Source organism: Vibrio sp. HI00D65, from assembly GCF_001635455.1.
Taxonomy (GTDB): domain Bacteria; phylum Pseudomonadota; class Gammaproteobacteria; order Enterobacterales; family Vibrionaceae; genus Vibrio.
On the sequence record NZ_LWEH01000025.1, the window covers coordinates 1 to 57,671 of the forward strand.

The 57,671-nt window shown below is 44.7% G+C and carries 51 protein-coding genes, 2 tRNA genes and 1 rRNA gene (1 of these 54 running past the window's edge); 44 read left to right on the forward strand and 10 right to left on the reverse strand.

What is annotated here, in order from left to right:
* Positions 1-178: 178 nt before the first annotated feature.
* The 5 genes from rrf to A3712_RS05405 all read left to right on the forward strand — a co-directional run bounded on the left by rrf (position 179) and on the right by A3712_RS05405 (position 2,161).
* Positions 179-294 (forward strand): 5S ribosomal RNA (gene rrf / locus A3712_RS05385).
* Positions 295-374: 80 nt separating this feature from the next.
* Positions 375-451, forward strand: a tRNA-Asp gene (locus A3712_RS05390).
* Positions 452-485: 34 nt separating this feature from the next.
* Positions 486-562 (forward strand) — tRNA-Trp (locus tag A3712_RS05395).
* A 185-nt stretch (positions 563-747) separates the two neighbouring features.
* Positions 748-1,587, forward strand: a complete 840-nt coding sequence (mepA, locus tag A3712_RS05400) for a penicillin-insensitive murein endopeptidase (RefSeq protein ID WP_063522606.1) — start codon at positions 748-750, stop codon at positions 1,585-1,587.
* Positions 1,588-1,852: 265 nt separating this feature from the next.
* Positions 1,853-2,161: a hypothetical protein gene (locus A3712_RS05405; protein WP_063522607.1), complete on the forward strand. Its 309-nt coding sequence runs from the start codon at positions 1,853-1,855 to the stop codon at positions 2,159-2,161.
* A gap of 42 nt (positions 2,162-2,203) precedes the next feature.
* On the opposite strand, the gene A3712_RS05410 is transcribed toward A3712_RS05405, so the two are convergent.
* The 3 genes from A3712_RS05410 to rdgC all read right to left on the reverse strand — a co-directional run bounded on the left by A3712_RS05410 (position 2,204) and on the right by rdgC (position 5,009).
* The gene (locus A3712_RS05410) at positions 2,204-2,458 is read right to left on the reverse strand and encodes a YfhL family 4Fe-4S dicluster ferredoxin (protein ID WP_004740368.1); all 255 of its coding nucleotides are present in this window, start codon (positions 2,456-2,458) and stop codon (positions 2,204-2,206) included.
* Positions 2,459-2,486: 28 nt separating this feature from the next.
* The gene (gene trhP / locus A3712_RS05415; RefSeq protein WP_061033314.1) at positions 2,487-3,890 is read right to left on the reverse strand and encodes a prephenate-dependent tRNA uridine(34) hydroxylase TrhP; all 1,404 of its coding nucleotides are present in this window, start codon (positions 3,888-3,890) and stop codon (positions 2,487-2,489) included.
* A 204-nt stretch (positions 3,891-4,094) separates the two neighbouring features.
* Positions 4,095-5,009: a recombination-associated protein RdgC gene (rdgC, locus tag A3712_RS05420; RefSeq protein ID WP_063522608.1), complete on the reverse strand. Its 915-nt coding sequence runs from the start codon at positions 5,007-5,009 to the stop codon at positions 4,095-4,097.
* Positions 5,010-5,203: 194 nt separating this feature from the next.
* Between rdgC and phoB the strand changes: the two genes are divergently transcribed.
* Genes phoB through A3712_RS05435 form a run of 3 tightly spaced genes read left to right on the forward strand, consistent with a single transcriptional unit; the run spans position 5,204 to position 8,199 of the window.
* Positions 5,204-5,893, forward strand: coding sequence for a phosphate regulon transcriptional regulator PhoB (phoB, locus tag A3712_RS05425; protein ID WP_004735064.1), 690 nt, complete (start codon positions 5,204-5,206; stop codon positions 5,891-5,893).
* A gap of 33 nt (positions 5,894-5,926) precedes the next feature.
* Complete coding sequence (phoR, locus tag A3712_RS05430) at positions 5,927-7,225, forward strand: phosphate regulon sensor histidine kinase PhoR (RefSeq protein WP_063522609.1); 1,299 nt, start codon at positions 5,927-5,929, stop codon at positions 7,223-7,225.
* 17 nt (positions 7,226-7,242) lie between these two features.
* A complete protein-coding gene (locus A3712_RS05435; protein ID WP_063522610.1) occupies positions 7,243-8,199 on the forward strand; it encodes a PstS family phosphate ABC transporter substrate-binding protein in 957 nt (318 codons plus the stop codon).
* A 46-nt stretch (positions 8,200-8,245) separates the two neighbouring features.
* Here the strand turns inward: A3712_RS05435 and ppx are convergent, their stop codons facing one another.
* Together ppx and ppk1 are read right to left on the reverse strand one after the other, a co-directional pair.
* Entirely contained in the window at positions 8,246-9,757 is a 1,512-nt protein-coding gene (ppx, locus tag A3712_RS05440; RefSeq protein WP_063522611.1) for an exopolyphosphatase, read from the reverse strand.
* Entirely contained in the window at positions 9,748-11,844 is a 2,097-nt protein-coding gene (ppk1, locus tag A3712_RS05445; protein ID WP_063522612.1) for a polyphosphate kinase 1, read from the reverse strand. Before ppk1 ends, ppx begins: the two co-directional genes overlap by 10 nt.
* A 200-nt stretch (positions 11,845-12,044) precedes the next feature.
* Between ppk1 and A3712_RS05450 the strand changes: the two genes are divergently transcribed.
* The 4 genes from A3712_RS05450 (at position 12,045) to phoU (ending at position 17,665) form a co-directional block, all read left to right on the forward strand.
* A complete protein-coding gene (locus tag A3712_RS05450; protein WP_063522613.1) occupies positions 12,045-14,261 on the forward strand; it encodes an ABC transporter permease subunit in 2,217 nt (738 codons plus the stop codon).
* Between the two features lie 101 nt (positions 14,262-14,362).
* A complete protein-coding gene (pstA, locus tag A3712_RS05455; protein ID WP_063522614.1) occupies positions 14,363-16,072 on the forward strand; it encodes a phosphate ABC transporter permease PstA in 1,710 nt (569 codons plus the stop codon).
* A gap of 1 nt (position 16,073) precedes the next feature.
* Positions 16,074-16,892, forward strand: coding sequence for a phosphate ABC transporter ATP-binding protein PstB (gene pstB / locus A3712_RS05460; RefSeq protein ID WP_063522615.1), 819 nt, complete (start codon positions 16,074-16,076; stop codon positions 16,890-16,892).
* Between the two features lie 74 nt (positions 16,893-16,966).
* Positions 16,967-17,665: a phosphate signaling complex protein PhoU gene (phoU, locus tag A3712_RS05465; protein ID WP_063522616.1), complete on the forward strand. Its 699-nt coding sequence runs from the start codon at positions 16,967-16,969 to the stop codon at positions 17,663-17,665.
* Between the two features lie 5 nt (positions 17,666-17,670).
* On the opposite strand, the gene A3712_RS05470 is transcribed toward phoU, so the two are convergent.
* Together A3712_RS05470 and A3712_RS05475 are read right to left on the reverse strand one after the other, a co-directional pair.
* Positions 17,671-18,453: a copper homeostasis protein CutC gene (locus A3712_RS05470; RefSeq protein ID WP_063522617.1), complete on the reverse strand. Its 783-nt coding sequence runs from the start codon at positions 18,451-18,453 to the stop codon at positions 17,671-17,673.
* Between the two features lie 312 nt (positions 18,454-18,765).
* Positions 18,766-19,374, reverse strand: coding sequence for a peroxiredoxin C (locus tag A3712_RS05475; protein ID WP_004740353.1), 609 nt, complete (start codon positions 19,372-19,374; stop codon positions 18,766-18,768).
* A 210-nt stretch (positions 19,375-19,584) separates the two neighbouring features.
* Here A3712_RS05475 and A3712_RS05480 point away from each other — a divergent pair, with 210 nt between their 5' ends.
* Positions 19,585-20,490: a hydrogen peroxide-inducible genes activator gene (locus A3712_RS05480; protein WP_063522618.1), complete on the forward strand. Its 906-nt coding sequence runs from the start codon at positions 19,585-19,587 to the stop codon at positions 20,488-20,490.
* 75 nt (positions 20,491-20,565) lie between these two features.
* On the opposite strand, the gene A3712_RS05485 is transcribed toward A3712_RS05480, so the two are convergent.
* On the reverse strand, positions 20,566-21,012 hold the full coding sequence (locus A3712_RS05485) for a CBS domain-containing protein (protein WP_063522619.1): 447 nt from the start codon (positions 21,010-21,012) through the stop codon (positions 20,566-20,568).
* A gap of 258 nt (positions 21,013-21,270) precedes the next feature.
* Here A3712_RS05485 and queA point away from each other — a divergent pair, with 258 nt between their 5' ends.
* The 5 genes from queA to secF all read left to right on the forward strand — a co-directional run bounded on the left by queA (position 21,271) and on the right by secF (position 26,920).
* The gene (queA, locus tag A3712_RS05490; RefSeq protein ID WP_063522620.1) at positions 21,271-22,323 is read left to right on the forward strand and encodes a tRNA preQ1(34) S-adenosylmethionine ribosyltransferase-isomerase QueA; all 1,053 of its coding nucleotides are present in this window, start codon (positions 21,271-21,273) and stop codon (positions 22,321-22,323) included.
* 181 nt (positions 22,324-22,504) lie between these two features.
* Positions 22,505-23,635 (forward strand): tRNA guanosine(34) transglycosylase Tgt, encoded by a 1,131-nt coding sequence (gene tgt, locus A3712_RS05495; protein ID WP_063522621.1) that lies wholly within the window; start codon positions 22,505-22,507, stop codon positions 23,633-23,635.
* A 116-nt stretch (positions 23,636-23,751) separates the two neighbouring features.
* Positions 23,752-24,081: a preprotein translocase subunit YajC gene (gene yajC / locus A3712_RS05500; protein WP_063522622.1), complete on the forward strand. Its 330-nt coding sequence runs from the start codon at positions 23,752-23,754 to the stop codon at positions 24,079-24,081.
* A gap of 20 nt (positions 24,082-24,101) precedes the next feature.
* Positions 24,102-25,958 carry a protein translocase subunit SecD gene (gene secD / locus A3712_RS05505; protein ID WP_082856182.1) on the forward strand — a complete coding sequence of 619 codons (1,857 nt, stop codon included), beginning with the start codon at positions 24,102-24,104 and terminating at the stop codon, positions 25,956-25,958.
* A 14-nt stretch (positions 25,959-25,972) separates the two neighbouring features.
* A complete protein-coding gene (gene secF, locus A3712_RS05510) occupies positions 25,973-26,920 on the forward strand; it encodes a protein translocase subunit SecF (RefSeq protein WP_063522624.1) in 948 nt (315 codons plus the stop codon).
* A 273-nt stretch (positions 26,921-27,193) separates the two neighbouring features.
* On the opposite strand, the gene suhB is transcribed toward secF, so the two are convergent.
* Complete coding sequence (gene suhB / locus A3712_RS05515; protein WP_063522625.1) at positions 27,194-27,997, reverse strand: inositol-1-monophosphatase; 804 nt, start codon at positions 27,995-27,997, stop codon at positions 27,194-27,196.
* 181 nt (positions 27,998-28,178) lie between these two features.
* Here suhB and trmJ point away from each other — a divergent pair, with 181 nt between their 5' ends.
* From trmJ to A3712_RS05620, 21 genes are all read left to right on the forward strand, one after another.
* Positions 28,179-28,907, forward strand: coding sequence for a tRNA (cytosine(32)/uridine(32)-2'-O)-methyltransferase TrmJ (gene trmJ / locus A3712_RS05520; protein ID WP_063522626.1), 729 nt, complete (start codon positions 28,179-28,181; stop codon positions 28,905-28,907).
* Positions 28,908-29,024: 117 nt separating this feature from the next.
* Positions 29,025-29,546: a Fe-S cluster assembly transcriptional regulator IscR gene (iscR, locus tag A3712_RS05525; protein WP_063522627.1), complete on the forward strand. Its 522-nt coding sequence runs from the start codon at positions 29,025-29,027 to the stop codon at positions 29,544-29,546.
* Positions 29,547-29,573: 27 nt separating this feature from the next.
* On the forward strand, positions 29,574-30,788 hold the full coding sequence (locus A3712_RS05530; protein ID WP_063522628.1) for an IscS subfamily cysteine desulfurase: 1,215 nt from the start codon (positions 29,574-29,576) through the stop codon (positions 30,786-30,788).
* A 33-nt stretch (positions 30,789-30,821) separates the two neighbouring features.
* Positions 30,822-31,199, forward strand: coding sequence for a Fe-S cluster assembly scaffold IscU (gene iscU, locus A3712_RS05535; protein ID WP_004740340.1), 378 nt, complete (start codon positions 30,822-30,824; stop codon positions 31,197-31,199).
* 97 nt (positions 31,200-31,296) lie between these two features.
* A complete protein-coding gene (gene iscA / locus A3712_RS05540) occupies positions 31,297-31,620 on the forward strand; it encodes an iron-sulfur cluster assembly protein IscA (RefSeq protein ID WP_061033300.1) in 324 nt (107 codons plus the stop codon).
* An 84-nt stretch (positions 31,621-31,704) separates the two neighbouring features.
* A complete protein-coding gene (hscB, locus tag A3712_RS05545; RefSeq protein WP_008222752.1) occupies positions 31,705-32,220 on the forward strand; it encodes a co-chaperone HscB in 516 nt (171 codons plus the stop codon).
* 22 nt (positions 32,221-32,242) lie between these two features.
* Positions 32,243-34,093: a Fe-S protein assembly chaperone HscA gene (gene hscA, locus A3712_RS05550; protein WP_063522629.1), complete on the forward strand. Its 1,851-nt coding sequence runs from the start codon at positions 32,243-32,245 to the stop codon at positions 34,091-34,093.
* A gap of 20 nt (positions 34,094-34,113) precedes the next feature.
* Positions 34,114-34,452, forward strand: a complete 339-nt coding sequence (gene fdx, locus A3712_RS05555; RefSeq protein ID WP_004740336.1) for an ISC system 2Fe-2S type ferredoxin — start codon at positions 34,114-34,116, stop codon at positions 34,450-34,452.
* A gap of 118 nt (positions 34,453-34,570) precedes the next feature.
* Entirely contained in the window at positions 34,571-34,771 is a 201-nt protein-coding gene (gene iscX, locus A3712_RS05560) for a Fe-S cluster assembly protein IscX (protein ID WP_004740335.1), read from the forward strand.
* 205 nt (positions 34,772-34,976) lie between these two features.
* Positions 34,977-36,272, forward strand: a complete 1,296-nt coding sequence (pepB, locus tag A3712_RS05565; protein ID WP_063522630.1) for an aminopeptidase PepB — start codon at positions 34,977-34,979, stop codon at positions 36,270-36,272.
* Between the two features lie 106 nt (positions 36,273-36,378).
* On the forward strand, positions 36,379-36,813 hold the full coding sequence (ndk, locus tag A3712_RS05570; RefSeq protein ID WP_063522631.1) for a nucleoside-diphosphate kinase: 435 nt from the start codon (positions 36,379-36,381) through the stop codon (positions 36,811-36,813).
* Between the two features lie 396 nt (positions 36,814-37,209).
* Entirely contained in the window at positions 37,210-38,352 is a 1,143-nt protein-coding gene (locus A3712_RS05575; protein ID WP_004740331.1) for a bifunctional tRNA (adenosine(37)-C2)-methyltransferase TrmG/ribosomal RNA large subunit methyltransferase RlmN, read from the forward strand.
* A 439-nt stretch (positions 38,353-38,791) separates the two neighbouring features.
* Positions 38,792-39,739, forward strand: a complete 948-nt coding sequence (rodZ, locus tag A3712_RS05580) for a cytoskeleton protein RodZ (protein WP_063522632.1) — start codon at positions 38,792-38,794, stop codon at positions 39,737-39,739.
* Positions 39,740-39,746: 7 nt separating this feature from the next.
* Positions 39,747-40,868: a flavodoxin-dependent (E)-4-hydroxy-3-methylbut-2-enyl-diphosphate synthase gene (gene ispG, locus A3712_RS05585; RefSeq protein ID WP_063522633.1), complete on the forward strand. Its 1,122-nt coding sequence runs from the start codon at positions 39,747-39,749 to the stop codon at positions 40,866-40,868.
* A gap of 70 nt (positions 40,869-40,938) precedes the next feature.
* Positions 40,939-42,207: a histidine--tRNA ligase gene (hisS, locus tag A3712_RS05590; protein ID WP_063522634.1), complete on the forward strand. Its 1,269-nt coding sequence runs from the start codon at positions 40,939-40,941 to the stop codon at positions 42,205-42,207.
* Between the two features lie 79 nt (positions 42,208-42,286).
* On the forward strand, positions 42,287-42,901 hold the full coding sequence (locus A3712_RS05595) for a YfgM family protein (protein ID WP_008222763.1): 615 nt from the start codon (positions 42,287-42,289) through the stop codon (positions 42,899-42,901).
* A 10-nt stretch (positions 42,902-42,911) separates the two neighbouring features.
* A complete protein-coding gene (gene bamB, locus A3712_RS05600) occupies positions 42,912-44,072 on the forward strand; it encodes an outer membrane protein assembly factor BamB (protein WP_063522635.1) in 1,161 nt (386 codons plus the stop codon).
* 158 nt (positions 44,073-44,230) lie between these two features.
* The gene (gene der, locus A3712_RS05605; RefSeq protein WP_004740325.1) at positions 44,231-45,712 is read left to right on the forward strand and encodes a ribosome biogenesis GTPase Der; all 1,482 of its coding nucleotides are present in this window, start codon (positions 44,231-44,233) and stop codon (positions 45,710-45,712) included.
* 132 nt (positions 45,713-45,844) lie between these two features.
* On the forward strand, positions 45,845-46,744 hold the full coding sequence (locus A3712_RS05610; protein WP_063522636.1) for a hypothetical protein: 900 nt from the start codon (positions 45,845-45,847) through the stop codon (positions 46,742-46,744).
* A gap of 289 nt (positions 46,745-47,033) precedes the next feature.
* The gene (locus tag A3712_RS05615; RefSeq protein WP_063522637.1) at positions 47,034-48,035 is read left to right on the forward strand and encodes a GGDEF domain-containing protein; all 1,002 of its coding nucleotides are present in this window, start codon (positions 47,034-47,036) and stop codon (positions 48,033-48,035) included.
* Between the two features lie 36 nt (positions 48,036-48,071).
* Positions 48,072-48,299 (forward strand): zinc ribbon domain-containing protein, encoded by a 228-nt coding sequence (locus A3712_RS05620; protein ID WP_063522638.1) that lies wholly within the window; start codon positions 48,072-48,074, stop codon positions 48,297-48,299.
* Positions 48,300-48,378: 79 nt separating this feature from the next.
* Here the strand turns inward: A3712_RS05620 and xseA are convergent, their stop codons facing one another.
* Positions 48,379-49,719: an exodeoxyribonuclease VII large subunit gene (gene xseA, locus A3712_RS05625; protein WP_063522639.1), complete on the reverse strand. Its 1,341-nt coding sequence runs from the start codon at positions 49,717-49,719 to the stop codon at positions 48,379-48,381.
* 242 nt (positions 49,720-49,961) lie between these two features.
* On the opposite strand from xseA, the gene guaB reads away from it, so the two are divergent.
* The 5 genes from guaB to A3712_RS05650 form a co-directional block, all read left to right on the forward strand.
* The gene (guaB, locus tag A3712_RS05630) at positions 49,962-51,425 is read left to right on the forward strand and encodes an IMP dehydrogenase (protein WP_063522747.1); all 1,464 of its coding nucleotides are present in this window, start codon (positions 49,962-49,964) and stop codon (positions 51,423-51,425) included.
* A gap of 361 nt (positions 51,426-51,786) precedes the next feature.
* On the forward strand, positions 51,787-53,340 hold the full coding sequence (gene guaA, locus A3712_RS05635; protein WP_063522640.1) for a glutamine-hydrolyzing GMP synthase: 1,554 nt from the start codon (positions 51,787-51,789) through the stop codon (positions 53,338-53,340).
* Between the two features lie 303 nt (positions 53,341-53,643).
* Complete coding sequence (locus tag A3712_RS05640; RefSeq protein ID WP_063522641.1) at positions 53,644-55,341, forward strand: chitinase; 1,698 nt, start codon at positions 53,644-53,646, stop codon at positions 55,339-55,341.
* Positions 55,342-55,563: 222 nt separating this feature from the next.
* Positions 55,564-57,114: a Na+/H+ antiporter NhaC family protein gene (locus A3712_RS05645; protein ID WP_063522642.1), complete on the forward strand. Its 1,551-nt coding sequence runs from the start codon at positions 55,564-55,566 to the stop codon at positions 57,112-57,114.
* Between the two features lie 352 nt (positions 57,115-57,466).
* Positions 57,467-57,671, forward strand: the 5' portion of a protein-coding gene (locus tag A3712_RS05650; protein ID WP_063522643.1) for an acetate uptake transporter. The gene runs 389 nt beyond the window's last position; only the first 205 of its 594 coding nucleotides appear in the window; it begins with the start codon at positions 57,467-57,469; the stop codon falls past the right edge of the window.

The following is a 57,671-nucleotide window of genomic DNA, read 5'->3' on the forward strand; positions in this document are numbered from 1 at the left end:
GGCGTTGAGCTAACCTGTACTAATTGCCCGTGAGGCTTAACCATACAACACCCAAGGGGTTTTGATGGACTCAAAGATACAAACGCTTGAATGAGTTTGAAGAGATAAGACTTTTAATAAGCTTTCCAGATTATTTTGCCTTCAGTTTTTAAAAATCTGAAAGTAAAAGCAAAATTCGCTTGGCGACCATAGCATTGTGGACCCACCTGATTCCATGCCGAACTCAGAAGTGAAACACAATAGCGCCGATGGTAGTGTGGGGCTTCCCCATGTGAGAGTAGGACATCGCCAGGCTTTAAATTTATTTTCACTTTTCAAAAGTGAAGACAAAAGTGTTATGAACGACTTGTCAGCGACGACAAGTAGTCCAACGCGGAGTGGTAGTTCAGTTGGTTAGAATACCGGCCTGTCACGCCGGGGGTCGCGGGTTCGAGTCCCGTCCACTCCGCCACTTATTCAGAGTTTCAGCTCTTTAAAACTGAAATAGGGGTGTAGCTCCAATTGGCAGAGCAGCGGATTCCAAATCCGCGTGTTGGGAGTTCGAATCTCTCCACCCCTGCCATATTTAAGGCTCTAGTCAAAAGACTAGAGCCTTTTTGCTTTCTGGCGTATAAATACTTCATAGCCCCACTCAGCTTCTCCCATTTCAAATAGCTCTTATCTATATCCAAAAAGTTGTTAATAATCGCCAACTATTCATTAATGCCGACTAATATAGATAATATGCATCACTTACATGGAATGGTTATGAGGTTATCTTTTGCTCTCGTTGTCCTGTTTTATTCATTTTCTGCTTTGGCAACATCTTGGGAGAAAGAGAAAAGCCCAACGACAAACTCAACCTCATCAATAGGCAGTTATGCTAATGGCTGCTTGGATGGTGCACAAGCCTTGCCGATTAATGGTGTTGGTTATCAGATTATTCGCCCTCAAAGAGAGCGTTACTATGGTCATACAGAGGCTATTAAGTTTGTTGAAAGGCTCGGTGTGACAACAAGTGAGCAATTGAACACGAATCTATTGATTGGTGATATCTCACTTCCTCGTGGTGGACGTTTTTCATCTGGTCATTCAAGCCATCAAACTGGATTGGATATAGACATATGGCTTAGGTTAACGGACAAAAGGCTCTCTGAAAATGAACTCGCGGTCCCTAAGCCAATAAGCGTCGTTGATCTTACTAACTACAAGCTTCGCCAGTCTAATTGGACAGACGACCACTTCCAGGTCATTCGCCATGCCGCTAAAGATAAAAAAGTGGTGCGCATTTTTGTTCATCCAGTGATTAAGCAGGCCCTTTGCGATCAGGAAGCTTCTGATGTTAAAGAAAGAGAGTGGTTAGGCAAGATCAGGCCATGGTGGGGACATCACTCTCACTTTCATGTTCGCTTAAAGTGTCCAGAAGGTAATGCCAATTGTATTCCTCAAACCCAACCTCCTAAAGGTGATGGTTGTGGCGAAGAGCTCGCGAGCTGGGCTCCAAAGACAATCCCTGTCCCTCCTTCTAAAAAGGTAGCCACCAATAAGAAAAAAAAGAAAATTAAAGTCATGCCTAGTCAATGTTTAGCCTTGATTTCGAATAAGTAATCGAATTATCAATGGCTTACTAAAGTGATATTGCCACTCGTTTTGTCGACTCTAAAAACTGGAGAAATGTCACACTTTTGTCTAGAGTATTATAAGTACGAAATTAAGAATATCGTTTGATATTGAGAGCATTAATTTGAGAAAGACAGCGTCAATTTGACTGGGCTAGGCTAGGAGTATGTGATTGGGGTGAAAGATGCGGCTTATTTGTAGTATATGAAATCAGAGTCTTATGCCCGTAGATAGATAATTCAAGGATAAGACTATGACTATGATTTGTGCAAAGGAATTTTCAGAATGGTTACGACATAGGTTCAGCACCGAGAATGCGGGTATTTCTATTTCAAGAGATGACATCAACCAACTAACAGGTAGGCAGCGATTAGATCCTAGCTTTGTAAATGATGTACATTATGAACTGATGCAGTATGGAATGGCATTTGTGACAGACACTGGCCGGGAAAACTTTTATCTCATACCTGTATCACAGTCGATAAATTGGCGAGAGCGACTCGAATATCAATTTGAAAAAGAGTTATTCTGCAACATTTATCCCATGGAAAAATCCGGATGAGAGAAAGGTTCAACTTATTGATTAAGTTGAACCTTTTCTTTATCAGGTCAAGCCTTGAATGATAACAAACTTTTCTAGCAGCTCGTCTTCAGTTTCAATGTGGTTTGGATCAGTGATGATGCACTTGGTAATTGGGCATACAGACTGACACGTTGGCTTCTCATAGTGACCTTTACATTCAGTACATAAATCCGGGTCTATTTCGAAGATGCTGTCACCCATAGTGATTGCACCATTTGGGCATTCAGGGTCACACATATCGCAGTTTATGCACTTGTCAGTGATTAACAGGGCCATTGTTTACTTCTCGGTTTTCTAAGTAAAGTTACTTACCAGATGCGTTGCGTGTGTCTTGGCCTTCGCTCAAGTTACGCATCAACAGGCCGTACTCCAAGTCTAGATCAGCTGGTACAGGAATAAATACAAAGTGACCGTTACCTTTTGCGTCTTCAACGGCTTCAGACTTACGGTTTTCCATCATCTCTAGTGTGAAAACAACGTTACCTTTCGGTGTCATCATTTCTAAGCTGTCACCTACTAGGAACTTGTTCTTCACTTCTACTTCCGCTAGATCGCCACGGCGTTTACCTGTGAATTCACCAACAAATTGTTGAGTATCAGAGATAGAGTAACCGTACTCGTAGTTTTGGTAAGTATCGTGAGTGTGGCGACGTAGGAAGCCTTCAGTGTAGCCACGGTGCGCTAGGCTCTCTAGTGTACCCATTAGGCTTTCATCAAATGGCTTGCCTGCTACAGCATCATCGATAGCTTTACGGTAAACTTGTGCAGTACGAGCACAGTAGTAGAAAGACTTAGTACGGCCTTCAATTTTCAGTGAATGAACACCCATCTTCGTTAGACGCTCAACGTGCTGGATTGCGCGAAGGTCTTTTGAATTCATGATGTAAGTACCATGCTCATCTTCAAACGCAGCCATTTTCTCTTCAGGCTTGTGTGACTCTGAAAGTAGAACCACTTCATCTGTTGGTTTACCTAGACCTAGTGTGTTGTCTGGACGTTCGTCTTGAACTTCAACATCCTGAATCTCAACACCAGTAGGGTTTGCTTCAACGATTTGACCGTTTTCGTCTTCTTTTGCCGCTTCTGTTTTGTATTCCCAACGACAAGCGTTAGTGCAAGTACCTTGGTTAGGATCGCGCTTGTTCATGTAACCAGAAAGTAGACAACGACCAGAGTACGCCATGCAAAGTGCACCGTGAACAAAGATCTCTAGTTCTGTTTCTGGGCAGTGTTCGCGGATCTCTTCGATCTCTTCAAGTGATAGCTCACGAGATAGGATTACACGCTCAACGCCTTGTGTAGCCCAGAATTTTACAGTTGCCCAGTTTACAGCGTTAGCCTGAACTGAAAGGTGGATAGGCATTTCAGGGAATGCTTCACGAACCATCATGATAAGACCAGGATCAGACATGATAAGAGCATCTGGGCCCATATCAACAACTGGCTTAAGGTCGCGAATGAAAGTTTTTAGTTTAGAGTTGTGTGGCTGAATGTTACATACAACATATAACTTTTTGCCTTGAGCATGAGCTTCATCGATACCGATTTGTAGGTTTTCGTGGTTGAACTCATTGTTACGAACGCGAAGGCTGTAACGTGGCTGGCCCGCGTAAACTGCATCTGCGCCGTAGGCGAATGCGTAACGCATGTTTTTAAGGCTTCCTGCCGGTGATAATAGTTCAGGTACAAATGGTTTTTGTGTAGTCATTGCTTTGTTCTCTAATCTGATCTCAAGTCAGGTTGATACCACCAAGTGATATCAAAGGGGCGCAAATTTTACGCTAAAATGAGTCTGGTTGATAGCCCTAAAGATAGCAATGATATTAAGAAGAGAGTGAAGGGATAAATATACAGCGGGAAATGTAGGGAAAATAAGCTCAGGCACGGAGCACCTGAGCTTTGGAGATACCGATTAAGCGTTCGGTTGAGTTAATCCACCTAGTGATTCGAATAGATTCGGAAGGAACACACTGAACTCACCACATAGCAATGAGAAATCTGCATCAAAGCGTGCTGCTTGGTCCTCACGAGGGATATCGTCGTTCTCATCTTTAAGTTCATCGCTAAACTTCAGGCGTTTGATACTGCCGTCTTCAGCCAGGATGAATTCAATGCGATCTTGCCAGTTGATAAGCAGCTTGGTTACCACTTTATTTGCTTCGATGTGGTTTTTAATCTCGTCGGCTTCTAGCTCTTGTTTCTTAACTCGAACAATACCACCATCTTCTTGGATTGATTTAAGCTCAGCTTCATCAAGCATTGTAATGCCTTGAGGCGTATCGCCTGACTTAACCCATTCGGTTAGTGTGGTTTCGATCGCTTGCTCAGGAATTGCAGGGACAACCGGTAGGCTACCCATTGTTTTACGCAGCAGAGCTAACACGTCTTCTGCTTTTTTGTAGCTACTTGCATCAATCACAATGAAGCCTTCTTTTGGCATGATCAGCGCGTATGTAAAGTTACTGCGGCTAAATGCACGAGGAAGAAGGTCAATGATAATGTCTTCTTTTAGGCTGTCTTTCTCTTTCTTTTTAAGAGGAGTGCCAGACTCTGCTTCAAGTGTTTCAATTTTTGCATTCAGTGACTCTTTAATCACAGATGCTGGCAGCATTTTCTCTTCTTTCTTTGCACAGATAAGAATGCGGTTCTCTGATACGTGCGTCATCATATCGCCATGTTTACCCATTGCGTGCACCCAACCAAACTTCTGTTTGTCTTGGCTACCACAAGGAGTAAAGCGGAATTCTTCAAGTTGTTTCTCTAGCTGATCTGCGTTGAAATCAATATCACGGTTGAAGCGATAGACTAGGCAATTTTTAAACCACATATATTTTTCTCATACCTTTTTAGAAGTGCCTCATGATATGAGATCTAATTCGATTTGTCCTTAGCTCTGTATCAAAAGTTATAAAGTGAAACGTTTGAGACAGTTATGTGAAAATTTGTTTTCAAAGGTCACAAAAGTGTCATAATTAACTCAGATAATGCAATGCGTTGATTAAATACAAAGGCTATTCAATTATGTCGAGAAGGATTCTGGTCGTTGAAGATGAAGCACCTATTCGTGAGATGCTGTGTTTTGTACTTGAACAAAAAGGCTACCAAGCAGTAGAGGCTGAAGATTACGATACAGCGGTAAACAAGCTATGTGAACCTTTCCCAGATCTAGTATTACTAGATTGGATGCTACCTGGTGGTAGCGGGATAAACTTTATCAAGCACATGAAGCGTGAAGAGTTAACTCGCAACATCCCAGTGGTGATGCTAACGGCTCGTGGTGAAGAAGAAGATAAGGTTCGCGGTTTAGAAGTTGGCGCTGACGACTACATTACTAAACCATTTTCGCCAAAAGAGCTTGTGGCTCGCCTGAAAGCGGTTATTCGCCGTGTAACACCAACGGCATTGGAAGATGTGATTGATGTTCAAGGTCTAAAATTAGACCCTGTATCACACCGTGTTACCGCAAGTGAAGGTCCAGTTGATATGGGACCAACAGAATTCAAAATGTTGCATTTCTTTATGACGCACCAAGAGCGAGTATACAGCCGAGAGCAGCTGCTTAACAATGTTTGGGGTACCAATGTTTACGTTGAAGACCGAACGGTTGATGTACATATTCGACGCCTGCGTAAAGCGCTTGAGTCTGCAGGTCACGATAAGCTAATCCAAACGGTTCGTGGCGCTGGCTACCGTTTTTCTACAAAGGCTTAATGTGGCTTCGCTGCCCAGTTTACGGAGTCCTGAATGGTTGAAAAGTTAACCTGGAAAAAGCTGGCTTGGGAGCTGGCTTTTTTTTACGCACCATGGGTTTTAGTCGGATGGATATTCGGTTATCTACCTTGGTTACTGCTGGCTGCTACCGTATTGCAGCTCGGCTGGCATCTACACAACCAAATGCGTTTGTCCGCATGGTTGTGGGATGAGAAGCGTCTAACTCCACCTTCAGGCTCTGGAAACTGGGAATCTCTGTTTAACGGTATCTATCGTATGCAACAGAGACAGCGTCGCAAACGTAAAGAGCTGACTAACCTTATCCGCCGTTTCCGTAACGGTGCTGAGTCCCTTCCCGATGCCGTTGTGGTATTTCGTGGTGAAGGAAATATCGTTTGGTGTAACAAGCTTGCTCAGTATTTGTTGGGCTTTCGTTGGCCAGATGATTCAGGTCAACCGATCTCGAATTTGATTCGTACTCCAGATTTTATTAAGTACCTTAATAAGCAAGATTTCTCTGAGCCATTAGAAATGCCTTCTCCTCTGAATGTGGAGCGTATGCTTGAACTGCGTATTGTGCCGTATACCGAGGGTGAACACCTTATGGTGGTGCGTGATGTCACCCAGCTTAAGCAACTAGAGGGCATGCGCCGTAACTTCTTCGCCAACGTCTCCCATGAGTTGCGTACACCAATGACCGTACTTCAAGGTTATCTTGAAATGACGGAAGACCCAGACATGATCGTTGGCCCAATGTGGACCAAGGCGCATGGCGTAATGACTGAGCAGCTCAACCGAATGAACAGTCTGGTTAATCAGTTGCTCACGCTTTCGAAAATTGAAGCAGCGCCAATGCATGAGCTGGATGAAGTAGTCAATGTTCCGGCTATGCTTGAAGTTCTTGAGAAAGAAGCGGCCAGCCTTAGCGGTGAGCGGGAACATAAGCTTGAGTTTGATATCGATAAGAGTCTGCGTGTTCTTGCTGATGAAGACCAATTGAGAAGTGCGATTTCGAATTTGGTTTATAACGCGGTTAAATACACACCCGCAGGGGCAACGGTCAAAGTTCGTTGGTATCAAACAAGTCAAGGCGCATGCTTAGATGTGTCAGATACTGGTGATGGTATTGAACCTCAACACTTACATCGACTCACAGAGCGCTTCTATCGTGTAGATAAAGCCCGCTCTCGTGATACCGGTGGTAGTGGTCTTGGGTTGGCGATTGTAAAGCACGCACTTAGCCACCACGATTCACACCTCGAAATTCAAAGTGAAGTGGGCGTTGGCAGTCGTTTTCATTTCACGTTACCAAACCGATTGATCGTGTCATGAGTGACTTAATACGCAGGATGCGTTTGCCGATTAGTTCTATGTTAGCGATGGTATTGGCGTGGCCCAGCTTCGCAGAGCAGAGTGTTGAATCACTGCCCAATTATTACAAGGTTCCAGGTATATCTGGAAGCTTGTTGTCGGTCGGTTCTGATACTTTGGCTGGAATGACGACACTCTGGGTAGAGGAGTTTAAATCCTATTATCCGAATGTAAATGCTCAGGTCCAAGCATCGGGTTCTTCTACTGCACCTCCTGCACTGACGGAAGGGACAGCACACCTTGGTCCTATGAGCCGACCAATGCGTTTACGTGAAGTGGAAGCTTTTGAAAGAGAGCATGGCTATAAGCCAACTGCATTACGAGTCGCTATTGATGCAATCGGGCTGTTTGTCCACCGAGACAACCCTATTGAAGGGCTTAACTTTCGTCAGATTGATGGCATCTTTTCTGAGACCTTACGCTGCGGAGCAACGAAGCCTCTCAATAACTGGCAAGATCTCGGAATCGATCAGCTATGGGCTAAACATCGATTCCAACTGTTCGGTCGCAATTCTGTATCGGGGACTTATGGATACTTCAAACAGAATGCACTGTGCGGAGGTGACTTTAAAAATCGTGTGAATGAGCAACCTGGCTCGGCTTCTGTCGTTCAGTCGGTCGCTTCATCCATTAGTGGGATTGGCTACTCAGGCATTGGCTACCGTGTAGCAGGTGTTAAGTTGATTCCTATTGCAGAGCACGGCTCTAATTATGTTGAGCCTACGCGTGCGAATATCTTGAGCGGTGATTACCCTCTATCTCGTTTTCTCTATGTGTATGTGAATAAGCATCCGGATAAACCACTTTCTCCGGTTGAGAGAGAGTTCCTTACTTTTGTATTCTCAAAGCAAGGGCAAGAGCTTGTAGAAAAAGATGGCTATCTAGCAATACCGTCTGAATTTGCAGAACAAGAACTCGCAAAAGTTGGGTTATAGCTCAAACTCAATATACAGATTGCCTACTTGCGGTAGGCTATTTTCCTCATTTCAAATCTAAACTCCAACCGGCATTTTTCCAGCGTTGCTGTTCTTCTTTTAACTCATAATCGAGTAGTTGGTTTGTATCTAACCAGTCACCATTTTCGCCAGTCAAACTCCAATGGTCATCCATTTTTATGGTTAGCTTTATATTGGGTACTGGTGCTTGGCTTCTTTGTCGGTTGAGTAAGATTGCCAGTCTGAGTATTCGGATCATCAGCGTCACTTGCTGCAACGAAAACAGTGATAATGTTGGCAATTCTTGCAGCTTGATCGCTTTTCTCTGATATCGGACGATGAGGGAAATTAGACGTTGTTGCTCGGTATTAAAACCGGGCATGGTGGTGTGTTTAATTAGATAGGCTGAGTGGCGATGATACCCCTGGAATGCCACACTTTGGCCTACTTCATGCAGCAGTGCAGACCAACCAAGTAGGTCAAATAACTCGGTGTCTAAAGCGCTTTTTAGTTGTGTTTTTGCTTGTAGTAATAGGGTGTGAGCTGTCTGTTTAACTCTTTCAGCGTGTGTTAAATCAACATGATAGCGAGAGAGTAATGTTTCTGCAGTACGAGACCTTATATCAAGGCTCTTGAACTTATCTTCCATGTCATAAAGCACGCCTTCTCTTAATGCTCCATCAGAGACATACAGCTCATCTATATTTAAGCTATCCATAACAGCGGAAAGAATCGTAACACCGGCAGCAAACACGGGCTTCCGCTCATCGCTTAAACCCAACAGTTTGATGCTCTCTACAGACGAAAACTCCGTTAGATGGTTTTTTAGATAAGTAAGCCGTTGTGGAGTGATGTACTCATCGTCAAAGCCCAGCCCCTTGAGTACCTCTTTAATTGATTTCGCGGTGCCAGATGAGCCAAAAGCGATCTCCCAAGAGGCGGCTTGGTAGTTCTTAATGACAGGTGTTAACAGTTGAATTGCTGCGGTATCAGCGGTAGCGAAATGCTGAGAAGTTAACTGGTTATCACTAAAGAAACGTTGAGTAAAGCTGACGCACCCCATAGGTAAGCTATGCACTACTTCGGGTGTGAAGCCCTGCCCGGTCACTATTTCAGTACTTCCTCCACCAATATCGATAACAAGCTTTGATTTAGATGCTGTCTGAGTATGTTCAACCCCGTTGTAGATCAATCGCGCTTCTTCTTGCCCTGAAATGATCTCGATGGGAAAAGGAAAAATGAGTTTGGCTTGTTCTATGAAGGTGTTTGAGTTCTTTGCCTTTCGTAGGGTATGGGTAGCAACGACTCTAACATCATCTATCTCAAAATCAGTAAGTCGTTCTGCGAAGACTTTTAGACAATCTAGCCCGCGATTAATCGCTTTATCTGATAGGTGGTGGTACTCATCCAGCCCATCGCCTAAGCGTACTTTCTGTTTATGTCGGCTGACGAGTTGTAGGTGTTTGCCAAACACTTGAGCGACCACCATATGAAAGCTGTTCGAGCCTAAATCGATAGCTGCAATGCGTCTTGGTTGTTTGTCGTCACTTAGCCGCATGATTTCTTCTCTTGCTTGTACTGCTTACGAGCTTGCTTCTCTATATGCTTAATATAGTGGTAAGTAGTGAGTTGTGATGTGGAATGCGTAAGTTGAGCGTTGGGTGACGGCTTATACTGATTGCTCATCGCATGATCGATCATCCGCGCCTTACGTTTATCGTCAAAATGAAACTCGGTGATATCGATGATGGTTTGCTTGATCTTCGAGTCTAGGATTGGTGTTGATACTTCAATCCTATGGTCAAAGTTGCGAGTCATCCAATCAGCGGAAGATATGTAAACCTTGGGCTTTCCAGCATTGTGAAAGATCATCACTCTTGGGTGCTCAAGAAAACGATCGACGACACTGATGACCTCAATGTTGTCACTTACGTTTGGTATTCCCGGAACTAACGAGCACATACCTCGAATGATCATTCTAACTTTTACGTTGGCTTGACTGGCTAGATAGAGCTTTTCAATGATTTCGCGATCTACTAAGTTATTGAGCTTTAAAGTTATACTCGCAGGCTTACCCTCTGAGGCATGTTGAATCTCTTTGTCGATCAGTTGATAGAGACGCTTTCTAGTATTTTTAGGTGAGACAATCAGCTGTTTGAACTGCGTTTTCTGGTACGGATTTTCGATGTATTTGAAGACTTGGCGAACTTCATGCGTGAGCTCTGGGTTAGCGGTAAGCAAGGATAAGTCTGTGTAGATACGAGCGGTGATTTCATGAAAATTACCTGTACCGATATGAACATAACTCTCCATAGCTTTGCCGTTCTTACGTCTGATGAGCAGTAATTTTGAGTGGATTTTTAGGCTGGGGATACCATAAACCACCTTCACTCCGGCCTCTTGAAGTGTCTTTGCCCACTGAATGTTGGCTTGCTCGTCAAAACGGGCTTGAAGCTCGACCACCACGGTGACTTTCTTACCATTGTGGGCCGCATCAATAATCGAGTTGAGTAACTTAGAACCTTCAGCAACACGGTAAACGTTGATCTTGATGACCGTTACTTTGGGATCAAACGAAGCCTGCCTGACCAGTTCGGTAATGTGATCGAAAGTATGGTATGGGTAGTGCAACAAGATATCGCGAGCTTTGATTGCTTCAAAATAGTTACTGTAATGAGCAAACGGCGCACACTTAATTGGTGAAAGAGGCGCATTAACGAGATCTTTTCGATTGAGAGCTGGAAAACCACAGAAGTGCCTAAAGTTTTGATAACGACCGCCAGAGAGTACGCTGTCATAGTCTGATAGCTTGAGCTTGATTCGTAAGAAATTCAGCATCTTTTGTGGCATCTCGGATTCATAGATCAAGCGTATTGGTAGTGCTGTTAAACGTTGCTTAATCCCTATCGACATCGATTCTAAAAGGCTGCAGTTACTGTGTTCTTGTAGGTCATAGTCTGCATCACGTGTCATTTTGATGGCGAAGCAACGCAGCGAATCGTATTCGAAGAAGCCTTTAAGTAAGTCGTCTAGGCAGAAGCGAACTATATTATCTAATAAGATCAGGGTAGTACGTTGTGAGTATGACGGACTCGGCAGTTTGACAAATCGAGGTAAAGCATCAGATGGAATTTCTAACAGAGCGTATTGAGATGACCCATTGCGCTCAATATCGATGGCTAAATAACTTTGTTCGTCTTTGAGGATATTGAGTAGTTGACTATCTTCGTTAAGTAGCAAAGGCGTAAGATGCGGTAGTATTTTCTTCCTAAAGTATTTTTTAAGCCAATCACTCTGCTCGGCATCTATTTGCTGTTCATTAACCAAAAAAATACGATTACGTGCTAATTCGAGCAACAACTCTTTGTAAAGTGTATGAAAACGAACATCCAGCTCATTCGCCTTCTGTTGCATCTGAGTCAGCAAGGTCTTTGAGGTGTCAGAGTTTGACTCAGGATCTTGCAATAAGATCTTGCGTTTTACGTCGGAAAATCGGACTTTGTAGAACTCATCGAGGTTTTTTGAGTAGATCCCTAGAAAACGAACTCTTTCAATCAAAGGGACAGACTTGTCCGCTGCCTCTTGAAGCACTCTTTCGTTGAACGATAACCAGCTAAGTTCTTTTGCGACATAGTCTTTTTCCATCGTATTGTTGATCCTTGAATGCTGGCTATTGGGGTGCCTAGTTTAATTTATAACGTTCGCGCTCACAAAATTAATGATCTTCGGATAATAAAAAGGGTCAACAAACTTGTTATTAGTTTCAGTTGTTTAACGTAGCTTGTAATATAATTGTCATCTAAGATACATATTATGTCAGCAGCTAAAAAAAGGTAGATAAAAAGATGGCTTCAGCCCAATTTTCATTGAAAGAGCGCGACAAAAAAAGATGGTTGAAAGATCGTCTCGTCCGTTTTTCGGTGACATGCGGTGGTGTCAGTGTTTTAGCTGCCTTGGTTTTGATCTTCGTATATCTAGCAATGGTCATTTTGCCGGTATTTTCCGATACTGTTTTAGAGACTGATCAAGCTGTTAAAACCGTATCGGTAGATAAGCCTATCGCACTATCGGTTGATGAGTACGGTCAACACGCCTTTACTGTCGAAAAGTCTGGTTTGGTTCAGTTTTGGGACCTAGACTCGCAAAATATACACTCTTATTTCGAACGAAGTGTATTAGCAGATCCTATTGCCTTCTCTCGAAATCCCCCTGCTGAAAATTGGTTTGCTTTTGCCGATAGCGCAAGCAATATCACTTTCTTCTACCCTGAGTATAGTGCGCCTGTACTCCAAAAGGGCGCTGAAGCTAAACCAAAAATCGAGCAAGTTACTCTTCCTCAACCCTTTTTAGCCGACGAACCAGCAAACGGGGCGTTGATCGATAAGTTCGTATTCTCTAAAAGCGGGCGCGATATTACTGTTGCTGCTCAGCTAACTGACCAGCGAGTGCTAGTTAAGTGGTACCAAAGCGATTTAGCTGGTGGCTATGTATTTAAGAATAGTCAATGGTTATCGGATAAGCTTGGCGCACAACAGCAGTTATTAATGACACCTGATGGGCAGACTCTATACCTTCGAGTAAAGTCTGACTTAGTGGTGCTAAAGCTCGCTGAAAAAGGGTTTGATGTCCGTGAGGTGATCGACCTGAGTTTGAATGACGCTAAACACGGTGTGAAAAGTATCGATTTGTTGTCTGGTGCTTATTCGTTGTTGGTTACGCATCAGGATGGACAAGTTTCTCAATGGTTTGATGTACTTAAAGATGAAAAGCGCAGCCTAACCCATATTCGAGATTTCCAACTCGCTGAAGAAGTACAATTTATCTTGCCGGATACCTACCGAAAAGGCTTCTATAGCTTCTACAAAAACGGCACATTACAGAGCCATTATACGACCAGTGAAAAGTTGTCTTTGTTTGAGCGTGCGTTTGATAAGTCACCTCAGTTAGCTGCTATGTCGGCTAATGAGCTGCATTTAGTAACATTGATTGATGATAAAATCAGTGTGGCGAAAGTCGACAATGAATACCCTCAGATTTCATTTTCATCGCTATGGCAAAAAGTCTGGTACGAGAGCTATCCAGAGCCGCAGTATGTATGGCAATCTACCTCCGCTAATGATGACTTTGAAGAGAAGTTCAGTTTAGTTCCTATCACGTTTGGTACCATCAAAGCTGCGCTATTTGCCATGATGTTTGCGGTACCTGTTGCGGTGTTAGGTGCAATTTATACCGCTTACTTTATGTCGCCGCGCATGCGACGAGTGGTGAAGCCGTCGATAGAGCTAATGGAAGCTTTGCCTACTGTAATTATTGGCTTCCTCGCGGGGCTGTGGTTTGCGCCAATCGTTGAAACCCACTTAACCGCTGTACTTTCTTTGATGGTAATGTTGCCTCTGAGCGCTTTGATTACAGGGCTTGTTTGGTTCTGTTTACCTAAGGTTGTGACAAGTCGTTTCTCTAATGGTTGGCACGCACTCATACTGATTCCGGTACTGATTACAACGGTCGTTATAGTATTCGTCGCGGGCAACAGTATCGAAGCCTTGTTGTTTGATGGTGATATACGCACTTTCCTAGCTGGTTATGGGATTGATTTTGACCAACGTAATGCTCTAGTAGTCGGTTTCGCGATGGGTTTTGCTGTCATCCCGACAATTTTTACGATTGCCGAGGATGCGATTTTCTCGGTACCGAAGCACTTGTCTGATGGTTCACTAGCGCTTGGTGCTACCGCGTGGCAGACCCTGATTTATGTTGTTTTACTGACAGCCAGTCCCGGTATTTTTTCGGCGGTTATGATGGGATTAGGACGAGCGGTTGGTGAAACCATGATTGTCCTGATGGCGACAGGCAACACGCCAATTCTTGATTGGAATATTTTAGAAGGGATGAGGACACTATCCGCAACCATTGCTGTCGAACTTCCTGAATCGGAAGTGGGTGGGTCGCATTTCCGTTTGCTGTTCTTAGCTGCGCTATTGCTGTTTATTTTTACCTTCGCTGTGAACTCACTAGCGGAGTGGGTTCGCCAAAGATTGAGAGATAAATATCGTGCTTTGTAGTGTTAATGTGTCACCTCAATCTGAATCTACGCCTACAAATTTTTGGGGATTAGCGAGCTGCGTACATCGTTACTCGCAGAATCACTCTCAGGTAGCACATGATGAATAGACTCAAGTCATTGCTATCATGGGGTAAATCTGGCTCACCATGGATCTGGCTAACTGGTGGGGCAGTGAGCATCAGTATGCTTTCGGTTCTGGGGTTGATGCTCTTGATTGGCTGGAAAGGGCTGACCTACTTTTGGCCTGCGCCTTTGTATCAGTGGCAAGTCGATTCTAAAGATCTGTCTCTGGTCGTTGATCTTGATGAAACCGTCTCTCAAAAAGATGTGTTGATCGGTCAGCTGTATGAACGCAAATACATTCCAATAGAGCAAGTTCCGCAAGCTCACGATCTACTATCACCCCAAAACATTGCTACAGGGCTGATACAACGTTTGAGCATCAAGGTGGCGAATAGAGAACTCTATCCTGCTGATTTTGTCTCGATTCTAGATGTGAACCTATTGGAGCCAACCACGCCTCGAGATTGGGCTGTGATAGAGCGTAGTCGCGGTGGTTACTTTTTTGGTAAGCCGGTTGGCTTTAAAACGGCATCGGGAACTTTTTATACTGATATCGACCAAAAGCTTAAAGATGGTTTAGCTTTCGCTGACACCTTGCGCGCTGAAACGTCACGTGTGGTAAACCAAGAGATTCGCAATATCAGTTGGCAGTTGGAAAACTTACGTCTAGAAAAGCGCAAATTAGAACTGAATGAGTCTGTGAGCGATGAGTACCTTAAAACTTATACCGCAACTAGGCTTGAGCTCAATAAGCAGTTAGATGAAGCCGAAATCAAGCTAGAGCACCTTAGAACACAGCTAAATGTTGAGAGTCTGCTTGTTGAAGATATGACAGGTGAGCAGGTTGAAATATCGCTCAGTCATATTCTGGATTACTGGTACCCAAATAATATGTCTTATATTGAAAAGGTTGGACATTGGGGGCATCAAGTGTGGAAGTTTTTATCAGAAAATCCACGAGAGTCCAATTCAGAAGGCGGCGTTTTCCCTGCTATCTTTGGTACAGTGTTACTGGTTATTCTGATGTCGATTGTGGTGATGCCTCTTGGGGTTGTGGCGGCGATCTACTTACATGAATACGCAAAAAATAACGCGCTCACACGTTTGATTAGAATCGCGGTTATCAACCTAGCCGGTGTACCTTCAATCGTTTATGGCGTTTTTGGTTTAGGCTTTTTCGTTTATACCATTGGTGGCTCGATCGATACTCTGTTTTATGCAGAGCGACTACCTGCCCCGACCTTTGGTACGCCAGGTCTACTTTGGTCGGCACTTACTTTGGCTGTGTTAACGCTACCTGTCGTGATTGTGACGACCGAAGAGGGGTTAACACGTATCCCAAGTTCGGTAAGGCATGGCTCTTTAGCGCTCGGAGCGACTCAATTTGAGACCTTGTGGCGCATTGTTCTGCCTATGGCAAGCCCTGCGATAATTACCGGCTTGATCTTGGCGATTGCAAGAGCTGCGGGTGAAGTGGCTCCATTAATGCTGGTGGGGGTTGTAAAACTCGCATCAAGCTTGCCTGTTGATAGTCAGTTTCCGTACATACACTTAGATAGAAAGTTCATGCATTTAGGCTTTCATATCTATGATGTTGGATTTCAAACATCGAATATAGAGGCTGCGCGCCCATTGGTGTATGCGACTTCGTTTTTATTGGTTACGGTTATCGTGGGGCTGAATTTAACGGCGATTAATATCCGTAATAACTTACGTGAAAAGTACCGAACCTTAGGACAAGATTAAGATGTTCTCAATTAATGAAACCTTGGGTTACCAAGCGCCTTTAGATGTACACAATCTAAAGGAAGAACAAATTGCTATCTCGATCGAAGGGCTCAATCTTTACTACAAAGAAAGCCAAGCGCTCGATGATATCTCTATGAAGATACCCAAAGGGCAGGTGACTGCGTTTATTGGCCCTTCTGGCTGCGGTAAGTCAACCTTACTACGTTGTATCAATCGTATGAACGATCTTGTCGAAGGCTGCAAAGTTTCCGGAAAAGTGAAGCTTCATGGCAAGAATATCTACCATCCTAAAGTTGATGTTGCGACTCTGCGTCGTCGTGTCGGTATGGTGTTTCAGCGCCCAAACCCGTTTCCTAAATCTATCTATGAGAATGTGGTTTACGGACTGAGGTTGCAAGGAGTAAGTAACAGTCGAGATCTTGATGATGCCGTAGAACGATCACTGCGTGCTGCTGCATTGTGGGATGAAGTAAAAGATCGTTTACATGAAAATGCTTTTGGTCTATCTGGTGGTCAGCAACAGCGTTTGGTGATTGCTCGCGCCGTTGCGATTGAACCGGAAGTCTTGTTGTTGGATGAGCCGACATCGGCATTGGATCCTATTTCAACATTGACGATTGAAGAGCTAATCAACGATCTAAAAACGCAATATACGGTCGTTATCGTCACACATAACATGCAGCAGGCTGCGCGTGTGAGTGACCATACTGCCTTTATTCATATGGGAAAATTGATCGAGTACTCAGATACGGATTCAATATTTACGTCTCCATTGAAAAATCAAACGGAAGACTACATTACTGGTCGATACGGTTAACGTTACCCTTCTCATCATTGGAGCTAAGTCACTCCAATATAAATGACTTATCCAATTCTTTTTAAGGAGCTGACATGCAATTTGGTCGCCACATCTCAGGACAATTTAATGTCGAGTTAGAGTCTATCCGTACCCATGTACTCACTATGGGTGGATTAGTGGAGCAGCAGCTCTCTTTTGCGATGCAGGCACTCCACAAAGATGATTTGGAACTAGCGAAGAAAGTGATTCGTGATGACCATAAAGTGAATGCAATGGAAGTATCGATTGATGAGGCTTGTACTCGCATTATTGCCAAGCGTCAACCAACGGCAAAAGATCTGCGTTTGATAATGGCGATCATCAAAACGATTACCGACCTAGAGCGTATTGGTGATGTTGCCTCGAGGATCGCGCAGGGTGCGATTGATATCCCTTCGACAAAAGAACAAAAATTCCATGTATCGCTAGAGCCTTTATGTCGACAAGCGATCACCATGCTACACCAAGTTTTAGACGCATTTGCTCGCATGGATGTGGATGCGGCAGCCGAGGTACACAAACTCGACGACAAGTTGGATGCTGAATACGAGGCGGTGATACGTCAGTTGATGACTTATATGATGGAAGACCCGAAGAATATTCCTAACATCTTACAAGTGATGTGGTGTGCGAGAGCCATAGAGCGAGTAGGGGACCGTTGCCAGAACATTTGTGAGTACATTATCTACTTTGTTAAAGGTAAAGATGTACGCCACCTAGGTGATCAAAGCTTAGATGACGTTTTAAGGTAACGTATTCATCGGCCCGATCTAATTTTATTTTTTGACGTCAGCCCTTTATCGATGAGGGCTCCTCTCACACTAGATATCTTGCTAGCATCCGTTACAGGTATTTGATAATCATCAATATCATCACTCCCCATTTGAGCATTCGAATTGCTTTCCATTAGACTAGGCCTTGTCGATTTACCTGAAAGGTGGAGTGCAGGTACTTGGGTGGTGCTTTGAATAATTTTTGCGTTGTGAGCGGTAACGCCGGCTCCTGCCATGATATCGATTCTGCTATTCGCTTGTTTGACCATCTCTTGCAATATATCGATACCTTTCTCTGCATTGCTCGCTAGCCCAGACGTTAAAACACGCTCACAACCAAGCTCAATAATCTGTTCTAGTGCTTTTTGGTAATCCTTAAGTTGGTCTATCGCACGGTGAAAGGTCACGCCAAGCTTTAGTTGGTGGGCTTTTGAGGTTAGTGCTCTCATAGCAACCATGTCTATTTCACCTTGAGCGGTAAGCACACCTAATACCACACCATCTAAACCAGCATCGGCAGCGGCTTGGATGTCATCAAGCATGCACATCACGTCGTCATTATCGAAGATGAAGTCGCCTTGTCTTGGGCGAATCATTGCATACACGGGGACCGATGAGATGCGATTGGCTTGCCTCATCATTCCGACGCTCGGGGTTAATCCACCAAGTGCTAGTGAAGAACAGAGCTCAATACGATTCGCTCCGCCTGCAAGGGCATTGTGTAGGGATTCTAAGTTATCGATACAAACTTCAACTTCGATGTTCATGATATTTAACTCGTTCAAATTGAGACTGTGGAAATCATAGCAATCTTGAGACGATTCTGAATAGGTAGCGAGAGGAAAATAGAGGTAAAGTTTCTCTTGCGGTTACCCCTATTCATAGTGGATATGGGCAAGGAATAAACCATTGTTGAGGCAATAGATGCAAAAAGCCCAAAGCGTTAACTTCGGGCTTTGAATAAGACTTTACTTCTTAATTGATTGGCGGTGCGCTTTGCGCTGTAGCTTATGCTTTATTTCTCTTTATAGAGAGTCATCCAACCATTCACCCGTGTTGAGTCGGGCTTAAGAATGTAATTACTTGCTTAGGTCGTCAGCGTGCTCAGATAGGAATGCTGCAACACCTTTTGGAGATGCGTCCATACCTGATTTACCTTCTTCCCATTGTGCTGGGCAAACTTCACCGTTCTTCTCGTGGAAGTTTAGTGCGTCTACCATGCGTAGCATTTCGTCGATGTTACGACCTAGTGGAAGATCGTTAACTACTTGGTGACGTACAAGACCGTCAGCGTCGATTAGGAAAGAACCACGGAAAGCAACGCCTGCTTCTGGGTGCTCAACATCGTATGCTTTGCAGATTTCGTGTTTAACGTCAGCAACTAGTGGGTATTTAACTTGACCGATACCGCCGTCAGCGATAGCAGTGTTACGCCATGCATTGTGAGAGAATTGAGAATCGATAGAAACACCGATTACTTCAACGCCTTTAGCTTGGAAATCTTCTAGACGGTTGTCGAAAGCGATTAGCTCTGAAGGACAAACGAAAGTGAAGTCTAGTGGGTAGAAGAAAACAACCGCTTTCTTACCTTTAGTGAATTCTGCGAAGTTGAAGTTATCAACGATCTCACCGTTACCTAGAACAGCTGCTGCAGTAAAGTCAGGGGCTTGACGACCTACTAGTACCATTTTGGAATCTCCTAAAAAATTAGTTGGCCCAACACATCTTTGTTTGGGCTCCGTTTCTACGCGACAAACTATAGTACAATCGATACTATAGAAAAAAGCGAATTAAATAGATTAAGTTCATCGAAAAAAACGATAAGCTTATTCTTTGTCCTTTTCTCAGGTCTTAGGACCTTCGTGTAACTTATCCTACTCATATTACAAAGTAATTTCATGAATAAATGGCCAAGTCTTAAGCAACTTCACTATCTTGTTACTCTTCACGAAACACGCCACTTTAGCGACGCCGCTGATCGCTGTTTTGTTAGCCAATCGACACTAAGTAAAGGTATCCAAAACCTAGAAGAGCTGATCGGTTGCCCTTTATACGAGAAGAAAGATAAAAAGAGCCCACTCGTTTTCACTCAAGCGGGAGAGCTGGTGGTGAATCACGGTCGAGAGTTATTGGCGAAAGGGCAAGATCTGGTTGAACTCGGTAACCTATGTAACGGCGATGCGATGCAAGGGCAGCTGCGAGTAGGGTGTATTCCTACCATCGCACCATTTCTGTTGTGTGATTTGGTACAAGAAGCCAACCAACGCTTTCCTCAGCTAAATCTGCTGTTGCGCGAAGACACCACAACGAACTTACTCGCGGCACTGCGCCATGGTGAGTTAGACGTATTGATTCTGGCTCTCCCTGTTGATATCGACAACATGGAGAGCAAAGTGGTTGGGCAAGATCCTTTTAGAATGGTCATCAGCCGTAACCAAGCAGATGGTATTCGTGTCCCAATTAAATATGACGACCTACCAGACGAATCGGTATTCTTGTTGGAGAACGAGCACTGTTTAACTGAGCACGCGGTGTCAGCCTGTAAGTTAACCGACAAAGAGAAAATAAACCCGTTCACTGCCACAAGCCTCCATACATTGGTGCAAATGGTCGCGAACGGTTTAGGAACCACCTTTATTCCACAAATGGCTATCGACCATGGATTGCTGGAAAATCAAAACCTGGTGGTTATTGATCCGCCAGGTCAACAAGCCTACCGCGACATCGGCCTTGTTTGGCGACCAAGCTCGTCACGCCGTGAAACCTTCCACCAATTAGCCGACGTGGTATCTGAGTTGCTTTAAAATCTCAGTGTACGAATAGATAAAAACCTACCTTTGAGCGGCTATTTAAGCCGCTCTTTGTATGGTTTGCGAACTCTACTCCACTTCAGCTTCCTCTGGCTCTACTTCTTCTTGTAGTTCAAGCAAGTTAATCGCGATGGTGACGAAGTCACTGTCAGTGATGATGCCAACCAGTTCGCCGTGGCTGAGCACTGGTAAGCAGCCCACTTTGTGTTTCTGCATGTAAATAGCAGACTCTTTTAACCCTGCTCGAGGCTCTACTGACATAACGTTTTTGTGCATGATGTCATTTAGGGGAGTTGATAGGGTAAAAGATTGAGCTGGCGGAATGTTTTGTAGGCTAGATTCTTGGGCGGCGAGAACGTCTCGTTGGGTGACTACGCCCAATAGTTTTCTATCGGCATCGACGACTGGGATATGGCGGATATCAAGCGCTTCCATGGTGTGCTTAGCATCGGCCAATGAATGTGAGCGTAATAAAGTATGAGGGTTGCGAGTCATCATATCTTCAACCTTGATCATACGAACCTCCTTATTATTTATTTGTTGTTCTCACTATAGTTTTTTATCCAAAAAATAACTGAGAGCTGGCGCATTTTTGAGTGAGTTTTACACAACTATTCCCTTTCATCGGAGAGCGGATGAAGTCGCATAATTTTACGCCTCTTTACAATAATCCATTGCTGTAAACCTTGCTATTGCGGCCCGTGTGCCTATACTAGCCCACTGCGAAATTTTTAGTCGCGTCTACTCATTCATCAACCAAACAAGACCAGAAAAATGCAAGTTTCAGATTTTCACTTTGACCTACCAGATGAACTCATTGCTCGTTACCCTCAAGAAGAGCGTACAGCAAGCCGTCTTCTTAAATTAGATGGCAATAACGGCAACCTGACTGATGGTTCGTTCAAGGACGTTTTAGATTTGGTGGAACCAGGCGATCTGGTTGTTTTCAATAACACGCGTGTTATTCCTGCTCGTGTATTTGGTCGTAAAGCATCAGGCGGTAAGCTTGAGGTGTTGGTTGAGCGTATGCTGGATGAGAAAAGCATTCTGGCTCATGTTCGTTGTTCTAAATCACCAAAGCCGGGTACTAAGCTGTTCCTTGGTGAGAATGATGAGTACGAAGCAGAAATGGTAGCGCGTCACGATGCGTTGTTTGAAATCCATTTCACATCTGATCAAAGCGTTCTAGAGATTCTGAACAGTGTTGGTCACATGCCACTGCCTCCTTATATTGATCGTCCAGATGAAGACGCAGATAAAGAGCGTTACCAGACGGTCTATAATGAAAAGCCAGGTGCGGTAGCAGCACCAACTGCGGGTCTTCACTTTGACGACAAGTTAATGGCAGACATGAAAGCTAAAGGCGTTGAGTTTGCATATGTAACGCTGCATGTCGGCGCGGGCACATTCCAGCCAGTAAAAGTAGACAATATCAACGATCACCACATGCATGCAGAGTACGTTGAAGTACCGCAAGAAGTGGTGGATGCGGTTGTGGCAACGAAAGCGCGCGGTGGGCGCATTATCGCAGTGGGTACGACATCGGTTCGTTCTTTAGAGAGTGCTGCACAAGACGCTCTGAAAAATGGTACAGAACTAGTGCCATTCTTTGGTGATACAGAAATCTTTATTTTCCCTGGTTACGAATACCAGTTGGTCGATTGCCTTATCACTAACTTCCACTTACCTGAATCGACTCTGATCATGTTGGTGAGTGCGTTTGCAGGTTACGACCATGTGATGGCTGCATACGATCATGCAGTGAAGAGCGAATACCGCTTCTTCAGCTATGGTGACGCGATGTTCATCAACAAGAAAACCAGCTAATTTAAGCTGGTTATAAGCGATATAAATAAGAATTTACGGGTGCTAGCAGTAAGCTAGGAGTCGGGCAGGGTTTCTGTCTAATCTCTCGCAAGGAATACGCGACCGCTCCTCATAGAGTATTAAGGCTAACTTAAGCTCTGAATTAACAGTCAGATTGTTTCTCTGGCATATTGGAGGCTTCGTGAAATTAAAATACGAACTTAAAAAAACTAACGCTGGTGCGCGTCGTGGTCAACTTCAGTTTGAACGCGGCACCGTTGAAACACCAGCATTCATGCCTGTAGGTACCTACGGTACTGTAAAAGGTATGACTCCTGAAGAAGTAAAAGACACAGGTGCTGAAATCCTACTAGGTAACACGTTCCACCTTTGGCTACGTCCTGGTCAAGAAATCATGAAGATGCACGGTGACTTACACGACTTCATGAACTGGCAAGGTCCTATCCTGACCGATTCAGGCGGCTTCCAAGTATTCAGCTTAGGTGCGATGCGTAAAATCACTGAAGAGGGTGTTCACTTCCGTAACCCTGTAAACGGTGACAAGATTTTCATGGACGCTGAGAAGTCTATGGAAATCCAAAAAGACCTAGGTTCAGACATCGTAATGATCTTCGATGAGTGTACGCCTTACCCTGCGACACACAAAGAAGCGAAAGACTCAATGGAGATGTCTCTTCGTTGGGCTGAGCGCTCTCGTAACCACTTCGACAAACTTGAAAACCCGAACTCACTATTCGGTATCGTTCAAGGTGGTGTATACGAAGACCTACGTGATGTATCTGTTAAAGGCCTGACTGAAATTGGTTTCGATGGTTACGCAGTTGGCGGCCTAGCAGTAGGCGAACCAAAAGAAGACATGCACCGCATTCTTGAGCACACATGTCCTCAACTGCCTGAAGATAAGCCACGTTACCTAATGGGCGTAGGCAAACCGGAAGACTTAGTTGAAGGTGTTCGTCGTGGTATCGACATGTTTGACTGTGTAATGCCAACGCGAAATGCACGTAACGGCCACCTGTTTGTGACTGAAGGTGTGATCAAGATCCGTAATGCGAAGCATAAAACTGATACAACACCACTAGATTCAGAGTGTGACTGTTACACTTGTAAGAACTACAGCAAGTCGTACTTACACCATTTGGATCGTTGTAACGAAATCCTAGGTGCTCGACTGAATACGATTCATAACCTGCGTTTCTACCAACGAGTAATGTCTGACATTCGTCAGTCTATCGATGAAGACCGCTTTGAAGAGTTTGTTGCAGAGTTCTACGCAAGAATGGGGCGTGAAGTGCCACCACTAGGTAAATAATCTTAGTATGTCTTTTTTGCGAGCCCTGTCTCTCTTTGGAGGGATGGGGCTTGAAAATAAAGGGATACAACCCAATTAGACAAACAATTACGAAATATAAATAGAGGATGTTTTAAATGTTTATTTCTCAAGCTCACGCAGCAGCAGAAGGTGCACCAGCAGGCGGCGGTTTCGAAATGCTTATCATGCTAGGTATGTTCGCTGTGATCTTCTACTTCATGATCTACCGTCCACAAGCTAAGCGTGTGAAAGAGCACAAGAATCTAATGGCTTCTATGGGCAAAGGCGACGAAGTTCTTACTAGCGGCGGTTTGATCGGTAAAATCACTAAGATTGCAGAAGACAACGACTACGTTGCTATCGAACTGAACACAAATAACGAAGTAGTTATCAAGAAAGACTTCGTTACAGCAGTGCTACCAAAAGGTACTCTGAAATCTCTATAAACAGCTAGAGGATCCTCGCTGTGCTAAACCGATATCCGTTATGGAAGTACCTGATGGTGGTGTTTACCATTGCCATCGCTGCATTGTACGCACTTCCAAATATATATGGTGAAGATCCGGCAGTTCAAGTTACAGGGGCGCGTGGTGCCTCTGTAGATATGTCTACGCTGGATGCTGTCACCAATGCTCTTGAAGCAGAAAACCTTTCAACTAAATCCGTTGCTCTCGAAAACGGTTCTATTCTTGTTCGCTTTAACGACACAGACGCTCAAATTAGTGCCCGTGATGTTATCACTGAAGCATTAGATGAAGACGTTATCGTTGCATTAAACCTAGCGGCTTCAACACCGGATTGGCTTGAATCTATTGGTGCTGCACCAATGAAGCTTGGTCTTGACCTACGTGGTGGTGTTCACTTCTTAATGGAAGTGGATATGGACGCTGCTATGGAAAAACTGGTTGGCCAACAAGAAGAAGCGTTCCGTAGTGAACTTCGTGAAGATAAGATCCGTTACCGTGCTATTCGTCCATCGGGCAAAGATGCGGTAGAAGTGATTTTACGTAATGAAGAGCAGCTTGCTGAAGCGAAATCGCTACTGCAATCTAAGCACCAAGATATGACATTCGTAGACTCCGACTCGAATGGTCGTTTTTCTTTGATTGCTAACTTCACTGAAGCTCGTCTTCAAGAAATTCGTAACTACGCGGTAGAGCAAAACATTACCATTCTACGTAATCGTGTAAACGAACTTGGTGTTGCTGAACCTTTGGTTCAACGTCAAGGCGCTAGCCGTATCGTAGTGGAATTGCCAGGTGTTCAAGACACGGCTCGTGCTAAAGAAATTCTTGGTGCGACTGCAACGCTTGAATTCCGTGAAGTTGATAGCAGTGCTGATTTAGCAGCTGCTGCTTCTGGTCGTGCCCCTGCTGGTAGTGAAATCAAGCAAGACCGTGACGGTCGCCCTGTGGTACTTAAGAAGCGCGTTATCCTAGGTGGTTCTAGCATTACAGATGCAAGCTCAAGTGTTGATGAATATGGTCGTCCTCAAGTTAACATCTCGCTAGACAGCGAAGGTGGTAGCAAGATGTCTGCGTTCTCTCGTCAAAATATCGGTAAGCTAATGGCAACCGTATTTGCAGAGTACAAAGACAGCGGTCGTAAGACTCCTGAAGGTAAAGTGATTCTTACTAAGCATGAAGAAGTGATCAACCAAGCGACGATTCAATCTGCTCTTGGCCGTAACTTCCGTATTACTGGTATCGACTCTACAGCTGAAGCTCATAACTTGGCACTTCTACTTCGTGCAGGTGCTCTAATTGCGCCTATCTCGATTGTAGAAGAACGCACGATTGGTCCATCTATGGGTCAACAAAACATCGATATGGGTATCATGGCGATGGTTTGGGGCATGGCTGCCGTAATGCTATTTACGTTGCTTTACTACCGTAGCTTTGGTCTTATCGCGAACGTTGCGCTGATGGCGAACTTGGTATTGATTATTGGTGTAATGTCGATGATCCCAGGTGCAACCATGACGCTACCAGGTATTGCCGGTATTGTATTAACGGTGGGTATGGCGGTCGATGCGAACGTACTGATCTTTGAGCGTATACGTGAAGAACTTCGAGAGGGACGCAGTCCACAACAAGCGATTCACCAGGGTTACGCGAACGCATTCAGCACAATTGCCGATGCAAACATCACCACGCTTCTAACAGCAATCATTCTATTTGCGGTTGGTACTGGTGCGATTAAAGGCTTCGCGGTAACACTGTCTATCGGTATCCTGACTTCTATGTTTACAGCTATTGTCGGCACACGTTGTATCGTGAACCTGATGTATGGCGGCAAACGCGTTAAGAAACTGTCGATCTAAGGCTAGGAATTAATATGTTTCAGATTCTAAAAGCACAAAAAATGATCGACTTTATGCGTTGGTCAAAGGTTGCCTTTGTTCTCTCTATCTTGATGATTGGTGCAGCTATCTTCACTCTTACAACGAAATCGTTGAACTGGGGTTTAGACTTTACTGGCGGTACTCTGATTGAAGTGGGTTTTGAACAACCAGCACACCTTCCTGATATCCGTAGTGCACTTGAAGCCGAAGGCTTTGGTGATGCAACGGTACAGAACTTCGGTTCAGCTCGTGATGTAATGGTACGTCTTCGTCCTCGTGACGGCGTTGCTGGTGAAACGCTTGGTAACCAAATCCTTTCAGCTATCGAGAAAGGCACAGGTGAACAAGTTGAAATGCGTCGTATCGAGTTTGTTGGCCCTAACGTAGGTGATGAGCTAACAGAAGCGGGTGGCCTTGCTATCCTAGTTTCTCTTATCTGTATCTTGATCTACGTATCTGTGCGATTCGAATGGCGTTTGGCGGCAGGTGCGGTACTTGCGCTGGCGCACGACGTTATCATCACGCTGGGCGTATTCTCTCTAATGCAAATTGAAGTAGACTTGACCATCGTAGCTGCCTTGCTAACGGTAGTCGGTTACTCGCTCAACGACACCATTGTTGTATTCGACCGTATTCGTGAGAACTTCCGTAAGATGCGTAAAGGCGAAGCACCTGAAGTACTGAACAGCTCAATCACACAAACATTGAGCCGTACGTTGATAACTTCTGGTACAACCTTGTTCGTAGTTATCGCACTGTTTGTTCAGGGCGGCGCTATGATTCACGGTTTCGCGACTGCACTTCTACTAGGTATTACGGTTGGTACTTACTCTTCTATCTATGTTGCTTCTGCACTGGCTATGAAGTTGGGTATTACACGTGAACACCTAATGCCACCACAAGTGGAAAAAGAAGGTGAAGAGTTTGACGAAATGCCATAAGCCTTGGCTTAACAAGTTTCGTTAAACCAGAAAAACCGCTAGGCAACTAGCGGTTTTTTTATGCCTGAATTTTGTAGGAAAACTCAATATAAATTACGTTCGAGGTTAGTTGCACTTAATGTCGTGAGCGCTATTCTGTTCGAATCTCGAATCTCGAATCTCGAATCTCGAATCTCGAATCCCTGAACCACAGATACAAAAAAGCCCCGCATGTGCGAGGCTTTGAATTTTTTAGCGCTCTATTAAATAGAGGCTATTAACGTAAGGCCTGAATTACTTCAGCATACCTTCGTTTGCGTTCTCACGAACGTGCTTAAGAATAGCTTTAACACCGCGTGCGCTAGAAGCTACAACGTTACCAGACTTCATGTAGTCAGTACCGCCAGCGAAGTCAGTTAGGATTGCACCAGCTTCACGTGCGATTAGATCACCAGCTGCTAGGTCCCAAGGTTTTAGGTCTAGCTCTAGGTAACCGTCAACACGACCAGCGGCTAAGTAACATAGGTCAAGTGCTGGAGAACCAGTACGACGGAAGTCAGAACAGTCGATGAATAGACCAGAGATGATCTTCATGAAAGACTCAGAGTGTTGCTTAGCTTTGAATGGGAAACCAGTTGCTAGAACAGTACCTTGAAGGTCTTTAAGTGGAGTAACACGCATACGAGCATTGTTTAGTTGAGCGCCAGCGCCACGTTGAGCTGTGAATAGCTCGTTCAGCATTGGGTCGTAAACACAAGCAACTTCAGTACGACCGTTCATACGAACAGCGATAGATACAGAGAAGTGCGGGAAACCTTTTACAAAGTTGTTGGTGCCATCTAGTGGGTCAACGATCCATTGTACGTCAGAATCTTTACCTTCAATTAGGCCTTTCTCTTCTGAAATAATGCTGTGCTCTGGGTAAGATGCTTTGATTGTCTCAATGATCATGTACTCAGCTTCTTGAGCTATGTTAGTAACGTAATCGTTGTTACCTTTTAGAGACGTTTCGATCTTATCAGTTGTTTCTAGAGATTTAGCAATATGGTTGCCAGCTTTACGCGCAGCGCGTATCGCAATGTTTAGCATTGGATGCATATGGTTTTTCCCACAAGATGTTAAAGAACAATTTAAAGCGGCGGCGAGTATACCAAAGTTTTCTCAAAAGGGAAGTGGTTATTTTTTGAACTCTTAGATTCATATTGCGCGAAGGGTCTGACCATTTTACTTTGCTATGTGTTAATATCGCGCGATTATTTTTGAAGTGGTGTCATATAACATGTTAGACAATGTAAAAGTCGTTCTGGTTGGTACGTCTCATTCGGGAAATATCGGATCAGCAGCTCGCGCAATGAAAGTGATGGGTTTAAGTCAGTTAGTTCTTGTAGACCCTCAGTGTGAAGTTGACGAGCAGACCTTAGCACTGGCTGCTGGTGCTGGTGACATCGCTGAAAATGCGGTTATTGTTTCTACGTTGGATGAAGCAGTAAAAGGTTGTGGTTTGGTTGTTGGTTCAAGCGCTCGTTCGCGTACCCTCGAGTGGCCAATGCTTGAGCCTCGTGAGTGTGGTGAAAAGTTTGCTGTTGAAGGTCAAAAGCACTCAGTAGCGTTAGTATTCGGTCGTGAGCGCACAGGCTTAACGAATGAAGAACTACAAAAGTGTCACTACCACGTATGTATTCCTGCAAACCCTGAATACAGCTCGCTAAACCTAGCGATGGCTGTGCAGACACTGAGCTACGAAGTACGTGTTGCGCACCTTGATCTGGTGGCTAGCCAATATAAGCCAAAGCCTCAAGATGAGTACCCTCGTCACGATGAACTAGAAATGTTTTATGAACACCTTGAAAAAGTCATCATCGATACCCAATTTATCTCTAAGGATAAACCAGGACAGGTGATGAATAAGTTACGTCGCCTGTTTAGTCGTGCGCGTCCAGAACTTCAAGAGATCAACACGCTTCGTGGTATTTTGACTTCTATCGAGAAGAGCAAAAACAGCCAGTAAAAACCACACTAGCTGAGTGGATGAATACCTGACTAAAATAGTCAGGTAAAATACTTGACCGATTTAGTCGGGTATGGGAAAATTCTAACCACATAAACAATGTGGATTCGGTGTGGTATGAAACTTACATCTAAAGGAAGATATGCGGTAACGGCTATGCTCGATGTAGCACTGCATTCGCAAAAAAGCCCAGTACCTCTGGCTGATATTTCAGAGCGACAAGGCATCTCTTTATCATACTTAGAGCAACTGTTTTCTAAGTTACGTAAAGCTGGCTTAGTTGCTAGTGTTCGTGGCCCTGGTGGTGGCTACCGTCTTGGTGCTGAAGCCGGTGACATCGCTGTCGGAACTGTGATTGCAGCAGTTGATGAATCAGTAGATGCAACTAAGTGTAACGGTCGAGCAGATTGCCAAGGTGGCAGTCGTTGTTTAACACACACTCTTTGGCGTGATTTAAGTTCCCGAATCAGCAGCTTCTTAAATGACATCACTCTCGGTGAGCTGATGAAAGATAATGAAGTTTTAGAGACATCTGATCGCCAAGATATTGATCTTGCCGTCAACAACAGCTTTACACATAAAAATACCAGCACTACAACGATTAGTGCAGCACCTCAGGGTGTTAATGCCCGCTCATAGCGGTCAGTTTTTACATTGGAGTAGAAAATGAAACTGCCTATTTACTTTGACTATTCAGCTACATGCCCAGTCGATCCACGTGTTGCTGAGAAAATGGTTCAGTGCATGACGATAGACGGTAACTTCGGTAACCCAGCGTCTCGTTCACACCGTTACGGCTGGCAGGCAGAAGAAGCAGTAGATAATGCTCGTGAGCAAATTGCTGACCTACTAAATGCAGACCCACGTGAAATTGTATTCACTTCTGGTGCTACAGAGTCAGATAACCTTGCTATCAAAGGTGCAGCGCATTTTTACGAGAAGAAAGGTAAGCACGTAATCACGTGTAAAACGGAACATAAAGCGGTTCTTGATCCATGTCGCCAACTAGAGCGTGAAGGTTTTGAGGTAACTTACCTAGAGCCAGAAGCAAACGGCATCATCGATCTCGACAAGCTACAAGCTGCAATGCGTGAAGACACAGTCCTTGTTTCTATCATGCACGTAAACAACGAAATCGGCGTTATCCAAGATATCAATGCAATCGGCGAACTATGTCGTTCTCGCAAGATCATCTTCCACGTTGATGCAGCTCAGTCTGCGGGTAAAATCCCACTAGACGTTAAAGAGACTAAAGTTGACCTAATTTCACTTTCAGCTCACAAAATGTACGGCCCTAAAGGCATCGGTGCACTTTACGTTCGTCGCAAGCCGCGTATTCGTCTTGAAGCGCAAATGCACGGTGGTGGTCATGAGCGTGGTTTCCGCTCTGGTACGCTTGCTACTCATCAAATCGTGGGTATGGGCGAGGCGTGTGCTGTTGCTAAGCAAGACATGCAGAAAGATTACGATCACGCACTAGCACTGCGTGAGCGCTTATTGAAAGGTGTTCAGGATCTAGAAGCAGTAACAGTAAACGGTGATTTAGACCAACGTGTACCACACAACCTAAACGTAAGCTTCGCTTTTGTTGAAGGTGAGTCTCTGCTTATGTCTTTAAAAGATCTAGCAGTATCATCAGGTTCTGCATGTACATCAGCAAGCCTAGAGCCATCGTACGTTCTGCGTGCTCTTGGTCTAAACGATGAACTGGCACACAGCTCAGTACGTTTCTCATTCGGCCGTTTCACAACGGAAGAAGAAATCGACTACGCTATTGCACAAATTAGTGTAGCGGTAAATAAATTACGCGACATGTCTCCTCTATGGGATATGTATAAAGAAGGGATTGATCTGGACACTGTTGAGTGGGCACATCACTAATCTCACGGATGTAGAGGATTCGAGGTAACTATCATGGCATATAGCGAAAAAGTAATTGATCACTACGAAAACCCACGTAACGTAGGTTCGTTTGATAAAGAAGACCCAAGTGTAGGTAGCGGCATGGTTGGCGCTCCAGCTTGTGGTGACGTAATGAAACTGCAAATCAAGGTAACACCAGAAGGTATTATCGAAGACGCAAAATTCAAAACTTACGGTTGTGGTAGCGCAATCGCTTCTAGCTCGCTGGTAACTGAGTGGGTTAAAGGTAAAAGCATTGATGAAGCGGCTGCTATCAAAAACTCTGAAATCGCAGAAGAGCTTGAGTTGCCACCAGTGAAAGTTCACTGTTCAATTCTTGCTGAAGATGCAATCAAAGCAGCAGTTGCGGATTATAAAAAGAAGCGTTAATCGTCTCCTTAAGTAATCCTCCAAAATAAGCAATATTTGGGAGCATCTTTTGTGCTCCCCTGAGTTCTCAATTTATATAAAAACACAAGGTTGTAGTATGGCCATCACCATGACAGAGACGGCGGCAAGTCGAGTCCAAGCTTTCCTAGATAACCGAGGCAAAGGTATCGGGTTACGCTTAGCGGTTAAAACCACTGGCTGTTCAGGCATGGCATATGTACTAGAATTCGTTGACGAGCTTAACGAAGAAGACCAGGTGTTTGAGCATTCAGGTGTTAAGGTCATCATTGATCCAAAGAGCCTAGTTTACCTAGACGGTACTGAGCTTGATTACGTAAAAGAAGGCCTAAACGAAGGTTTTGAATTCAACAACCCTAACGCTAAAGGCGAGTGTGGTTGTGGTGAGAGCTTCAACGTATAAGTGATTGAATCGTTAAACGTTTATAGTAAGCGAAGAATAAAATTAGGCTCTGATTTTAGAGCCTAAACTTAGGACCACCGTTACATGAATCATTTCGAATTATTTGGGCTACCACTTCAGTTTCAGCTGGATGGTAGCCTTCTTTCTTCTCAGTTTAGAGATCTGCAACGCCAATTCCATCCTGATAAATTTGCTACAGCTTCTGAGCGAGATCGCCTGCTAGCTGTGCAAAAAGCCGCGCAAATTAACGACGCGTATCAAGTGCTGAAGAATCCAATTAGCCGTGCAGAATACCTGTTAGTTCAACATGGTGAAGATATCCGTGGTGAGCAACAGACCATGCAAGATCCAATGTTCCTTATGGAGCAAATGGAACTGCGTGAAGAGCTTGAAGATATCGCCGACAGTTCTGACCCGGAAGATGCATTGTTTGCATTTGAGGGAAAGGTTAGCAAAATGTATAAACAACAATTAAGCGCTATCCAACAAGAACTCGACAGCCAAGCTTGGTTAGAGGCTGCAGACCGAGTAAGAAAGCTAAAGTTTATTGCAAAATTAAAGAATGAAATCGAGCTAGTTGAAGATCGTCTGATCGGCTAGTTGGTACAACAAGGACACATCCATGGCACTACTTCAGATTGCAGAACCAGGGCAAAGCGCCGCTCCTCACCAGCACAAGCTTGCTGTGGGTATTGATTTAGGTACAACAAATTCATTGGTTGCGTCGGTGCGCAGTGGTGAGGCGAGCACGCTCGTTGATCAGGATGGTCGTAGCATTCTGCCTTCCGTTGTTCATTATCAGTCAGACTCACACACGACTGGTGATGAAGCTCGTGTAAATGCACAGACTGATCCTAAAAACACCATTATCTCAGTTAAGCGATTGATTGGTCGCTCACTGGCTGATATTCAGCAACGATACCCATCTCTGCCATATCAGTTTGAAGAAAGTGATAATGGCCTACCTGTGATTCGTACAGAGCAAGGTAACAAGAACCCGATTCAAGTATCTGCAGATATTCTGAAAGCGCTAGGTCAACGTGCTGAGTCTACATTAGGCGGTGAGCTATCTGGTGCTGTGATTACCGTTCCTGCGTATTTCGATGATGCACAACGTGCGGGTACTAAAGACGCGGCGCAGCTGGCTGGTCTTCATGTGCTACGTCTTCTAAATGAACCAACGGCGGCAGCGATTGCTTACGGTCTGGATTCAGGCAAAGAAGGGGTGATCGCGGTGTACGACTTAGGCGGCGGTACGTTTGATATCTCCATTTTACGCTTGTCTAAAGGTGTCTTTGAAGTTCTAGCAACTGGCGGAGATTCTGCATTGGGCGGGGATGATTTTGACCACCTTGTTGCTGGTCATTTTCAAGAGAAAATGGGATTATCAGAGTTAACGGCTGAGCAGAACCGTGCACTTCTAGATGCAGCAACGGAAGCGAAAATTGGCTTGTCTGAATCGGAAAGCGTTGATGTTGAAGCATTAGGTTGGTCTGGTTCATTAACTCGTGAAGAGTTTGAAGACATCATCAAGCCTCTAGTTAAGAAAACGCTACTTTCATGTCGTCGCGCTTTAAAAGATGCAGAAGTTGATGCGGATGAAGTGCTAGAAGTAGTCATGGTTGGTGGTTCAACTCGTACACAACTAGTACGTGAAATGGTGGGTGACTTCTTTGGTCGTACGCCACTAACCAGCATTAACCCTGATGAAGTAGTTGCGATTGGTGCGTCAATTCAAGCGGATATTCTAGTAGGTAACAAACCTGATTCAGAAATGTTGCTACTGGACGTAATCCCCCTTTCACTAGGTATCGAAACCATGGGTGGCCTAGTAGAAAAGATCATTCCGCGTAACACCACGATCCCAGTAGCTCGCGCACAAGAATTTACTACGTTCAAAGACGGTCAAACTGCAATGACAGTACACACCGTGCAAGGTGAACGTGAAATGGTTGATGACTGTCGTTCACTAGCTCGTTTTGCTCTGAAGGGCATTCCACCTATGGCTGCTGGTGCGGCGCATATTCGCGTGACTTACCAGGTGGATGCTGATGGCTTGCTATCGGTTACTGCTATGGAGAAGAGCACTGGCGTTCAAGCTGAAATCCAAGTTAAGCCTTCTTACGGCCTGAGCGATGATGAAGTTGCTAACATGCTAAAAGACTCAATGACGTTTGCGAAAGAAGACATGCAAGCGCGTGCCCTTGCTGAACAACGCGTAGAAGCAGATCGTGTTATTGAAGGCCTGATTGCAGCAATGCAAGCTGATGGCGATGATCTGCTTAACGAGCAAGAGAAACAACAGCTGCTGCAAGCCATTGAAACGCTGATTGAAGTGCGCAACGGTGACAGTGCCGATGCCATTGAACAAGAAATTAAGAATACCGACAAAGCGAGCCAAGACTTTGCTTCACGTCGTATGGATAAATCAATTCGCGCTGCACTGTCAGGTCAGTCAGTCGATAATATTTAATAGTTAGAGAATAGATAAACATGCCAAAGATTATTGTTTTACCTCACGAAGATCTATGTCCAGAAGGCGCTGTTTTAGAAGCAAAAACTGGTGAAACGGTTCTTGATGTTGCACTAAAGGCCGGTATTGGTATTGAGCACGCATGTGAAAAATCATGTGCATGTACAACATGTCACGTTGTGATTCGTGAAGGTTTCGATTCTTTAGAAGAGAGTGATGACCTAGAAGACGATATGCTTGATAAAGCATGGGGCTTAGAGATGGAATCTCGCCTAGGTTGCCAAGCGAAAGTCGCTGACGAAGACCTTGTTGTTGAAATTCCTAAGTACACGTTGAACCTAGCGTCTGAAGACCATTAAGAACTTCTCTGCAGTCATGGTGTTTGTCGCCATGACTGAGATAACGGTTTAACAAAACTGGCCTAGAATATAGATCATAAAAGTGACTAAGTGTCTCTGATAAATATAAGGAAGTGTTATGAGCTTGAAGTGGATTGATTCTCGCGATATCGCAATTGAGTTATGTGATTTGTACCCTGATACTGATCCTAAAACGGTACGTTTTACCGATCTGCACCAGTGGGTATTAGACCTTGAAGAGTTTGACGACGAGCCTAACCACTCGAACGAAAAGATTTTAGAGGCTATTATTTTGTGCTGGATGGATGAGATGGATTAATCATCACATCGATGATTTGGCTATGGAGTGAAATCAACCCCATATAAAACGCAGCCAAGTTAACAATTCTTACTAAAAAAAGCGGACCATATGGTCCGTTTTTTTATCAAAATGACATTTTACTCCTACATAATGCTAACATCAGTGCGTCAATAAAAATAATCAGGATCACTCAAGCAAGGTGGTTCTCAGACAAGGAGAAATCATGTCTACACAGATGTCAGTATTTTTAAGTCAAGAAGCTGCCCAGCCTCAGTGGGGAGCAAAAGCTATCTTATCGTTCTCGGAAGCAGGAGCGACAATTCACATTGGTGAAGGCCACGATCTTGGTGCCGTTCAACGCGCAGGTCGCACACTTGACGGACAAGGTATTTCATTCGTTTCACTAAGTGGTGAAGGTTGGGACCTAGAGAGCGTATGGGCTTTCAATCAAGGTTACCGTGGACCAAAGAAAAAGAATACATTGGAGTGGGACGCACTGCCAGAAGCAGACCAAGCTGAACTAGAGGCGCGTATCCGTGCTACAGATTGGACGCGTGACATTATCAATAAGACGGCTGAAGAAGTCGCACCTCGTCAACTGGCAACAATGGCAGCTGAATACATCAAGTCAGTTGCGCCAGAAGGCACAGTTAAAGCAAAAATCGTTAAAGATAAAGACCTGCTAACTGAAGGTTGGGAAGGCATCTACGCGGTAGGCCGCGGCTCTGAGCGTACATCAGCAATGCTTCAACTGGACTTCAACCCAACGGGCGACGAAAACGCACCTGTATTTGCTTGTCTAGTTGGTAAAGGCATCACTTTCGACTCAGGCGGTTACAGCATTAAACCAGGTCAGTTTATGACTGCAATGAAAGCGGACATGGGTGGCGCAGCGACTATCACTGGTGGTTTAGGTCTTGCGATTGAGCGTGGCCTGAACAAGCGCATCAAGCTTATTCTATGTTGTGCTGAGAACATGATCTCTGGTCGTGCATTGAAGCTTGGCGATATCATCACGTACAAGAATGGTAAGACAGTTGAGATCATGAACACCGACGCAGAAGGCCGTTTAGTTCTAGCTGATGGCCTGATGTACGCAAGTGAGCAAAACCCTGAGCTTATCATCGACTGTGCAACGCTAACGGGCGCTGCTAAAAACGCACTGGGTAATGACTACCATGCGCTAATGAGCTTTGATGACGAGCTGGCTCACCAAGCACTAACGGCGGCAAACCAAGAGAAAGAGGGCTTGTGGCCACTGCCTCTTGCGGATTTCCACCGTGGTATGCTGCCTTCAAACTTTGCTGACCTTTCGAACATCAGTTCAGGTGATTACACTCCAGGTGCAAGTACGGCTGCTGCGTTTCTGTCTTACTTTGTTGATGACTACAAAAAAGGCTGGATGCACATGGATTGCGCGGGTACTTACCGTAAATCTCCAAGCGATAAGTGGGCGGCAGGTGCAACGGGCATGGGTGTTCGCACACTGGCTCGCATTCTTATCGACCAAGCAAAATAATAATAACGGTGAGCGGTATTTCGATACCGCTCATTGATTACCTTAGATCGAATGATCTGAGTAATTTCAGTATTTAATAACAAAAAAATGAAGTGAAGGAATCCCTATGGCTCTAGAAAGAACGTTCTCAATTGTTAAGCCGGATGCAGTTAAGCGTAACCTTGTAGGTGAAATCTACCACCGCATCGAAAAAGCAGGCCTAGAAATTATCGCTGCTAAGATGGTTCATCTGACTGAAGAGCAAGCGAGCGGCTTCTACGCGGAACACGAAGGCAAAGAATTCTTTGGTCCACTAAAAGAGTTCATGACTTCTGGTCCTATCATGGTTCAAGTACTAGAAGGCGAAAACGCAATCGTTCGTTACCGTGAACTTATGGGCAAAACAAACCCAGAAGAAGCGGCATGTGGCACTATCCGCGCTGATTACGCAATCAGCATGCGTTACAACTCTGTACACGGCAGCGATAGCCCAGAGTCTGCAGCTCGTGAAATCGAGTTCTTCTTCCCAGAATCTGAGATTTGCTCACGTCCAGCTCAATAAGCGACACAGCAAATGATTCTAAAGGCTTCACTTCGGTGAGGCCTTTTTTGTGTGTGGATTTTACGTTCGGGATAGTTTACCTAGTCGCTATTCCCGATAGCGATGAAAGAGCGTAGTCGGGAATCTCTGTTTGTTGTTGGAGACTCCAGATATCTCGCCTCTCAGCTTTGGAGTAGTGGGAACTGAGACTTCATCAACCTTAGGGATTTAATTGATGAGTGCTCACACTTTTCACCCCAAATCCGCTAAATCTCAGCCTGAAAATAGGGTTGTTTGATTTTTAATCACTTAAGTTTGAATGTCTTAGTAAACACAGGGTTTTACAGCCCTTGTTGAACATGCGTAAAGGCTGTACAATTCGCGCCCTTAATTATTGTTCCGTCATTGAGAGGCATCATGACCACAGCTAAAGTCAATCTACTCGATTTTGATCGTAAAGGTCTTCGTAAATTTTTCACAGAAGAATTGAATGAGAAAGCTTTTCGCGCAGATCAAGTGATGAAGTGGATGTATCACTTCGGTGTCGATGACTTCGAAAATATGAACAACATCAACAAAAAGCTGCGTGAAAAACTTCAACGCCGTTGTGAAATTGTTGCTCCCGTTGTTTCTGAGGCTCAACACTCTTCAGACGGCACAATTAAGTGGGCGATGAGCGTTGGCGACCAAGATGTTGAGACGGTGTACATCCCAGACGGTGACCGTGCGACTCTATGTGTATCTTCACAGGTTGGTTGTGCACTAGAGTGTAAATTCTGCTCGACTGCTCAACAAGGTTTTAACCGTAACCTAAAAGTTTCTGAGATCGTGGGGCAAATCTGGCGTGCATCTCGTGAAATCGGTCTAGAGAAAGAGACAGGTCGCCGTCCAATTACTAACGTTGTAATGATGGGTATGGGCGAGCCGCTATTAAATATGAAAAACCTAATGCCATCATTAGAGATCATGCTTGATGACCTAGGTTTCGCACTGTCTAAGCGTCGCGTAACAGTATCTACTTCAGGTGTTGTATCTGGCCTTGATCAAATGACAGATAACATCGATGTAGCACTTGCTATCTCTCTGCACGCGCCAAACGATGAACTTCGTAGCCAAATCATGCCGATTAACGACCGCTGGGATATCCAAGATTTCCTAGCGTCTGTACGTCGCTACATTGCTTCTTCAAATGCTAACCGCGGTAAAGTAACGGTAGAGTATGTTCTATTGGATCATGTGAATGACGATATGGACCACGCTCGTGAACTTGCAGAGCTAATGAAAGATACGCCATGTAAGATCAACCTGATTCCATTTAATCCTTACCCAGGTTCACCATACAAGAAGCCAAGCAACTCTCGTATTGACCGATTCCAAAAAACGCTAATGGAATACGACTACACAGTAACGGTTCGTAAAACGCGTGGTGACGATATTGATGCAGCATGTGGCCAGTTGGTTGGTGATGTTATCGATAGAACTAAGCGTACTAAAATGCTTAAAGCAGCTTCAGAAGCTAACTTGGTTGCCGGTGGTGTGATTGAAGTAAAAGCGGTTTAAAACGCGATTTGAATCTAAACAAGCCAGAAGTCTTACTTCTGGCTTGTTGCGTTTTTGGGGCTTCGTTTTCTATTTTTTGGACTTCTTGCCCACGCTTTCTTACATTTTTCGTCAATTTTTGGACAAAAGCATGAGCTGACGGTAAATTTTGTTGAAAGTATTTTTGCCTTGTAATGGCATTAGCTTATGATTAACTAATCTTAAATTAATTTAAGTGCTCGCTTGTTACCGACCATCAATATGTCTATTTAGGTTGGCTACTTGATAAACTAGCTTCCTGAGAACGTCACTAATAATAAAATGCATGTCGTTCGTCTCTAAGGGTTGATGAGTTGGGTAACAGGACAAATTCCACACAAGTGGGTTGCTAGAATGAGCTTAAACGACAATAAAAAACGCTCTCGTCGACCTGCGATAATATTTTAGAAGTTCACTCTCTATGAACACAGAACACGACACACAAGCGCAAGAACCAATCGCTCCAGCTCTAGAAGCGGGGACGCTACTGAAAAATCAACGAGAAGCTCTTGGTTTAACACAAAAGCAGATCTCGGATCGTCTTAAACTACGCATCTCTTTAATTCAACAAATTGAAGAAAACCAATTTGAGTCAGACCAAGTCGCAACCTTTATGCGTGGTTATATCCGTTCATACGCGAAATACGTCAATCTTGATGAAAAAGTGGTATTGAACGCGCTTCGCCATTCCGGTGATGCTCAACATGAAGATCAAGAAATGCTGAGCTTTTCTCGCAAGACGAAAACAGAAAAGCACAACAGCCGTATTATGCTGCTGACTTGGGGTATCTTTGCAGTTATTGTCGGTATCTCTTCACTGTGGTGGTGGCAGAATCAACAACAAGACACCCTATCTCAATCTCTGGCTAACACTGAAAGTTCAGAAGAGCTTGCGGTGGAAGAGTCACTGGACCCTGAGTTCGCCTCTTTAGAAGTGATTGAAGCTGAACAGAACGACGCTGCGGCCTCTGTGATTGAAGATACTGAAGGACTTGCTGCAATCAGTGATGCAGCAGATACTTTAGCTGCACTTGACGTGGCAGATGAACAACCAGCAGTCGACGTAGAACCAGCTGTTGAATTAGAAACCGTTGAAGCAACACCTGCTCCTGAAACAACACCTGAAGTGTCAACCAAAGCGCTAACGATGCAGTTTACTGCAGACTGTTGGATTCAAGTTAAAGATGCGACCGGCAAAACCTTGTCAACTGGTATCAAAAAAGCGGGTCAGTCACTAAATCTATCAGGAACAGCGCCATATAAAGTGATTCTAGGTGCGCCAGAAGCCGTATCAATGACATTTGCAAGTGAACCTGTCGACCTTTCTGGGTATACTTCAGGCAAAGTAGCTAGAATAACCTTACCTTAGAGTTAATATGCAACACGAATCTCCTATTATTCGTCGCAAATCAACCCGTATTTATGTGGGTGATGTGCCGATCGGTGATGGTGCACCTATTGCTGTGCAATCCATGACCAACACAAGAACAACAGACGTAGCCGCAACCGTTGCTCAGATCCGAGCTCTGGAAAATGTAGGCGCTGATATCGTTCGCGTATCTGTACCGACTATGGATGCCGCTGAAGCATTTAAGCAAATCAAGCAGCAGGTTTCTGTTCCTTTGGTCGCTGACATTCACTTTGACTACCGTATCGCACTGAAAGTGGCTGAGTACGGTGTAGACTGTCTACGTATCAACCCAGGTAACATCGGCAACGAAAGCCGTATCCGCTCAGTTGTTGATTGTGCTCGTGATATGAATATTCCGATTCGTATTGGTGTTAACGGTGGTTCTCTTGAAAAAGAGATTCAAGAGAAATACACAGAGCCAACAGCAGAGGCGCTTGTTGAATCAGCAATGCGTCACGTAGATATCTTAGACCGTCTCGACTTTGATCAATTTAAAGTGAGCGTTAAGGCATCTGACGTATTCCTAGCTGTAGGTTCATACCGTTTACTGGCGAAACAGATTGATCAACCGCTTCACCTTGGTATTACCGAAGCTGGTGGTGCACGTGCTGGTGCGGTTAAGTCTTCTGTTGGCTTAGGTATGCTTCTTTCTGAAGGTATTGGCGATACGCTACGTATCTCACTAGCGGCGGATCCTGTTGAAGAGATCAAAGTTGGCTTCGATATTCTTAAATCTTTACGCATTCGCTCGCGCGGTATCAACTTCATCGCGTGTCCGAGCTGTTCTCGCCAAGAGTTCGATGTTATTAACACCGTAAACGCGCTTGAAGAGCGTCTAGAAGACGTAATTACCCCAATGGATGTTTCTATCATCGGTTGTGTGGTGAACGGCCCAGGTGAAGCGGAAGTATCTCATCTAGGTCTAGCGGGTAGTGCCCGTAAGAGTGCCTTTTACGAAGATGGTAAGCGTCAGAAAGAGCGCTTTGACAACAACGACCTTGTTGATCAGCTTGAAGCTAAGATTCGAGCAAAAGCATCAGTGCTTGATAAAGCAAATCGTATTGATGTAGAAAACCTAGAAGATTAATAAAACGCGATGAGGTGCGGTTGTCTATTCGCATCAACACCTGGTCGTGAGAAATTACGGAATAAATATTGTGGCTAAAAATATCCAAGCAATCCGAGGCATGAACGACTGCCTACCGACTCAATCACCACTGTGGCAGAAAGTAGAAAACGCAGTGAAGAACGTGGTGAGTGCACACGGTTACAACGAAGTGCGTATGCCTATCGTCGAAGAAACAAACCTATTTAGCCGCGCAGTGGGTGAAGAGACAGACGTTGTTTCAAAAGAGATGTACACCTTTGATGACCGTAACGGCGATAGCCTAACGCTACGTCCAGAAGGCACAGCGGGTTGTGTACGTTCATGCATCCAAAACAGCCTTATTAACCGTGATGAACAACGCCTATGGTACATGGGACCAATGTTCCGTCACGAGCGTCCTCAGAAAGGTCGCTACCGTCAATTCCACCAATGTGGTGTAGAAGTATTTGGTCTAGACGGTCCAGACGTTGACGCAGAACTCATCATGATGACGGCGCGTCTATGGCGTGAGCTAGGCATCGACAAGCACGTTCGGCTAGAGCTGAACTCAATCGGTTCTACTGAAGATCGCGCAAACTACCGTACAGCACTTGTTGCTTTCTTAGAACAGCACATCGATGTGCTAGACGAAGATTGTAAACGTCGCATGCACACAAACCCACTTCGTGTCCTAGATACTAAGAACCCAGACGTTCAAGCTATCTTAGGTGACGCACCTCGACTTTCTGAATACTTAGGTGAAGAGTCGAAGCAACATTTTGCTGGTTTGTGTGAACTTCTTGATGCTGTTGGTATCGAATACCAAGTTAACGAGCGTCTAGTACGTGGTTTGGATTACTACAACCGCACAGTATTTGAGTGGATCACTGAAAGCCTAGGTGCTCAAGGTACCGTATGTGGCGGTGGTCGTTACGACGGTCTTGTTGAGCAACTGGGTGGTAAAGCAACACCAGCTGTTGGTTTCGCAATGGGCTTAGAGCGTCTAGTCCTAATGATGGAAACGCTAGAGCTAACAGAAGTTCGTCGCAGTGTTGACGTTTACATGGTTGCAGCTGGCGAAGGCACAATGATCGCGGGCATGCAACTAGCGAATCAATTACGTGATACCGTTGAGGGTGTACGTGTAATGAGCCACTTCGGTGGTGGTAGCTTCAAGAAGCAATTCAAACGTGCAGACAAAGTAGGTGCTGTAGTTGCTCTGGTACTGGGTGAAAACGAAGTAGCAGACAACACTGTGGTATTGAAAGATCTGGTTGGTGGTGAACAAGAAGTTGTTGCCCAAGCAGACGTTGCTGCCAAAGTAGCTGCGCTAATCTAATTAGCCTTAGAGCAAGCGCTCATAACGAATATTAACGTCAGCACTATGCTGGCGTTTAAAGAATTAAAGAGGACAGGAAGTGGAACTTTACGATAGTGAAGAGCAGCAGGTTGAAGCCATTAAAGATTGGTGGAAAGAGAACGGTAAAGCCGTAATCTTCGGTGCGGTTATTGGTTTAGGTGGTCTATTCGGTTGGCGCTACTACCAAGATTCAGTAGTTGAGGCGCGTGAAGCTGCTTCAGAAAGCTACACGACAGTGATCTCTGCTTTAGATGCAAAAGGCGTTGATGCTCAATCTGATATTCAAGCTTTTATTGACGCAAACAAAGACGCTGAATACTCAGTACTTGCGGCTATGCAGCTAGCAAAAGTACAAGTACAAGCGGGTGAATTATCTGCAGCACTTGAGCAGCTAGAGTGGGCAAAAGCGGCAACTAAGGATGCGGCACTCTCGCCACTACTGACTTATCGTGTTGCTCGTATCAAAGCTGAGCAAGGTGAATTTGATGCTGCTTTGTCTGATCTTGCTGCAGTAACGGACGAATCTTGGAAAGGCCGCGTGGCTGAATTACGTGGTGATATCTCACTTCGTAAAGGCGACACAGACGCAGCATACAGTGCTTACACAGAAGCACAGCAAGCTGTTGATGCGAGCCAAACGCTTCAAATCAAACTTGACGACCTAGCTAAATAAGGCGCTTTGAATGAAGAAGATGTTTCCAAAAGCAGCGTTGTGTGCGATTGCTCTTGGCCTATTAGCTGGCTGTGCGGGTGAAGAAGACACCGTAATCATGGCGCCAGTACCAACGGTAAACAGTGAGTTCACTCCTAAACAGGAATGGTCGACTTCGGTTGGTGATGGTGTTGGTCATTACTTTTCAAAACTGACACCTGAGCTGGCTTACGACAAAGTGTTTGTTGCAAGCCGTGAAGGCCTGGTTAAAGCGCTTGATCCTGAAACGGGTAAAGAGCTGTGGAAAACAGATCTTGAGAAAGATGTGCTGGCTCGTTTGTCTGGTGGCTTAACTGCAGCTTACGGCAAAGTGTTTGTTGGTTCTGAAAACGGTGAAGTAATCGCACTGGATGAATCGACTGGCGAAGAGCTGTGGCGTATATCGGTAAACGGTGAGGTGCTAGCATCTCCTGCCACTGACAACAACATGGTCTTGGTTCACACTAGCCGCGGTATGATGCTCGCGCTAGACCAAGAGACCGGTGAACAGAAGTGGACAATCAGTACTGAAGTTCCAAGCCTGACTCTACGTGGCGACAGTGCTCCTGTTGCGGTTTCTGGTGGTGTGTTCTGGGGTACGGCAAATGGTCGTCTAGCAGCAGCTATTGTTGAGCGCGGTCAGTTAATTTGGCAACAACCTGTTGGTACACCCAAGGGCGCGACGGAAATCGATCGCTTGGTTGATGTGGATGCATCGCCAGTAGTACTGGGGGGTACTTTGTACACGGTTGGTATCAATGGTCAGTTGATTGCCATTGATCTACGCTCTGGTAAGCCAGTTTGGAAACGTAACTACTCGTCAGCGATTGATTTAGCAAGTGACGGCAGCCGTTTGTTCCTTGTTACAGATAAGGATCATGTGGTTGCAGTTGATGCTCGTAGCGGTACTGAACTGTGGAGTACTCCACTGCTAGAAAACCGTTTACTGACAGCACCTGCTATCATTAACGGATACGTTGTTGTGGGTGACACAGAAGGTTATCTACACTGGTTAGATCGTTCAACAGGTGAGTTCGTTGCTCAGCAGTTGGTTGATGACAGCGGTTTTGCTGTAGCGCCAATTGAACTGCCTGAAGGCTACTTAGTGACGACTCGCAACGGCGATGTAAAGAAACTGACGATTAGCCAATAAAAGCGTGATATAATTCACAGTCGGCTCCTGGTTGGTAACAGCCAGGAGCCGTTTTGTTGTTAAAAATTAATAAACCATGTGGTTATAGGTAAGAGTTTAAACTTGCGAACAAGTGCTTACCTATAACTACATTAAGAGAAGAAATTGTAGAGGTTGTTATGGTACCTGTTGTTGCTCTAGTAGGGCGTCCGAACGTAGGTAAATCTACGTTGTTTAACCGATTGACTCGAACTCGTGATGCATTGGTTGCGGATTTCCCTGGCTTAACGCGTGACCGTAAATATGGCCATGCTCAACTTGGTGAGCATGAGTTTATTGTTATCGACACTGGTGGTATCGACGGTACTGAAGAAGGTGTTGAAACTAAAATGGCAGAGCAGTCATTAGCAGCGATCGACGAAGCTGATGTTGTGCTGTTCATGGTAGATGGTCGTGCTGGTCTAACACCATCTGACGTTGCTATCGCGAAGCACCTTCGCCAACTAGAAAAGCCTTCAATGCTTGTAGTAAACAAGGTTGATGGTATTGACCCTGATGCAGCAAGTGCTGACTTCTGGCAGCTAGGTGTAGAAGACATGTACCAAATCGCTGCTGCGCACGGCCGTGGTGTTACAGCACTGATTGATCTTGCTCTAAACCCATTTGCTGAAGCACTTAAAGCTGAGCAGGGTGAAATTAGCGATCTAACAGAATTTGAAGACGAAGAAGCAGAGCAGGTTGACTTCACTGAAGAAGAAGCGGAACAAGAGTTCAAGCGTCTGCAAGATCAGCCAATCAAGCTTGCAATTATTGGTCGTCCAAACGTAGGTAAATCAACGCTAACTAACCGTATCCTAGGTGAAGAGCGCGTGGTTGTTTACGATATGCCAGGTACTACTCGTGATTCAATCTACATCCCAATGAGCCGTGACGAGCGTGAGTATGTTCTGATCGATACTGCGGGTGTACGTCGTCGTAAAAACATCAACGAGACCGTAGAGAAATTCTCGGTTGTTAAAACGTTGAAAGCGGTTGAAGACGCGAACGTTGTTCTACTTGTGATTGATGCTCGTGAGAACATCTCAGATCAAGACTTGAGCTTACTAGGCTTTGCATTGAACGCTGGTCGTTCAATCGTGATCGCAGTAAACAAATGGGATGGCCTAGATAACGACGTGAAAGAACGCGTTAAGAAAGAGCTAGACCGTCGTTTAGGTTTCGTTGATTTCGCACGTATTCACTTCATCTCTGCACTTCACGGAACTGGTGTTGGTCACTTGTTTGAATCGGTTCAAGAGGCTTACAAGTCAGCGACAACCCGTGTTGGTACGTCAGTTCTAACTCGTATCATGAAGATGGCGACTGATGATCACCAACCACCTATGGTTCGTGGCCGTCGTGTGAAACTGAAATACGCGCACGCGGGTGGTTATAACCCACCAATTATCGTTATCCACGGTAACCAAGTTCGTGACTTGCCAGATTCATACAAGCGATTCCTGATGAACTACTACCGTCGTTCACTAGAAATCATGGGTACGCCAATTCGCATTCAATTCCAGAACAGCGAAAACCCATTTGAAGCTAAGACGAACAAGCTAACTATCTCTCAAGAGCGCAAGCGTAAGCGTATGATGAGCATGGTTAAAGGACGTAAATAGCCCTCCCTAATAGATTTGATACCCGAGCCTGTCTCGGGTATTTTTTTTAGCAAAATTTACGTTATCTGATAACCGCACTTTGCGAGGAGTTATCAGTAAGTGACCTAGACTAGATTCCAAAAGAAGAACGACATGACAACGAGCGACTTGATTACACCTGCAGCAATCACACCGACCATCACCCAATTCTGCCACCAGACTTGGCAGCTTGAGGCAAAGGTTCTGCATGTTGAAAGTGATGAGAGCAAAGCCTACTTAATCACAGATGTGACTCCTTTTCACCCTATTAGCCACATATGGCCAGATCACCCAGCGGATAAAGGCACTGTTAATTTTGGTGACCTGCAATATACCGTTGATGATTGCTTAGTGGGTGCGATAGAACAATCTACTGGCAAACTTTATGTAGCAGCTGATATTCCTGTTAAGCGAGATACAGAGGGTTGGGTATTTGTGGTGGTCCATCAGCTACCTGCATCTGCTTCTACGATAACTATTAACGAGCAGGTATCGTTATCGGTTGATAAAGAATATCAAACAAGCCTTAGCCGTGGTCATAGCGCGGGACACGTCGCCTTCTTAGCGTTGAATAAGGTCTTATCTGACAGCTATTGGCGCAAAGATGCAGACCGCAAAGATCCACTGGGCAGCTATGACTTTAATAGCTACGCTCAAGTAACCAGCTTTGTAACGCCTGAACAATGTACAGACACTTATCGCTTGGGTAAAACCTTGAAGAAGCGCGGTCTTAATGTGGCAGATATGCTAGCAAACCTTGAGGTCATTGAAGCAGATGTTAATGAGCTGATTTCTGTTTGGTTAGCACAACCAACGGCGGTTACGATGAGGCTAGAGGGGGAGGCGTTAACAGACTCTCGTTACTGGGAGTGGCAGCTTGACGCAGATACTCAGGTGACCATTCCTTGTGGTGGTACACACATTGGGAATACCGCAGAATTTGGTGCGCTGTACGTTAGGTTAACCCAGTTAGATGACCAAAACATTGAAATGCTGACGCATGTAACTCGATGATTTGAGTAATAGATCGGAATGGCTTGTGCTGTTTATCCTGTTTTTTGTTGTCACTTTTAATATAATTGACTGTTTAAAATTGAAATGCAGCACATGTAACTTATGCTTTCGGTGTGTGGTGATATAAATATTCTTTTTGGGGTAGATCGCTGATCAAAATAGATAAAGCGAAAGATCAACCTATGATCTTCGATTGTGTGTCGTGGTAATTAAGTGTGTTATTATTAACCAATAACACGCTAGCATAAGAACAAGCTGTACCCGATTAAATAATTGAAAGCTTTAGTGAATGGAACAACAATTTTTATTAGAAGGCCACCGAGCAGTCAATAGGTTGCTTCGGAAGCTTGCACTTGGGATGGATCGCAAGGACTTAAACCGCAAGATCATAGAGCTCACAGAACAGCTTTTTGGTCAGCGTATGGCTTCAATTTTAATGCTCAACGCTGAGTCTCAGACTTTGCACCTTGAATATGCTCCGGATTTGCCTGATTTCTATAATCAGCAGATAGAGGGCGTTGGTATAGGTGTTGGAATTGGTTCGTGTGGTGAGGCTGCTGCGCTTAAAAAAGCAGTGATGGTCTCAGACATCAATACCCACCCTAACTGGGCACCTTTCTTGGCGTTAACAAACCAAGCTAATCTTCGTGCGTGCTGGTCTGTGCCAATTCTTTCTTCAAATGGTCACGTGCTTGGCACTTTCGCTATATACAGCCAACATGTTTCCGAGCCACATGAATTCGAGCTTGAGATCTTAGAACTGCTCGCTTCTCTATATTCAGTGGCATTAGAAAAGTACGAGCTAGAAAACCAGCTTAACTTTTTTGCGAATCGTGATTCTCTTACTCATTGCTTGAATCGTCGAGCTTTATTCAATGAAGCGGAAAAGATCTTGGCCAAGCGCTGTTTTGCACAGAAGGTGATGGCGTGTCTGTTTGTCGATGTCGATAAATTCAAATCAATCAATGACTCCTTCGGTCACAGCTTTGGTGATGATGTACTATTGGCGGTTGCTAGAGTGCTTGATAATGCCACTTCAGCGGGTGCCAAGATAGGCCGTTATGGTGGTGATGAATTTGTGGTGTTCTCTTGTTTTGATGACAAAGATAGCGTTGTTAGTTTTTATCACCGACTAGAACAAATACTACAACAAGCGCTTTATATTAATGATGTGCAGTTCTCAGTGAGTGTTGGTCTTGCTTGTGAAAAAGATCCACAGGGGTTAGAACAGTTGATCACACAAGCTGATAAGAACATGTACCAAATCAAACAAGCAAAATCCAAGCAGTAGTAGATTGTAAAAAGAGTCGTGAATTAGGAAATACTAATGAGTGAAAATATCTGCCCTAAGTGTCAGTCAGAGCTTGGTTGGGACGGACAATACCACTGTGAAAGTTGTCAGGCACATTTTACTAAAGCAGGGTTTTGCCCAGAGTGCAGTAGTCAGTTAGAGAAACTTCAAGCCTGTGGTGCCGCGAGCTATTTTTGTAATGGTGAGTGTAACGAGCTTAAATCTAAGTCGAGAGTAAAGTTCAAGTTCCAAGCTGCGGAATAACCTTTTTACTGAGTATTCTTATTAGATACAAAAAGCCCTGTCGATTATCGATAGGGCTTTCTAGTTTTTAACGTTCGAATTAGCTCTTAGTTGCTCTTGCCGTCACTTGCGACTCAATCATGCCATCTTCAACCTGAGTGGTGATCACTTCACCGACTTCGACATCGTTAATCGATGACACAGTCTTGCTCGATTCTGAATGAGTAATGCTGTAGCCACGCTTTAGGGTTGCCAGTGGACTGACGGTCTCTAATTTCTCGGCAGCCATCGCAAGCTGGTGGCGAGTGGTTAGCAGGGTTTTATCCATCGCATCTAATAGCTTTTGCTCTGAACGTTGCAGATGCAGTTTTTGTTCACCAAGGCGCTTAACAGGTGAGTTCAATTGAAGTTGGTGCTGCTTACGTTCGACACGCAGTGCGTGCTGCTTTAGGTATTGAGTCATACCACGACGCAAACGCATATCTAGGTCATCAAGCTGCTGACTCTGCTTTTGCAGTTGGTAGGTTGGGTGTTGTCTTTCTAAGCGGTGTTTCAGTGCTTGAGTCGATTGCGCTTGTTTGATCAACACGTGGCGAATCGCACTCACCAAGCGAGCACGTTTAGAGGCAAAAGCTTGCTCTTTATGACTGTTGTCACGGCTAACCAATTCAGCCGCAGCTGATGGCGTTGGAGCGCGCATATCGGCAACGAAATCGGCAATAGTGACATCCACTTCGTGGCCGACGGCGCTGATGATTGGAATCTGGCTTGCAGCAATAGTGCGAGCAACGATCTCGTTGTTGAAGCACCAAAGGTCTTCCAGTGAACCGCCACCACGGCCTACGATTAACACATCACACTCATTGCGTTCGTTAGCACGTCCAATCGCCTGAGCAATCTGAATTGCCGCCTCTTCGCCCTGAACCATGGTTGGATACACCACAACCGGTAGCGAAGGATCGCGTCTTTTCAAGACATCCAGAATATCAAACAGCGCAGCGCCAGTTTTAGAGGTGACAACACCTACGCGCTTCGGGTGCTCAGGAAGAGCTTGTTTACTCGATTGAGCGAACAGCCCTTCAGCAGCAAGGTTCATCTTCAGCTTTTCGAACTCTTGCTGAAGTTTACCATCACCTTCTGGCTGCATGCTTTCGATAATCAATTGATAGTCACCACGTGGCTCATAAAGAGACAGGCGAGCTTTAACTAATACTTGATTGCCGTTTTGAGGCCTAAAGGTGACTCGGCGGTTATTGCCTCGAAACATGGCACACTTAACTTGAGCAAGGGAATCTTTAAGGGTGAGGTACCAGTGACCAGAGACAGGTGCAGAGAAGTTTGAGATTTCACCAACGAGCCACACTATTCCCATTTCGTTTTCTAATAGGAGACGAACCTCTGAATTGAGGCGAGAAACAGTAAAGATGTTTGGATTAGTCATAGAAGCACTATCTTTCCTTGAAGGAAGGTCTTTCTTGGAATCTCACAGGGCGTGAGTATGGAAGATAGCGGCAATATAATACATATCAAGGGGAGGAATGCAAATTAAAAATACAAAAATGTGTAGCCAAGCGATTTCTCCGTGCGTATAATCCCTCCGCAATATCTAATCCAAAGCACTTCATTATGCGAAACGATGAAGTCGGATTTTTCTTTCTACTCCTCAATTGTGAGATATTGCAAATGCTAAGAATTGCCAAAGAAGCGCTGACATTCGATGACGTACTACTCGTGCCAGCTCACTCCACTGTTCTCCCAAACACAGCTGATCTTCGCACTCAGTTGACTAAAAACATTTCACTGAACATCCCTATGATTTCTGCGTCGATGGATACCGTGACGGAAGCTCGTCTGGCTATCGCACTCGCGCAAGAAGGTGGCATTGGCTTTATCCACAAGAACATGTCTATCGAGCAGCAAGCTGAAATGGTTCGCCAGGTTAAAATTTACGAAGCAGGCGTGGTTTCTCACCCGGTAACAGTAAGCCCTGATGCAACGATTGCTGATGTTGTTACCCTGACTGAGAAGCACGGTTTTGCTGGCTTCCCTGTAGTGACTGAAACAAACGAACTGGTTGGTATCATTACTGGCCGTGACGTTCGCTTTGTAACAGACCTTTCTAAGAAAGTTGACGTAGTAATGACGCCTAAATCGCGTCTAGCTTCTGTTAAAGAAGGTGCAACTCGCGAAGAAGTTCAAGAGAAAATGCACGAAGCACGTGTTGAAAAAGTACTTGTTGTAAATGATGACTTCCAACTAACAGGAATGATCACTGCAAAAGACTTCCATAAAGCAGAACGTAAACCAAATGCTTGTAAAGATGAGCGCGGCAGCCTACGTGTAGGTGCAGCTGTTGGTGCTGGTGCTGGTAACGAAGAGCGTGTTGCTGCTCTTGTTGAAGCTGGCGTAGACGTTCTACTTATCGACTCTTCACACGGTCACTCTGAAGGCGTACTTAACCGTATCCGCGAAACTCGCGCTGCATACCCAGATCTACAAATCATCGGTGGTAACGTAGCAACTGGTACTGGCGCTCGTGCTCTTATCGAAGCGGGTGTAAGTGCAGTTAAAGTTGGTATCGGCCCTGGTTCTATCTGTACAACTCGTATCGTTACTGGTGTTGGTGTTCCTCAAGTAACAGCAATTGCAGACGCAGCAGAAGTTGCAAACGAATACGGTATTCCAGTAATCGCAGATGGCGGTATCCGCTTCTCTGGTGATATCTGTAAAGCTATCGTTGCTGGCGCATCTTGTGTGATGGTTGGTTCAATGTTCGCAGGTACTGAAGAAGCACCAGGTGAGGTTATCCTTTACAACGGTCGTTCTTATAAGTCTTACCGTGGTATGGGTTCTCTTGGCGCTATGTCTCAAGGTTCTTCTGACCGTTACTTCCAATCTGACAACGCTGCAGATAAGCTTGTTCCAGAAGGTATTGAAGGTCGTATCGCGTACAAAGGTCGTCTAAAAGAGATTGTTCACCAACAAATGGGTGGTCTACGTTCAAGCATGGGCCTAACAGGTTCTGCGACGATTGAAGACATGCGTACTAAAGCTGAGTTTGTTCGTATTTCTGGTGCGGGCATGAAAGAATCTCACGTACACGATGTTCAAATTACTAAAGAAGCACCTAACTACCGTTTAGGTTAATAATACGTCCAAACGTTTGAATAATGTGCTGATTAAATCGGCACATTATTATACCAATCGTGGTAAATAACTGGTCATCCTAGCTTGTTAAAAACTTCGATAACTTCGTTAGGATTTTTGATTGTAGAATAACTACTCATCAGAAAATCCTGCCTTGTTCTCAAGCTTTTTCCCTGCGCTATTCCTGAACACTTACTGTGATTGATATTATATCTACTGCCTGTTTTGATGAAGGTCTGATTTTCTCAAAACACGAGGTTAAAGATACCTAACGAAAACGTTTGCTTTATTTCTTGAAGAGTTAATCAGAGGTGAGTAAACTCGCCTCAGTTTGATCACATAGCCAATAAGACTGCTTAAAATGACTAAAAATATTCATGACCAACGTATTCTAATTCTAGACTTCGGTTCTCAATACACACAGCTAGTTGCTCGTCGTATTCGTGAGATCGGCGTTTACTGTGAACTTTGGAGCTGGGACGTAAACGAAGCGGATATTCGTGAATTCAATCCAGACGGTATCATCCTATCTGGTGGCCCTGAGAGTGTAACGGAAGATAACTCTCCACGTGCACCTCAGTACGTGTTTGATTCAGGTGTTCCTGTATTTGGTATCTGCTACGGCATGCAAACTATGGCTGAGCAACTTGGCGGTAAAGTAGCAACGTCTACTGAGCGTGAGTTCGGCTACGCAGCGGTACAAGTGACTGGCGAATCAGCACTGTTCGCTGACCTTGAGTCTACTCAAGATGTTTGGATGAGCCACGGTGATAAAGTGGTTGAGATCCCATCGGATTTCACAAAGGTTGCTGAAACAGACACTTGCCCATACGCAGCAATGGCAAACGAAGAGAAGAAATACTTCGGTGTTCAATTCCATCCAGAAGTAACACACACTAAGAATGGCCTGAAAATGCTTGAGAACTTCGTTCTTAACGTTTGTGGTTGTGAAGGTCTATGGACTTCAGCTTCAATCATTGAAGATGCAGTTGCACGTATTAAAGAGCAAGTAGGCGACGACGAAGTTATCCTTGGTCTTTCTGGTGGTGTTGATTCATCAGTAGTTGCAATGCTTGCTCACCGCGCTATCGGTGACAAACTAACGTGTGTATTCGTAGATAACGGTCTACTTCGTCTGAACGAAGCTGAGCAAGTTATGGATATGTTCGGCAACAAGTTTGGTCTAAACATCATCAAAGTAGACGCTGAAGATCGTTTCCTAGAAGCGCTTAAAGGCGAAGCTGAACCAGAAGCTAAGCGTAAGATCATCGGTCACGTATTCGTGGATATCTTCGATGAAGAGTCAAAGAAACTGACAAATGCTAAGTGGCTTGCTCAAGGTACTATTTACCCAGACGTAATCGAGTCTGCAGCATCTAAGACTGGTAAAGCACACGTAATCAAATCTCACCACAACGTTGGTGGTCTTCCTGATGATATGGAAATGGGCCTTGTTGAGCCTCTACGTGAGCTGTTTAAAGATGAAGTACGTAAGATCGGTCTAGAGCTAGGTCTTCCATACAACATGCTTTACCGCCACCCATTCCCGGGTCCAGGTCTAGGTGTTCGTGTTCTTGGCGAAATCAAGAAAGAGTACTGTGATCTACTGCGTCGCGCAGATGCTATCTTCATTGAAGAGCTTCACGCAGCTGACCTTTACCACAAAGTATCTCAAGCATTCACGGTATTCCTACCAGTACGTTCAGTTGGCGTAATGGGCGATGGCCGTAAGTACGATTGGGTTGTATCTCTACGTGCTGTAGAGACGATCGACTTCATGACTGCTCACTGGGCACACCTACCATACGACTTCCTAGGTAAGGTGTCTAACCGTATTATCAACGAAGTTAACGGCATTTCACGTGTTGTTTACGATATTTCTGGTAAACCACCAGCAACTATCGAGTGGGAATAATCTCTTAGAGATTTAACTGCTATTTGATTTAGTTATTAAAAGCCTCGAACTCAGTTCGGGGCTTTTTTGTTTTCCACGCCGCATAGTCAATGGTTGTGGTTTGAGGGGGTATTGAGCGTAAGAAACCAAATTAGTTGGAAACTAGATATCAGCTCAAGAAACCATGAGACGCATTGTTACCCTTAACTATACATAAAACTATAACTCGCACTTTTTATAAATACATACCGTAACAACTAGGCCATTTCTCACGTGCCGCATACTCTCTGATGGACTTATTAAGGACAGATAAGAGAACCCACCATGTTAAAAATCACATATTTGGCGACAGTATTGGGCTGCACTTTAGCAGCACAAAGTTATGCGTCTTTAAACATTCAACCCGATCCGCAAAACCCGAATGGTTACCTGATTGAGAAGTCGGCTTTACAAGCTGCTGAGCAAGTGAAAACCTCGGACCCTATGTACGCGATTTGGTCACAGGCACTACAAACTCGTTCGAACACCATCGTTGAAGCGATAGAACCCGGTTTATCTTCCAACCCTGAGAACGTAAAGCGAGTTGAGCGTGTATTCTCTCAATCTGAATGGAACTTCCTTACTCAGATGGCTGCACCAGAATACACTTACACACGTTTCCTACGTGCGATTGGTAAATTCCCTGCGTTCTGTGGAGAGTACACTGATGGCCGTGACTCTGACGCCATCTGTATGAAATCTATCATCACGTCTTTTGCTCACTTCTCTCAAGAGACAGGTGGTCACATCGCGATAGATAATACTTCTGATAACCCGTTGGCTTTAGAAGAGTGGCAGCAAGCTCTAGTACATGTTCGCGAAATGGGGTGGTCTGAAGGGCAAGAAGGTTACACAACAGGCTGTGGTCAGAACGATTGGCAAAATGCACGCTGGCCATGTGCGGCTGGACAGGGTTATTTCGGCCGTGGTGCAAAACAGCTTTCTTACCACTTTAACTACGGCGCTTTCTCTGAAGTAATGTTCGATGGTGATGCAACGGTTCTGCTGAATAATCCGGGCCTAGTTGCAGATTCTTGGTTGAACTTGGCTTCCGCTATTTGGTTCTTCTTAACGCCACAATCACCGAAGCCAGCGATGCTGCATGTTATCGACCGTACTTGGACACCATCTCAACGTGAACTGGATGCGGGTATTGGTTATGGCTTTGGTACCACCATCAATGTAATCAACGGTGGTATTGAGTGTGGTGAACAGAATAAAGACAAGGGCCAACCGGTTAACCGCATTCATTACTGGGAAGGGCTAGCGGCGCACTACCAGATCCCTGTTGAAGCAGACGAAAAGAATACCTGCTGGCAGCAAACGCCATACGGAAGCTTGAACCTCAACGGCGCAACAGATGTGTTGTACACCAACTGGGATGGTAACTGGAAATACTACGCAGACCGTCCTGAAGGCTACTCATTTGAGTGTGAGTTAGTCGGCTTCCAAACGGCATACTCTGCATTAGTACCGGGCGATTACGAGAAGTGTGTAACCAACTTCTATGGATCTCATGCAAGTTGGCCTGAAGTGAAAGTGGTCGATAAGCTTGATCCGGTAGACCCTGGAACCGATCCCGGCGGTAACGGTTGGAGTGCGACTAAGGTTTACAACGCTGGTGACCAAGTGACTCACAATGGCGCAACTTATGAAGCGAAATGGTGGACACAAGGAGATGACCCTGCCAATGGTGGCCCTTGGAAACTAGTCGCAGGTGAGCCAACACCACCAGTTGTGACAGATCCAACGCCTGTTGACCCTGCTCCGGTAGATCCTAGACCCGTTGAACCGCCTGTGACAGAGCCGCCAGTGGTTGTCGATCCATCTGAATTTATTAGGTGGCAAGTAGGTGTTAGCCAAGTGAGTAATGGCGATAAAGTGACGCATAACGGTAAGTGCTTCGTAGCTAAAAACGGCCCTGGCGTCTGGGAAAGCCCAGTTCAATCGAATTGGTTCTGGGATGAAATCAGCTGTAATTAATCGTTCAGCCAATTGAGTACCTTAACTGATTAATCAAAGCCGAAAGTGATTGCTTTCGGCTTTTGCGTTTCTGCTCTGCGTTCCTCGATCATCTAACGCAAAAATCCCTAGCTGAATGCTAATTTTTCATTTAGAGAATAAAGTCCTGTACAAATGCTTTTGGTGAATTTATATTCACTTTTAAAATTTATTTATTCTTTATTTTAGGGTTAAGATTTACCTATGGAACAGACAGATATCACGTCGCTCATCCCCATTGTGATTACTTTGGTGTTGTCGTTGGCGACAAGGAATGTAGTGATTGGACTTTTTGCTGGCGTACTCAGTGGCGTTGCTATACTCACCGGAATGTTTAGTGAACTAAACCCTCTTGATACCTTTGGAACCATGGTCAAAGACTACCTAGTGCCACAGCTTACTGATAGCTACAATGCTGGCGTCATTATGCTGTTGGTATTCATCGGTGGCTTTGTTGCTTTGATGGAGAAGTCGGGTGGTGGTGTTGCGTTTGCCAAGCGTGTGACGGAGTGGGTCAGCAACAAGTGCCAAGCTAAGTTGTCTGCGTGGTTTGGAGGAATCGTGATATTTTTCTCTGACTTAGGTACTCCGTTAATTGTTGGCCCTGTCTTTCGCCCCCTTTTCGATAAACTGAAACTTTCTAGACAGAAGCTGGCATTTATCATCGACTCTACATCATCACCTGTCGCGATCCTTATCCCATTTATCGGGTGGGGCGTTTACATCATGAGCCTGATTCAAAAAGAGTTTACCGCCTTGAATGTCAACATGTCTGACTGGGATGCCTTTATCGGTGCGATTCCTTTCCAGTTCTACGCATTCTTAGCAATTTTCATCGTTCCTTTGGTTTCTGTTAAAGGTTTAGACTTCGGACCAATGGCAAAAGCTGAACGTGATTGCCAAGCGGGAATCAACCTAGGCGTGAACAGCGAATCACTCAATCCTTTCTCGCATAAAAATGCAAAGGCATCTTTTGTTTGGGCACCATTATTAGTGATGCTCATGGTATTGTGTGCCATGTTAGTTCCACAAGGTTTTCCATTTCAAAAGGTCGCAGGCTCATCATTCAGAGCAGCACTGTCTTCAGCTTATTTCTTTGCCGCGATTACCTTGATCTCGCTGATGGCTTACTACGGCGTGAGAAAACTGTCGGATAGCGTTTCTGTGTATCTAAAAGGCATGGGTAACATGATGCCGGTTGCAATTATTTTGGTACTGGCGTGGGCATTAAGCACGATTGGTAAAGAGTTAGGCGCGGCGGCTTATATTGCAGAACAAGCGCAAAGCGGTTTCCCTTACTGGTTAGTGCCTGCAGTAGCCTTTTTACTCTCGGCTATTATCTCATTCGCTACGGGTTCGTCATGGGGAACCTTTGCCATCATGATGCCGTTGGTTATTCCAACCGCGATTGCAATTGATGCACCGCTGTTAGTTGCGATTGGTGCGGTGCTTTCTGGTGGCCTGTTTGGTGATCACTGCTCACCGATCTCTGAAACCACCATCCTCTCTTCAACAGGTGCAGGGTGTGATCAGTTTGAGCACTTTAAGACGCAATTACCTTACGCATTAATGAACGGTTGTATTGCTTTAGTGAGCTTTGTTGTCGCAGGCTTAACTGGTAGCTCGTTGGTCGTGTTAGGTGCGCTTATCGCCCAACTGGTTGTAGTAACATTGCTAGCCAAGCGCGACGCGAGTAAGAATGCATCTTCAGAAGTTCAATCTAAAGTGTCTGAATCTAAACCACAACAAGCGTAATTTAAGATTTCAACTGAGAGACTAGATACAGGATGCGAGTAAACGATTATCGAAGAGCTCGCTCTCTATTGTCTTAGTTTGATGCTAAGGACTATCGCTTACTCAAATCTGGATACTCTTTTCTCATCCCGAATCTCGTTACTCGCATCTTTTTATAGCGTGATAGTGAATTCTCAACGCATAGTTACTATGAATATAAATTGCCAAAACCAAATCAAAATCTCAATAGGATCATTTCAACAACCTTAGTTTTCGATAACTGGATTATCCCAAAAGCGATTTATCAATTAAAATTTTATTACAATTTTTATTGGTTTTTTTTAACCCCCTATTTGATAAAGGTAAATTCGCAATGTCGACCAAACTAGCTAACCCAGCGCCGTTAGGCTTAATGGGTTTCGGTATGACCACTATTCTTCTTAATATCCACAATGCAGGTTTCTTTCCATTAGATTCAATGATCCTTGCGATGGGTATTTTTTACGGTGGTTTAAGCCAAGTTATCGTTGGCACAATGTGCTTCAAACGTGGTGACACGTTCGGTACAACTGCATTTA

Coding starts and splice junctions, on each gene's coding strand:
- ispG (WP_063522633.1), top strand. CDS start 39,747: ATGCAACACGAATCTCCTATTATTCGTCGCAAATCAACCCGTATTTAT.
- suhB (WP_063522625.1), bottom strand. CDS start 27,997: ATGCATCCAATGCTAAACATTGCGATACGCGCTGCGCGTAAAGCTGGC.
- A3712_RS05615 (WP_063522637.1), top strand. CDS start 47,034: ATGGAACAACAATTTTTATTAGAAGGCCACCGAGCAGTCAATAGGTTG.
- der (WP_004740325.1), top strand. CDS start 44,231: ATGGTACCTGTTGTTGCTCTAGTAGGGCGTCCGAACGTAGGTAAATCT.
- yajC (WP_063522622.1), top strand. CDS start 23,752: ATGTTTATTTCTCAAGCTCACGCAGCAGCAGAAGGTGCACCAGCAGGC.
- hscB (WP_008222752.1), top strand. CDS start 31,705: ATGAATCATTTCGAATTATTTGGGCTACCACTTCAGTTTCAGCTGGAT.
- hscA (WP_063522629.1), top strand. CDS start 32,243: ATGGCACTACTTCAGATTGCAGAACCAGGGCAAAGCGCCGCTCCTCAC.
- xseA (WP_063522639.1), bottom strand. CDS start 49,719: ATGACTAATCCAAACATCTTTACTGTTTCTCGCCTCAATTCAGAGGTT.
- guaA (WP_063522640.1), top strand. CDS start 51,787: ATGACTAAAAATATTCATGACCAACGTATTCTAATTCTAGACTTCGGT.
- A3712_RS05610 (WP_063522636.1), top strand. CDS start 45,845: ATGACAACGAGCGACTTGATTACACCTGCAGCAATCACACCGACCATC.
- ppx (WP_063522611.1), bottom strand. CDS start 9,757: ATGCGGCTAAGTGACGACAAACAACCAAGACGCATTGCAGCTATCGAT.
- A3712_RS05645 (WP_063522642.1), top strand. CDS start 55,564: ATGGAACAGACAGATATCACGTCGCTCATCCCCATTGTGATTACTTTG.
- A3712_RS05480 (WP_063522618.1), top strand. CDS start 19,585: ATGAATAAATGGCCAAGTCTTAAGCAACTTCACTATCTTGTTACTCTT.
- A3712_RS05410 (WP_004740368.1), bottom strand. CDS start 2,458: ATGGCCCTGTTAATCACTGACAAGTGCATAAACTGCGATATGTGTGAC.
- fdx (WP_004740336.1), top strand. CDS start 34,114: ATGCCAAAGATTATTGTTTTACCTCACGAAGATCTATGTCCAGAAGGC.
- secF (WP_063522624.1), top strand. CDS start 25,973: ATGTTTCAGATTCTAAAAGCACAAAAAATGATCGACTTTATGCGTTGG.
- A3712_RS05475 (WP_004740353.1), bottom strand. CDS start 19,374: ATGGTACTAGTAGGTCGTCAAGCCCCTGACTTTACTGCAGCAGCTGTT.
- iscU (WP_004740340.1), top strand. CDS start 30,822: ATGGCATATAGCGAAAAAGTAATTGATCACTACGAAAACCCACGTAAC.
- iscA (WP_061033300.1), top strand. CDS start 31,297: ATGGCCATCACCATGACAGAGACGGCGGCAAGTCGAGTCCAAGCTTTC.
- A3712_RS05620 (WP_063522638.1), top strand. CDS start 48,072: ATGAGTGAAAATATCTGCCCTAAGTGTCAGTCAGAGCTTGGTTGGGAC.
- guaB (WP_063522747.1), top strand. CDS start 49,962: ATGCTAAGAATTGCCAAAGAAGCGCTGACATTCGATGACGTACTACTC.
- A3712_RS05470 (WP_063522617.1), bottom strand. CDS start 18,453: ATGAACATCGAAGTTGAAGTTTGTATCGATAACTTAGAATCCCTACAC.
- pstA (WP_063522614.1), top strand. CDS start 14,363: ATGAATAGACTCAAGTCATTGCTATCATGGGGTAAATCTGGCTCACCA.
- rdgC (WP_063522608.1), bottom strand. CDS start 5,009: ATGTGGTTTAAAAATTGCCTAGTCTATCGCTTCAACCGTGATATTGAT.
- iscR (WP_063522627.1), top strand. CDS start 29,025: ATGAAACTTACATCTAAAGGAAGATATGCGGTAACGGCTATGCTCGAT.
- A3712_RS05435 (WP_063522610.1), top strand. CDS start 7,243: ATGCGTTTGCCGATTAGTTCTATGTTAGCGATGGTATTGGCGTGGCCC.
- phoR (WP_063522609.1), top strand. CDS start 5,927: ATGGTTGAAAAGTTAACCTGGAAAAAGCTGGCTTGGGAGCTGGCTTTT.
- A3712_RS05640 (WP_063522641.1), top strand. CDS start 53,644: ATGTTAAAAATCACATATTTGGCGACAGTATTGGGCTGCACTTTAGCA.
- ndk (WP_063522631.1), top strand. CDS start 36,379: ATGGCTCTAGAAAGAACGTTCTCAATTGTTAAGCCGGATGCAGTTAAG.
- trhP (WP_061033314.1), bottom strand. CDS start 3,890: ATGACTACACAAAAACCATTTGTACCTGAACTATTATCACCGGCAGGA.
- bamB (WP_063522635.1), top strand. CDS start 42,912: ATGAAGAAGATGTTTCCAAAAGCAGCGTTGTGTGCGATTGCTCTTGGC.
- A3712_RS05485 (WP_063522619.1), bottom strand. CDS start 21,012: ATGATCAAGGTTGAAGATATGATGACTCGCAACCCTCATACTTTATTA.
- pstB (WP_063522615.1), top strand. CDS start 16,074: ATGTTCTCAATTAATGAAACCTTGGGTTACCAAGCGCCTTTAGATGTA.
- A3712_RS05575 (WP_004740331.1), top strand. CDS start 37,210: ATGACCACAGCTAAAGTCAATCTACTCGATTTTGATCGTAAAGGTCTT.
- pepB (WP_063522630.1), top strand. CDS start 34,977: ATGTCTACACAGATGTCAGTATTTTTAAGTCAAGAAGCTGCCCAGCCT.
- A3712_RS05530 (WP_063522628.1), top strand. CDS start 29,574: ATGAAACTGCCTATTTACTTTGACTATTCAGCTACATGCCCAGTCGAT.
- queA (WP_063522620.1), top strand. CDS start 21,271: ATGCAAGTTTCAGATTTTCACTTTGACCTACCAGATGAACTCATTGCT.
- phoU (WP_063522616.1), top strand. CDS start 16,967: ATGCAATTTGGTCGCCACATCTCAGGACAATTTAATGTCGAGTTAGAG.
- ppk1 (WP_063522612.1), bottom strand. CDS start 11,844: ATGGAAAAAGACTATGTCGCAAAAGAACTTAGCTGGTTATCGTTCAAC.
- iscX (WP_004740335.1), top strand. CDS start 34,571: ATGAGCTTGAAGTGGATTGATTCTCGCGATATCGCAATTGAGTTATGT.
- A3712_RS05405 (WP_063522607.1), top strand. CDS start 1,853: ATGACTATGATTTGTGCAAAGGAATTTTCAGAATGGTTACGACATAGG.
- rodZ (WP_063522632.1), top strand. CDS start 38,792: ATGAACACAGAACACGACACACAAGCGCAAGAACCAATCGCTCCAGCT.
- mepA (WP_063522606.1), top strand. CDS start 748: ATGAGGTTATCTTTTGCTCTCGTTGTCCTGTTTTATTCATTTTCTGCT.
- A3712_RS05450 (WP_063522613.1), top strand. CDS start 12,045: ATGGCTTCAGCCCAATTTTCATTGAAAGAGCGCGACAAAAAAAGATGG.
- phoB (WP_004735064.1), top strand. CDS start 5,204: ATGTCGAGAAGGATTCTGGTCGTTGAAGATGAAGCACCTATTCGTGAG.
- trmJ (WP_063522626.1), top strand. CDS start 28,179: ATGTTAGACAATGTAAAAGTCGTTCTGGTTGGTACGTCTCATTCGGGA.